This is a genomic window from Citrobacter sp. CF971 (assembly GCF_006385635.1).
In the GTDB taxonomy this organism is placed as follows: domain Bacteria; phylum Pseudomonadota; class Gammaproteobacteria; order Enterobacterales; family Enterobacteriaceae; genus Citrobacter; species Citrobacter freundii.
The window spans coordinates 4,890,821-4,948,491 of record NZ_CP041051.1 but is presented as its reverse complement, the minus strand read 5'-3'; the positions used below and the strand labels follow the sequence as shown (position 1 = coordinate 4,948,491).

Here is a 57,671-nt window from a genome sequence, read left to right as displayed (position 1 = left end):
ACCGTTGGGGATCGCGTCAAGATTGGCGCCGGTTGCATCATCAAAAACAGCGTGATTGGTGAGGGTTGCGAGCTTAGCCCATACAGTGTGGTGGAAGATGCCCATCTGGAAGCCGCTTGCACCATTGGTCCATTCGCACGTCTGCGCCCGGGTGCTGAGCTGCAGGAAGGCGCACACGTGGGTAACTTCGTCGAAATGAAAAAAGCGCGTCTGGGTAAAGGCTCCAAAGCCGGTCATTTGACCTACCTGGGCGATGCGGAAATTGGCGATAACGTGAATATCGGCGCGGGTACGATTACCTGCAACTACGATGGCGCCAATAAGTTTAAAACCATTATTGGTGATGATGTGTTTGTGGGTTCTGATACTCAGCTGGTGGCGCCTGTCACCGTGGGTAAAGGTGCAACGATCGCCGCCGGAACCACCGTAACGCGTAATGTCGCCGATAACGAACTGGTATTAAGCCGTGTACCTCAGGTCCATAAACAGGGCTGGCAGCGTCCGGTGAAGAAGAAGTAAGTGATTTTTGCCGGATGGCGGCCTACGTGCGGTGACGTTCTGTAGGCCTTATAAGCGTAAGCGCCATCAGGCACACAAGAGATGAGGGGATAACATAATCCTCCGCTCAACAAGCAGTACCATAAAAATAACCCCACTCTCTACAAGGCTCGGGGCGCCCGAAATGGGCAAATACAGGTCAGCGACAACGACAGGCATAATGCCTAAATTCGGAATCAAAAAATATGTGTGGAATTGTTGGCGCTATCGCGCAGCGTGATGTAGCTGAAATCCTTCTCGAAGGTTTACGTCGTCTGGAATATCGTGGTTATGACTCTGCTGGTCTGGCCGTCGTCGATGCTGAAGGTAACATGACCCGTCTGCGTCGTCTGGGTAAAGTGCAGATGCTGACTGCTGCTGCGGAAGAACATCCGTTGCATGGTGGTACAGGTATCGCTCATACCCGTTGGGCGACACACGGTGAACCTTCAGAAGCGAACGCGCATCCTCATGTTTCTGAACACATTGTTGTGGTGCATAACGGCATCATTGAAAACCATGAACCACTGCGTGAGCTGTTGAAAACGCGTGGCTATACCTTTGTTTCTGAAACCGACACCGAAGTGATTGCTCACCTGGTGCACTGGGAACTGGAACAGGGTGGTACGCTGCGTGAAGCCGTGCTGCGTACTATTCCCCAACTACGTGGTGCCTACGGCACGGTGATCATGGATACCCGTAATCCGGAAACCCTGCTGGCGGCCCGTTCTGGTAGCCCGCTGGTGATTGGTCTGGGTATGGGCGAAAACTTCATCGCTTCCGATCAGCTGGCGCTGCTGCCGGTAACCCGTCGCTTCATCTTCCTGGAAGAGGGTGACATCGCGGAAGTGACTCGTCGTTCTGTCTCTATTTTCGACAAGTCTGGCGCAGAAGTGAAACGTCAGGATATCGAATCGAATCTGCAGTATGACGCGGGCGAAAAAGGTATTTATCGCCACTACATGCAGAAAGAGATCTACGAACAGCCGAACGCGATTAAAAATACGCTGACCGGGCGCATTAGCCACGGTGAAGTGGATTTAAGCGAGCTGGGGTCGCGTGCCAACGAGCTGCTGTCTCAGGTTGAGCATATCCAGATTATCGCCTGCGGTACGTCTTACAACTCCGGTATGGTGTCCCGCTACTGGTTTGAATCGCTGGCGGGTATTCCTTGTGATGTCGAAATCGCTTCCGAATTCCGCTATCGCAAATCCGCCGTGCGCCGTAACAGCCTGATGATTACCCTTTCTCAGTCTGGTGAAACGGCGGATACCCTGGCGGGCCTGCGCTTATCTAAAGAGTTGGGCTATCTGGGATCGCTGGCTATCTGTAACGTACCAGGATCTTCTCTGGTGCGCGAATCCGACCTGGCGATGATGACCAATGCCGGTACTGAAATCGGTGTGGCCTCCACGAAGGCATTTACCACTCAGCTGACCGTTCTGCTGATGCTGGTGGCGAAACTGTCCCGTCTGAAAGGCCTTGATGCGTCTATTGAGCAGGAGATCGTTCACGGTCTGCAGGCGCTGCCGAGTCGTATTGAGCAGATGTTGTCTCAGGACAAACGCATTGCCGCTCTGGCAGAAGGTTTCTCTGACAAACATCATGCGCTGTTCCTTGGCCGTGGCGATCAGTATCCAATTGCGCTGGAAGGCGCGCTGAAGCTGAAAGAGATCTCTTATATTCACGCTGAAGCTTATGCCGCAGGTGAACTGAAACACGGTCCGCTGGCGCTGATTGATGCCGATATGCCAGTTATCGTGGTTGCGCCGAACAACGAATTGTTGGAAAAACTGAAATCCAACATTGAAGAAGTTCGCGCCCGTGGCGGTCAGCTGTACGTCTTTGCTGACCAGGATGCTGGCTTTACCAGCAGCGAAAACATGCACATCATCGAGATGCCGCATGTGGAAGAGGTGATTGCACCGATCTTCTACACCGTTCCGCTGCAGCTGCTGGCGTATCATGTGGCACTGATTAAAGGCACCGACGTCGATCAGCCGCGTAACCTGGCGAAGTCAGTTACCGTAGAGTAATCCGTGCTTAACTGAACTGGAAATGCCCTGCTACAAGCGGGGCATTTTTTTAAACTTGTTCTGTTTTTAATCAATTATCCCGCCTGTTTTATGTGACAAACCGTCATCTTCAACTACTGTTTTCAGTGTCATAAAAAGAAAATTCTAACGAAATATTATTGTTATGATTGTGACTAACTTTTTGTTTTAAATGTATTTTTAGATAAAAAATTTCCCGTATTTTTCGTTGTCATAAAACTGTCATATTTCGTACATTTAACTGTCACCTGTTTGTCCTATTTTGCTCACAGTAGCAACTCAAACAACGATTTACGAAAACCGTGCAGGAGACATTATGAAAGTTATGCGTACCACTGTCGCAACTGTTGTCGCCGCGACCTTATCCATGAGCGCGTTCTCTGCGTTTGCAGCAGCGAGCCTGACAGGTGCAGGTGCAACCTTCCCTGCGCCAGTGTATGCCAAATGGGCAGATACCTATCAGAAAGAGACCGGTAGCAAAGTAAACTACCAGGGTATCGGCTCCTCCGGTGGTGTAAAACAAATTACGGCCAATACCGTTGATTTCGGCGCTTCTGATGCACCGCTGTCTGACGAAAAACTGGCGCAAGAAGGTCTGTTCCAGTTCCCGACCGTGATCGGTGGCGTAGTGCTGGCTGTGAATATCCCGGGCCTGAAATCCGGCGAGCTGGTGCTGGACGGTAAAACGCTGGGTGACATCTACCTCGGTAAAATTAAAAAGTGGGATGATGAAGCCATCACCAAACTGAACCCGGGTCTGAAGCTGCCTTCACAGAATATCGCCGTTGTGCGTCGCGCTGACGGTTCCGGTACTTCCTTCGTTTTCACCAGCTACCTGGCAAAAGTAAACGAAGAGTGGAAATCTAAAATTGGCTCCGGCTCTACTGTGAACTGGCCGACCGGTCTGGGCGGTAAAGGTAATGACGGTATCGCTGCGTTCGTACAGCGTCTGCCGGGTTCTATCGGTTACGTTGAGTACGCTTACGCTAAGCAGAACAACCTGGCGTACACCAAGCTGGTCTCTGCTGATGGCAAACCGGTAAGCCCGACAGAAGAGAGCTTTGCTAACGCCGCAAAAGGCGCTGACTGGAGCAAAACCTTCGCTCAGGATCTGACTAACCAGAAAGGTGACGACGCGTGGCCAATCACTTCCACCACCTTCATCCTGGTTCATAAAGAGTCGAAGAAACCAGAGCAGAGCGCAGAAGTGCTGAAGTTCTTCGACTGGGCGTACAAAAATGGCGGCAAACAGGCTAACGACCTGGATTACGCCAGCCTGCCGGACAGCGTGGTTGAGCAGGTTCGTGCTGCATGGAAGACCAACGTGAAAGACAGCAGCGGTAAAGCGCTGTACTAATAGAATATCTTTAACGAGTTGGCGGATGGCGCTACGCTTATCCGCCCTACGGTTTCGACTGTAGGCCCGCTTTGTAGGCCGGATAAGCGTAGCGCCATCCGGCATGGGCAACTTCGTAAACGCGTTTAACTTAAAGAGTGATTTATGGCTGCAACCAAGCCTGCTTTTAACCCACCGGGTAAAAAGGGTGACATGATCTTCAGCGCGCTGGTAAGACTGGCTGCGCTGATTGTGCTATTGATGTTGGGTGGCATTATTGTCTCTCTGGTTATCTCCTCCTGGCCAAGCATTCAGAAATTTGGTTTCTCCTTTCTGTGGACCAAAGACTGGGATGCGCCGAACGATATCTACGGTGCTTTAGTACCGATTTACGGTACGCTGGTTACCTCACTTATTGCACTGCTGATTGCCGTTCCGGTGAGTTTCGGCATTGCGCTGTTCCTGACTGAACTTGCACCTGGCTGGCTGCGTCGCCCGCTGGGCATCGCTATTGAACTGCTGGCGGCAATTCCGAGTATCGTGTACGGCATGTGGGGGCTGTTTATCTTTGCCCCGCTGTTTGCGACTTATTTCCAGGAGCCGGTCGGAAACATCCTTTCCAACATTCCGTTTGTTGGCGCACTGTTCTCCGGCCCAGCTTTTGGTATCGGTATTCTGGCGGCTGGCGTGATCCTCGCCATCATGATCATCCCGTACATTGCGGCGGTTATGCGTGATGTGTTCGAACAAACGCCGGTACTGATGAAAGAGTCGGCCTACGGCATCGGCTGTACCACCTGGGAAGTTATCTGGCGTATCGTCCTGCCGTTCACTAAAAACGGTGTAATTGGCGGCGTGATGTTGGGTCTGGGGCGTGCGCTGGGTGAAACCATGGCGGTGACCTTTATCATCGGTAACACCTACCAGCTCGATAGCGCCTCGCTGTACATGCCGGGCAACAGTATTACCTCTGCGCTGGCGAATGAATTTGCCGAAGCGGAATCTGGGCTGCACGTTGCAGCGTTGATGGAGCTGGGTCTGATTCTGTTTGTGATCACCTTCATCGTGCTGGCTGCGTCTAAGTTCATGATCATGCGCCTTGCGAAGAACGAGGGGGCACGCTAATGGCTACGCTTGAAATGCAAAACACCGCTCAGCTTGCGGAATCCCGCCGTAAAATGCAGGCGCGTCGTCGTCTGAAAAACCGCATCGCGCTGACGCTCTCTATGGCGACCATGGCGTTCGGTCTGTTCTGGCTCATTTGGATCCTGATGTCCACGATCACCCGCGGTATTGACGGTATGTCGCTGGCGCTGTTCACCGAAATGACGCCGCCGCCGAATACGGCGGGCGGTGGTCTGGCGAACGCCCTGGCCGGTAGCGGTCTGTTGATTCTGTGGGCGACCGTGTTTGGTACCCCGCTCGGCATTATGGCGGGTATCTACCTGGCGGAGTATGGGCGTAAGTCCTGGCTGGCTGAGGTCATCCGCTTTATCAATGACATCCTGCTTTCTGCGCCATCCATCGTGGTCGGTCTGTTCGTTTACACCATCGTGGTAGCAAAAATGGAGCATTTCTCCGGCTGGGCGGGCGTGATCGCGCTGGCGCTGCTGCAGGTGCCTATTGTTATTCGTACCACAGAGAACATGCTCAAGCTGGTGCCAGATAGCCTGCGTGAAGCCGCCTATGCACTGGGTACGCCGAAATGGAAGATGATTTCTGCGATCACCCTGAAGGCGTCTGTCTCGGGCATCATTACAGGTGTTCTGTTAGCAATTGCTCGTATCGCAGGTGAAACGGCTCCGCTGCTGTTTACGTCGCTCTCCAACCAGTTCTGGAGCACTGACATGATGCAGCCTATCGCCAACCTGCCGGTCACTATCTTTAAGTTTGCGATGAGCCCGTTTGCTGAGTGGCAGCAACTGGCCTGGGCTGGGGTACTGATTATTACCCTGTGCGTACTGCTGCTGAACATTCTGGCGCGCGTCATTTTCGCGAAGAAGAAACACGGTTAATTTTTACGGCGTGGCTGATGCGGCGCCGGATGAGGAAAAGATTGAAATGAGTATGGTTGATACTGCCCCAGGTAAAATTCAGGTTCGTGATTTGAACTTCTACTATGGCAAATTCCATGCCCTGAAGAACATCAACCTGGATATTGCTAAAAACCAGGTAACGGCGTTTATCGGGCCTTCTGGCTGTGGTAAATCGACGCTGCTGCGTACGTTCAACAAAATGTTTGAACTGTACCCGGAGCAACGTGCGGAAGGTGAAATTCTGCTGGATGGCGACAATATTCTCACCAATACCCAGGATATCGCTCTGCTGCGTGCCAAAGTGGGCATGGTATTCCAGAAGCCCACGCCGTTCCCGATGTCCATCTACGACAACATCGCTTTTGGCGTACGTCTGTTTGAGAAACTCTCGCGTGCGGATATGGACGAACGCGTGCAGTGGGCATTGACCAAGGCCGCATTGTGGAATGAAACCAAAGATAAATTACACCAGAGCGGGTACTCTCTCTCGGGTGGTCAGCAGCAGCGATTGTGTATTGCGCGTGGCATCGCCATTCGCCCGGAAGTGCTTCTGCTTGATGAGCCATGTTCAGCGCTCGACCCTATTTCTACCGGGCGTATCGAAGAGCTGATCACTGAGCTGAAAGAGGATTACACCGTCGTTATCGTTACCCACAACATGCAGCAGGCTGCGCGTTGTTCCGATCACACGGCATTTATGTACCTGGGCGAGTTGATTGAGTTCAGTAACACGGACGATCTGTTCACCAAGCCCGCGAAGAAACAAACTGAAGATTACATCACCGGTCGTTACGGCTGATTCAGGAGCTTGTTGTGGATAACCTTAACCTTAATAAACATATTTCCGGCCAGTTCAATGCAGAGCTGGAAAGCATCCGTACCCAGGTGATGACCATGGGCGGCATGGTCGAGCAGCAGCTTTCTGATGCAATCACGGCGATGCACAATCAGGACAGCGAGCTGGCGAAGCGCGTCATTGAAGGCGATAAGAACGTCAATATGATGGAGGTGGCGATCGACGAAGCCTGCGTGCGCATCATCGCCAAGCGTCAACCGACAGCGAGCGACCTGCGTCTGGTGATGGCGATTATCAAAACCATCGCTGAGCTGGAACGTATTGGCGACGTGGCAGATAAAATTTGCCGCACCGCGCTGGAGAAGTTCTCGCAACAACACCAGCCGCTGCTGGTAAGTCTGGAGTCGCTGGGTCGTCACACCGTGCAGATGCTGCACGACGTGTTGGATGCGTTTGCGCGTATGGATCTCGACGAAGCGGTACGTATTTATCGCGAAGATAAGAAAGTCGACCAGGAGTATGAAGGCATCGTGCGTCAGCTGATGACTTATATGATGGAAGACCCACGTACCATTCCAAGCGTGCTGACCGCGCTGTTCTGCGCACGTTCCATCGAACGTATCGGTGACCGCTGCCAGAATATCTGCGAATACATCTTCTATTTCGTGAAGGGACAAGACTTCCGTCACGTGGGCGGCGATGAGCTGGATAAGCTGCTGGCGGGCAAAGATCCTAAAGAGTGATAAAAACGTAGAAAGTAGGCCGGATAAGCGTTAGCGCCATCCGGCAATTGCCCGGTGGCGCAAGCTTACCGGGCCTACAAATAATTACCGGGTAATATCCCAACCCCGTGCCTTCCACAATTCCGGCAACTGTGTCAGATCGGTAAAGGTCGTGACTTTTGGATGATCGATCGGTTTGTTATGCGGATCGGCGCAGAAGTAGAACACTTCCATCCCCGCCGCAATCCCCGCCTGCGCGCCTGCGCTGGAATCATCAACCAGAATGCAGTTCTCAACATTAACGTCCATTGCTTTTGCCGCATGGAACATTAGGGCCGGATCGGGCTTCCAGCGTTGGATATCGTAGCCGCTGAACAGTAAATCAGGAAAATGGTGCAACATGCCCAGCTTACCCAGCGAATGCTGCATTTTGCTGACCGGACCGTTAGACACCACGCACATTGGCACAGCCATGCTGTCCAGCAGCGTGTTCGCACCAGCAATGACTTCCAGCTCGGTATCGAACAGACGTGCGACCTCAGCGCGGTAAACCGGTTCTAAATCGGCTTTTGCCAGTTCGACACCGTGCTCTTCGTTGATAATGTCGATGATCTCGTACAGCTTTACCCCCTTGAAGCGTTTGAAAATTTCTTCAAGATCGAGCGTAATGCCAAACGCCTGGAACATGCTGACATACGCGCGAGAACAAATCACTTCACTGTCGACAAGGGTACCGTCACAGTCAAAAAATACGGCTTCTATCTGGGACATGTCATTTCCGTTTTAACAAGTTTAACGTTTTCGTAATGCATTATTGGGCGACGCAATCGTTGCCGTATAAGCAAAATCAATGAAAAAAGTTGCTCATAACCCAACCCTATTGTCGCATTTTGGTATAGGATAGCGACGAATTTTCCCTCCTTGTTCGGAAATTGATAATGAGTCAACAACACACAACCCAGGCTTCTGGCCAGGGGATGCTGGAACGCGTGTTCAAACTGCGCGAACATGGCACGACGGCACGGACCGAAGTGATCGCCGGTTTAACCACCTTCCTGACGATGGTGTATATCGTTTTTGTTAACCCGCAAATTCTTGGCGTGGCTGGCATGGATACCAGCGCCGTCTTTGTTACCACCTGCCTTATTGCTGCCTTTGGTAGCATCCTGATGGGGCTATTTGCTAACCTGCCGGTCGCACTTGCGCCTGCTATGGGCCTGAATGCATTTTTCGCTTTCGTGGTCGTCGGCGCGATGGGCCTGTCATGGCAGATCGGTATGGGGGCTATCTTCTGGGGCGCGGTAGGTCTGCTGCTGCTGACCATTTTCCGCGTACGTTACTGGATGATTGCCAATATCCCGGTGAGCCTGCGAGTGGGGATCACCAGTGGTATCGGTCTGTTCATCGGCATGATGGGGCTGAAAAACGCAGGTGTTATCGTCGCCAACAAAGACACGCTGGTGTCTATCGGTAACCTGACGTCCCACAGCGTACTTCTCGGTATTCTGGGCTTCTTTATCATCGCGATTCTGGCGTCACGTAATATTCATGCTGCGGTGCTGATTTCCATCATTGTAACCACGCTGCTGGGCTGGATGCTGGGCGATGTCCATTACAACGGTATCGTTTCTGCGCCGCCGAGCGTGATGTCCGTTATCGGACATGTCGATCTGGCCGGTTCGTTTAACATTGGCCTGGCGGGTGTGATTTTCTCGTTCATGCTGGTCAACCTGTTTGACTCCTCCGGTACGCTGATTGGCGTGACGGATAAAGCCGGTCTGGCGGACGCGAAGGGCAAGTTCCCACGCATGAAGCAGGCGCTGTATGTGGATAGCGTGTCGTCGGTTACCGGGGCGTTTATCGGGACTTCTTCCGTTACCGCCTATATTGAATCCTCTTCCGGGGTGTCGGTTGGTGGCCGTACCGGCCTGACTGCAGTCGTCGTTGGCCTGCTGTTCCTGCTGGTTATCTTCCTGTCGCCGCTGGCGGGAATGGTACCGGGCTATGCAGCTGCAGGTGCGCTGATTTACGTTGGTGTCCTGATGACATCAAGCCTGTCACGCGTGAAGTGGGATGATCTGACTGAAGCGGTTCCGGCGTTTATTACCGCCGTGATGATGCCGTTTAGCTTCTCAATTACCGAAGGTATTGCGCTGGGCTTTATCTCTTACTGCGTGATGAAAATCGGTACTGGACGTTTCCGCGATCTCAGCCCGTGCGTCATCGTTGTCGCGCTGCTGTTTGTGCTGAAGATTGTGTTTATCGACGCGCATTAAAATATCGGTCTGGACAACTGCCCGCCAGGCATCGTTGCTGGCGGGCTTTTTCTTTTAGGCTTTCACGCGTTGGATGTAGTCGCCAAATGCGGTCAACTGGCCGGTCAGATGGTCCAGCGTGCTTTGGTCAATCACTTCACCCGTCTGCGGATCCACCTTGTTTTGAATGACCCCGCCCATAAATTCCGGCTTGTTCATTACCATGGCGTCGAGGAACACCAGGATTTGACGCAGATGGTACTGGCAGCGCGCGCCGCCAATGGCACCCATGGAGCTGGTCTGGATCAGCACCGGTTTGCCGGATAATGGCTGATCGGGCAGGCGAGACAGCCAGTCGATGGCGTTCTTCAGTCCGCCCGGAACAGAATAGTTATATTCAGGTGTGACGATGACGACACCGTCAGCCTTTCTGATTTGCTCAGCCAGTGCTTCTACGCTGGCCGGAAAACCTTCTTCCTGCTGGAGATCGGCATCGTACAGTGGGATATCACCAATCGACGGTAACGCGCTCACTTCCATTCCTGCGGGAGCAATCTTGGGCAGTGTACGGGCAACCATTCCATTAAACGAACCTTTGCGCAGACTTCCCAGTAACGTAACAACATTCAATGTTTCAGACATGGTGACTCCTGTTTCATCATAAAGGTTAAATCAAAGCGTATGGCTTTTCGCTGCGCATAATTGAGAGAACCGGATCAGACGACCCGTTGGCTCATTGGCGCGAGTCTGGATATCAGGCAAACTTTTCCAGTCCTGTTTACCATCAAACTCCCAAACCTTGAGTTTTTCAATGGTTGGCGTAACCGCAACTGACCACACCAGTACATCTTCCGCATCGCAAATGGCTTCAACCTGCGCCACATGGGCACATTTCAGTCGTCCTGCGCCGGGTAAAAGCTGGAGTTCGCGCGGATCGTCATTGCATACATCGCCAGTGAGTTTGAGTACGCTCTGGCGCAATGTAATGAGCTGCGCGCGTGCTTCATTGGGGTCGTTTTGATTATTGATCCACAGGTTTTCGTTACTGGAGAAGCGCCACGTTTCCGCTGAATTTGGATTGTTAAACCCGCGGGTTGCCCGCTGAAGTTCCATATCCAGGCCGCACGTTCCTTCAGTCGTTAGCACAACGCCGACGATATTCCCGGCATAAGAGATCGAAAATCCCGGTAGATTCTTATCGCGAAAAACGGGCTTACCTTTCGCCTCAGTAACAATCTCAGGCAACGTGCTGGTGCCGTAAAGCATGAACATCAGTTCGGCGAGAAGACTTCGGGAGGCCAGGAAACGTGTCCGGCGATGAGCGGGCAGATCTCTTGCTTCGATATGGCATGGAGAAGGGAGGCGAGCTGATACCAGGTGTCCCTCCGTAAGAATCCCTCTGGCAAAATGTGTCGCCATTTTTCGCTCCGTGATTAATGGTCCGTGATTATCACCAGAGTAACATTTACACGGCTTCCGGGCAGGCTTTGCTGCCCAAAAAGTAAGCGGAAATGGGATACATTACGCGATATTTACATTTCTGTTGCCAGAATGGTCGATTTTGAAACACCAAAATGACGGATCGTCAGGATATATCGCGATAAAGCGCCTTGATCGTGTCTTTTAGCCAGACGATCTTAGGATTGTGGCTGTTGCGTTTATGCCAAAGAAGAGTAAACGGTACGCGCATTTTTTCCAGTTGCGCCGTATCAAATGGCATCGGCCGCGCAACGAGTGGAAGCTGGTGGAGTTGGTTATAACGCTGGCAATAAACCGGTGCGGTGGCAATCAGCGCGTGATCCGGCTGCGCTGCCATAAACAGCGATTGCTCAAAACCAGGCAGACATAACGCGATATTGCGTGCGCGCCCCATTTCTTGCAGGACTTCATCCAGCGCCCAGGTATCGCTTTGCTCCCAGCTAATGCTGATGTGCGGATAGCGCAGAAAGGTGTCCAGATTCCACTCTTCCTGCAGTGCGGGATGATCTTCACGTAGCCAGACGCAGGGCAGATCGGAAAACAGCACTTCATGGTCGATCGACAATGGCAACAAACTCAGCAGTTCGCGCGAACGCGGATGACTTTCGCGCCCGGTGAAGCCAATATCCACTTCACCGCGAATTATGGCATCCAGCGAATCATAGTCCCAGTTGCGTATTTTGATCGTCGCCTGAGGATAGCGCTGGTAAATCTGCCGGGAGAGCGCGTTGAACATGATCATCACCAGTGGCGTTTCGGCCACCAGATCAAACTTCAGCCCGCGCGGCGATTCATGGTGCGGCTTATCGAGCAACTGATTGCCCATCTGCATCCATTCAGCCAGGCTCTGCTCCATGCTGACCACCATCAGCGGCGTCGGCGATAGCCCCAGCGGGGTGTTCACAAACAAGGGATCGTCAAACCAGGCCCGCAGCTTCGACAGCGACTTACTGACCGCCGACGGAGTGACGTTCATCCGTTTAGCGGTTTTAGTGACGCTGCGTTCCTGCATCAACAGCTGCAGGCAGAGCAATAAATTAAGATCGAGACTGCTGAGGGATTTCTTCATGAGTTGGCGCGGACCGGTTAGGTGCAACAGTGATAATCAGCATGATACTCACTATGCTACAGCCAATCAGAATCCCGATCAGCATATTCAGCGCATCAAGGCCAAGAACAGCCGCCAGCCAAATCCACAGCGAGGAACCGCAAACCTGTGCAATACCTAATGCCGAGCTGGCGACGCCCGCGCGCAGCGAGAACGGTCCCAGCGCCTGGCTCATCGCAACACCGAAACCGACCGAGAATCCGGCGCAGATTAAGGTTAACCCGAACAACGTTACCCGCGTGTGAAGTAGCAAGGGTTAACACCACGCCAGCACACAGAAAGAGCACCTGCGAGGTCAGCATCATAACGCGAGGCTTAAACACGCTCAGGGCGAATGGCGTAGAGAAAGAGACCGCCATACTGATGCCAGCGGTCATGGCCATGGTAGTGGCGTACTCGCCGCGGTCGAAGCCCATCACTTCCATCAGCAGCACCGGAGACGTATTCACAAAGGTCAGGATCACCGACACGCTAAGGGTGGTAATGGCCAGACGGCTTAAGAAAAAGCGGTTTACCAGTGATTCGGTTGTGTGGTTCTTTTCCATCGTCGCCATAAGCGTTGCTGGGCGCGATTCTCGCAGGACAAACACCGACAGCAGGCAAACAGCCACACCCATTCCCATCATCGTGTAGAACAGGCTCTGCCACGGGTATTTGAGCATGATCAGATGCCCCATCACCGGAGCCAGCACCGGCACGATACAGGTAATACCGTTCAACAACGACAGTACCTTCGCCCGGCGACGATCGTCGAGCGTATCGCGCAGAATAGCGAAAGCCACCACATAGCAGCAGCCGGCGCCCACCCCCTGAATAAAGCGGCCTACCAGGAACGGCGTACCGCTCTCGGCAAATGAACACAGCGCAGAGGCGAAAATAAAAATGAGTGCACCGACAATAGCGACTGGTTTACGTCCTGACTGGTCGGCAACTTTTCCGGCGAAAAGCATCGCCGTCGCCATTCCTGCCAGATAAACCGAAAACGCGATATGCAGTTGCGCCTCGCTGGCCTGTAAATCGGCCGCAATACGGGGCAGCCCCACCAGATACATATCAATACCGGCAGGATAAAGAAGAACCAGGGCGAAACTGCAGATTAGAAAGCGTGTCATAGCGACCCTCATGAGAAATGTGGCGCTAAGCATACGGTCAGAGAGTCAACTGCACGAGTTGCCATTTGGACAACAGTGATTTCCGCATGGGAAATTGTTGTTGCCGGATGGCGGTGTAAACGCCTTATCCGGCCTACAGGGCCTGTAGGCCCGGCAAGCATCGCGCCACCGGGCAACACAACGTTACTTACCAATACAGAAACTGGAGAAAATTCGTCCCAGCAGATCGTCGGAGGTAAATTCCCCGGTGATCTCACTGAGGTTCTGCTGCGCCAGACGTAGCTCCTCTGCCAGCAATTCTCCGGCCCATGCGCCGAGCAGTTGGGCTTTACCCTGCTCGAGATGCTCTGCAGCTTCTGTCAGCGCCTGCAGGTGACGACGACGCGCCAGGAAGCCGCCTTCCATATTGGTTTCAAAGCCCATACTCTGTTTGAGATGGTTACGCAGTACGTCAACGCCTTCACCGGTACGTGCGGAGAGACGAACCAGTGAGTGGCTATTTACTTCGCTAAGGCCCAGCGTTTCACCGGTAATATCCGCTTTGTTACGTACCACGGTAATTGGCAGTTTGGCTGGCAGACGGGCAATAAAGTCTGGCCAGATGTCAGCCGGGTCCACGGCATCGGTGGTGGTGCCATCCACCATAAACAGCACACGGTCGGCTTGTTCGATTTCCTGCCAGGCACGTTCGATACCAATGCGTTCAACTTCATCGCTGGCATCGCGCAAACCGGCGGTGTCGATGATGTGCAGCGGCATACCGTCGATATGAATATGCTCACGCAGTACGTCGCGAGTTGTCCCCGCAATGTCGGTCACAATAGCCGCCTCACGGCCTGCCAGCGCGTTCAGCAGGCTCGATTTCCCGGCGTTAGGGCGACCGGCAATGACTACCTTCATCCCTTCGCGCAGCAGGCTACCCTGACGCGCTTCGGCACGTACGGCATCAAGATCGCTGATAACGTTATTGAGCTGCGCTTCAATCTTGCCGTCAGACAGGAAGTCGATTTCTTCATCCGGGAAGTCGATCGCCGCTTCCACATAGATGCGCAGGTGAGTGAGCGCTTCCACAAGATGATTTACCCGTGCGGAAAATGCACCCTGCAACGAGTTCAGCGCCGAGCGAGCGGCTTGCTCCGAGCTGGCATCGATCAGGTCGGCAATCGCCTCGGCCTGGGCTAAATCGAGCTTATCATTGAGAAACGCGCGCTCGGAGAATTCACCGGGTCTGGCAATGCGCAGCCCGGGAATGGTCAGAATACGTTTGAGCAGCATGTCAAGAATCACCGGACCTCCGTGACCCTGAAGCTCTAAAACGTCTTCGCCGGTAAAGGAGTTCGGGCCGGGGAACCACAGGGCAATCCCCTGATCCAGCGTGCTGCCATCCGCGTCTTTAAACGGCAGATAATCGGCATAACGCGGTTTGGGTAGTTTCCCCAGTACGGTTTCTGCGACCTCACGCGCCTTCAGGCCGGAGATACGCAGGATACCCACGCCACCACGTCCCGGTGGGGTGGCCTGAGCGACGATGGTGTCGTTATGGCTCATGGTTTGTCTCTTCTTAATGCAATAAAAAAGGCGGTCTAATGACCGCCCTTTACTTTATGTTCCGTTTGCCGGATGGCGGCTTCGCCTAATCCGGCCTACACCGAATCAGGAGTTTTTCTTCTCGCGGCTATGCAGGCCACGCTTCTCCAGACCACGGTAAATCAGCTGCTGCTGAATAATGGTTACCAGGTTGCTGACGATATAGTACAGCACCAGACCTGACGGGAACCACAGGAAGAACACGGTGAAGATGACCGGCATAAAGGTCATGATCTTCTGCTGCATCGGGTCGGTTACGGTGGTCGGAGACATCTTCTGAATGAAGAACATCGTCACGCCCATCAGAATCGGCAGAATGTAGTACGGGTCCTGTGCAGACAGGTCATGGATCCACAGAGCGAACGGCGCATGACGCAGTTCAATGGAGCCCATCAGCATGTAGTACAACGCCAGGAAGATTGGCATCTGGATGATCAGCGGGAAGCAGCCGCCCAGCGGGTTAACCTTCTCAGCTTTGTACAGGGCCATCATTTCCTGACTCTGACGCTGTTTGTCATCGCCCAGACGCTCACGCATTGCCTGAATCTTCGGCTGCAGCATACGCATCTTCGCCATGGAGGTGTACTGCGCTTTGGTCAGCGGGTACATGATGCCACGAACGATAAAGGTGATAACGATGATGGAGAAGCCCCAGTTACCCAGGAAGCTATGGATCCACTTCAGCAGTTTAAACAGCGGCTGAGAAATGAACCACAACCAGCCGTAATCCACGGTCAGATCCAGGTGCGGTGCAACGGCCGCCATTTTATCCTGAATTTCCGGGCCGACCCACAGGGTACTGGTCATCGCGCCAGTCTGGCCAGGCTGTACCAGTACCGGCTGTGACTTATAGCCGATAGCGGCAATGCCGTTACCCAGGTTAGCGGTATAGAAGTTGTTGGTGCCGTCGTTACGCGGAACCCATGCCGTTGCGAAATACTGTTGCAGCATTGCGACCCAGCCGTCTTTAGCATTGACGTTCAGGTTTTCGTTTTCAGCAATGGTGTCGAATTTGTATTTCTCATACTTCTCATCCGGCGTGGAGTACGCCGCGCCGCGGAAGGTGTGCAGCGCAAAGTTGCTGCTTCCGGTATCGCGATGAGATGGCAGATTGATGGATTGCTTCAGCTGACCAAAGGTGGAGACTTCCAGCGGTTTTTCGCCGGCGTTCTGCACGCTGTAGTTAACGTTGACAGCATATTCACCACGCTTGAGTACAAACGTTTTAGTGAATGTGTTACCCGCTGCGTCAGTATAGGTCATCGGGATCTGCAGTTCGTTCTGACCGTCAGCCAGTACAAACGCGTCTTTTTCGACGTTGTACAGCGGACGCGGGCCGTTAGCCGGGTTATCCGGGCCGTCACGACCTGTCAGGCCACTCTGTGCCTGGTAGATGAACTGTGGCGTGGTTTCCAGTAACTGGAACGGTTCGGTAGAACCGAGTTCTTTCGGGTAAGCTGGCAGTGAAGCCTGTTCCACATCACCACCACGGGTGTTGATGGTCAGATCAAGCACGTCAGTTTTAACCGTAATCAGTTTCCCCTGGCCACTGGCCGGTACGCCCTGGTCTGCGGCGCTACCCGCTGCGGTGGTCGTTGTCTGCGTGGTCTGTTGGGCCTGAGGTTGCGGGTTTTTATCCTGCTCCCAGGCTTGCCAGATCATGAAAGACACGAACAGCAAAGCGATGACTAAAAGATTGCGTTGCGAATCCATCGTTAGTGTTCTCTGGTATCAAATGGTCCGGGCGGGACGGGATCGTCACCACCAGGGTGTAAAGGGTGGCATTTTAATACGCGTTTCACCGTCAACCAACTGCCTTTTATCACTCCAAACCTGCGCAATGCCTCAATTCCGTAGCTCGAACAGGTTGGAGTGAAACGGCAATGCGGCCCAAGCAGCGGACTGATCAGGCGTTGATAGACCCGAATGAGGGCTATCAGGACCCGCGAGCCAGGCGACAATGGCGACGCCATAATTTTTCCAACGCTTCCGAGAGAGCACGGTTATCGAGGTCAGCAACCCCTTTTTTCGCCACCACCACGAAATCCATTGCTGGAAGGTCGTGCTGACGTAAACGGAAGCTTTCACGCGTCAGACGTTTAATCCGATTGCGTTCATGCGCACGTTTAACATTTTTCTTGGCGACTGTAAGACCGATACGGGGATGCCCCAGCGAATTCAGGCGGCCGAGGATGGTGATTTGCGGCGTGCCAGCCCGTTGTGGCTGCTGGAAGACGAATGTGAAATGAGTGGGAGTTAACAAACGTAACTCCCTGGGAAATGCGAGCTTAACCACTCAGGGGCTAGCTTTTATTACTTAGAAACGGTCAGACGAGAACGGCCTTTAGCACGACGACGTGCCAGAACCTGACGACCATTTTTATTAGCCATACGAGCACGGAAGCCGTGAGAACGGTTGCGCTTCAGTACAGACGGTTGAAAAGTGCGTTTCATGGCGATTTCTACCTAAACTTGAATAAATTCACTGACTTTTGCGTATACCCGAACGAATTTCGAACGACTTACGCCACAGTGTGGGTGATTAAAGAGGCCGGATTGTAATAATTGTACACTCCGGAGTCAATTCTCTTTCCTTATTTCCCGCTTTTTTCCGCATGGTTTCGCGTAAAAAACAGGCAGCGTTGACGCCGTAAGGCGACCGTTACTCGCTGGGGGTAAGAATTATACGGGCTGGTGGATAAAGCGCAAGGATCGCTCGGGATCTTTATTAGATCGTTTAAGCAGTAAAGCATCTTTACTCATTAATTTTTTCAATATGCGCGCTAAAACCTGCAGCACTTCTCCAGGATCGTTTACACTTAGCCGATTCTGGATCATCCTGTGGATAAATCGGGAAGAATCTGTGAGAAACAGAAGATCTCTTTCTCAGTTTACGCTATGATCCGCGGTCCTGATCGTTTCAATGGATCCTGATCGGGTAAAAATTGCAGATAGCAATTCGCACGTCACCCTTTGCATAGGGTCTTGTCGGTGTGCGTCAACAATCATGAATGTTTCAGCCTTTGTCATTTATCGACTTTTGTTCGAGTGGAGTCCGCCGTGTCACTTTCGCTTTGGCAGCAGTGTCTTGCCCGATTGCAGGATGAGTTACCAGCCACAGAGTTCAGTATGTGGATACGCCCGTTGCAGGCGGAACTGAGCGATAACACGCTGGCTTTGTACGCGCCAAACCGTTTCGTGCTCGATTGGGTAAGGGATAAATACCTTAATAATATTAATGGATTACTCAATAATTTCTGTGGAGCGGATGCCCCACAGCTGCGCTTTGAAGTCGGTACTAAACCCGTCACGCAAACGCTGAAAACGCCGGTCAACAACGTTGTTGCGCCCGCCCACGTGACTCAGCAAGTGCAACCACAACGTGCTGCTCCGGCGGCGCGTCCAGGCTGGGATAACGTCCCGGCTCCGGCAGAACCTACCTATCGTTCTAACGTCAACGTCAAACACACGTTTGATAACTTCGTTGAAGGTAAATCTAACCAACTGGCGCGCGCGGCGGCACGTCAGGTGGCGGACAATCCTGGCGGCGCCTACAATCCGTTATTCCTTTATGGCGGTACGGGCCTGGGTAAAACTCACCTGCTGCACGCTGTCGGTAACGGCATTATGGCGCGTAAGCCAAACGCCAAAGTGGTGTATATGCACTCCGAGCGTTTTGTGCAGGACATGGTCAAAGCCCTGCAAAACAATGCGATCGAAGAGTTTAAACGCTACTACCGTTCCGTTGACGCGCTGCTGATTGACGATATCCAATTCTTCGCGAATAAAGAGCGATCGCAGGAAGAGTTTTTCCACACCTTTAACGCCCTGCTGGAAGGCAATCAGCAGATCATCCTGACCTCGGATCGCTATCCGAAGGAGATCAACGGCGTTGAAGATCGTCTGAAATCCCGTTTTGGCTGGGGACTGACTGTCGCGATCGAACCGCCCGAACTGGAAACGCGTGTTGCGATCCTGATGAAAAAAGCCGACGAAAACGACATTCGTCTGCCGGGTGAAGTAGCGTTCTTTATTGCCAAGCGTCTACGCTCTAACGTACGTGAGCTGGAAGGCGCACTGAACCGCGTGATCGCCAACGCCAATTTTACCGGCCGGGCGATTACTATCGATTTCGTGCGTGAAGCGCTGCGCGATCTGCTGGCTTTGCAGGAAAAGCTGGTCACCATCGACAATATCCAGAAGACGGTGGCGGAGTATTACAAAATCAAAATTGCGGATCTGCTTTCTAAGCGTCGATCTCGCTCGGTAGCTCGTCCGCGCCAGATGGCGATGGCGCTGGCAAAAGAGCTCACTAACCACAGTCTGCCGGAAATTGGCGACGCGTTTGGTGGGCGTGACCATACTACCGTGCTTCATGCCTGCCGCAAGATTGAGCAGTTGCGTGAAGAAAGCCATGATATTAAAGAAGATTTCTCCAATTTAATCAGAACATTATCTTCGTGACGCTATGAAATTTACCGTTGAACGTGAACATTTATTAAAACCGCTTCAGCAGGTCAGCGGCCCGCTGGGTGGACGTCCTACACTGCCGATCCTCGGAAACCTGCTGCTGCAGGTTGCTGACGGCACCCTTTCGCTTACCGGTACCGATCTCGAAATGGAGATGGTGGCGCGCGTGGCGCTGATCCAGCCTCATGAACCTGGTGCGACCACCGTTCCGGCGCGTAAATTCTTCGATATTTGCCGTGGATTACCAGAAGGGGCGGAAATTGCCGTTCAACTGGAAGGCGACCGTATGCTGGTGCGTTCTGGCCGCAGCCGTTTCTCGCTGTCTACGCTGCCTGCCGCCGACTTCCCGAATCTGGACGACTGGCAGAGCGAAGTCGAATTCACCCTGCCACAGGCGACAATGAAGCGCCTGATTGAAGCCACGCAGTTTTCGATGGCGCATCAGGACGTGCGTTACTACTTAAACGGCATGCTGTTTGAAACCGAAGGGGAAGAGTTGCGTACCGTGGCGACCGACGGTCACCGCCTGGCGGTCTGTTCAATGCCTGTCGGTCAGCCGTTGCCTAGCCATTCGGTGATCGTACCGCGTAAAGGTGTGATTGAACTGATGCGTATGCTCGACGGCGGCGATAACCCGCTGCGCGTGCAGATTGGCAGCAACAATATTCGTGCGCACGTTGGTGACTTCATCTTTACTTCCAAGCTGGTTGACGGTCGTTTCCCGGATTATCGCCGCGTATTGCCGAAGAATCCGGACAAACATCTGGAAGCCGGTTGCGATATCCTCAAACAGGCGTTTGCGCGTGCGGCGATTCTCTCCAACGAGAAATTCCGTGGCGTGCGTCTGTATGTCAGCGAAAACCAGCTCAAAATCACTGCCAACAACCCGGAGCAGGAAGAAGCAGAAGAAATTCTGGATGTTTCCTATCCTGGTACTGAACTGGAAATCGGCTTTAACGTTAGCTACGTACTGGACGTTCTGAACGCGCTGAAGTGCGAAAACGTGCGTATTCTGCTGACCGATTCCGTCTCCAGTGTACAAATTGAAGATGCAGCCAGCCAGAGCGCGGCTTACGTTGTTATGCCAATGAGACTGTAATGTCGCTGACCCGCCTGTTGATCCGCGATTTTCGCAATATCGAAAATGCGGATCTCGCTTTATCTCCCGGCTTTAACTTTCTGGTAGGCGCTAACGGCAGCGGCAAAACCAGCGTGCTGGAAGCTATCTATACGCTCGGCCATGGTCGGGCGTTTCGCAGTTTGCAGATTGGCCGCGTGATTCGCCACGAGCAGGAGTCGTTTGTTTTACACGGGCGTTTGCAGGGTGAAGAACGTGAGACGTCGATTGGCCTGACGAAAGACAAACTGGGTGACAGCAAAGTGCGCATTGACGGCACTGACGGGCACAAGGTCGCGGAACTGGCGCACCTGATGCCGATGCAGTTGATCACGCCTGAGGGGTTTACTTTACTCAATGGCGGCCCCAAATACAGAAGAGCATTCCTTGACTGGGGATGCTTTCACAATGAAGCCGGATTTTTCACCGCCTGGAGTAACCTGAAGCGACTGCTCAAGCAGCGCAATGCAGCGCTGCGCCAGGTGAGTCGTTATGAGCAACTGCGCCCGTGGGATAAAGAACTGATCCCACTGGCGGAACAAATCAGCACCTGGCGCGCGGAGTACAGCGCCGGTATCGCGCAGGATATGGCGGATACCTGCCAGCAGTTTCTTCCCGAGTTTTCTCTCTCCTTCTCTTTCCAGCGCGGCTGGGAGAAAGAGACAGATTACGCCGAAGTGCTGGAACGTAGTTTTGAACGCGATCGCATGTTGACCTACACCGCGCACGGTCCGCATAAGGCGGATTTCCGCATTCGCGCCGACGGTGCGCCGGTGGAAGATACGTTGTCGCGTGGGCAGCTCAAGCTGCTGATGTGCGCCTTACGTCTGGCGCAAGGGGAGTTCCTGACCCGCGAAAGCGGACGGCGCTGCCTGTACCTGATAGATGATTTTGCCTCTGAACTGGATGATGCGCGTCGCGGGCTGCTGGCCAGCCGCTTAAAAGCCACGCAATCTCAGGTCTTTGTCAGCGCAATTAGCGCTGAACACGTTATAGACATGTCCGATGAAAATTCGAAGATGTTTACCGTGGAAAAGGGTAAAATAACGGATTAACCCAAGATAAAATGAGCGAGAAACGTTGATGTCGAATTCTTATGACTCCTCCAGTATCAAAGTCCTGAAAGGACTGGATGCGGTGCGTAAGCGCCCGGGTATGTATATCGGCGACACGGATGACGGCACCGGTCTGCACCACATGGTATTCGAGGTGGTAGATAACGCTATCGACGAAGCGCTCGCGGGTCACTGTAAAGATATCGTGGTAACGATTCACGCTGATAACTCCGTGTCCGTTACCGATGATGGCCGTGGTATCCCAACCGGTATTCACCCGGAAGAGGGCGTTTCGGCGGCGGAAGTTATCATGACCGTTCTGCACGCAGGCGGTAAATTCGATGATAACTCCTATAAAGTTTCCGGCGGTCTGCACGGTGTGGGTGTTTCCGTCGTTAACGCCCTGTCACAGAAGCTGGAACTGGTGATTCGTCGCGAAGGCAAAGTGCATCAGCAAACTTACGTGCACGGTGTGCCGCAGGCGCCGCTGGCAGTAACTGGCGAAACAGAAATGACGGGGACTCAGGTCCGTTTCTGGCCAAGCCACGAAACCTTTACCAACGTCGTTGAGTTCGAATACGACATTCTGGCCAAGCGTCTGCGTGAGCTGTCATTCCTGAACTCCGGCGTCTCTATTCGTCTGCGCGACAAGCGCGACGGCAAAGAAGACCATTTCCACTACGAAGGTGGCATCAAGGCGTTTGTTGAATACCTCAACAAAAACAAAACGCCGATCCACCCGAATATCTTCTACTTCTCCACTGAAAAAGACGGTATCGGCGTTGAAGTTGCGCTGCAGTGGAACGATGGTTTCCAGGAAAACATCTACTGCTTCACCAACAACATTCCGCAGCGTGACGGCGGTACTCACCTTGCAGGCTTCCGTGCGGCGATGACCCGTACCCTGAACGCCTACATGGACAAAGAAGGCTACAGCAAAAAAGCGAAAGTCAGCGCTACCGGTGACGATGCCCGTGAAGGCCTGATTGCCGTTGTTTCCGTGAAGGTACCGGATCCGAAATTCTCCTCTCAGACCAAAGATAAGCTGGTCTCCTCTGAGGTGAAATCGGCGGTAGAACAGCAGATGAACGAACTGCTGAGCGAATACCTGCTGGAAAACCCGTCTGACGCGAAAATCGTCGTCGGCAAAATCATTGATGCTGCGCGTGCTCGTGAAGCTGCACGTCGCGCGCGTGAAATGACCCGTCGTAAAGGCGCGCTGGACTTAGCGGGTCTGCCGGGCAAACTGGCGGACTGTCAGGAACGCGACCCGGCTCACTCTGAACTGTACCTGGTGGAAGGGGACTCAGCGGGCGGCTCTGCGAAGCAGGGACGTAACCGTAAGAACCAGGCGATTCTGCCGCTGAAGGGTAAAATTCTTAACGTTGAGAAGGCGCGTTTCGACAAGATGCTCTCTTCTCAGGAAGTGGCGACGCTGATCACCGCGCTGGGCTGCGGCATCGGTCGCGACGAGTACAACCCGGACAAACTGCGTTATCACAGCATCATCATCATGACCGATGCGGACGTCGACGGCTCGCACATCCGTACGCTGCTGTTGACCTTCTTCTATCGTCAGATGCCGGAAATCGTTGAGCGCGGCCACGTTTACATTGCACAGCCGCCGCTGTACAAAGTGAAGAAAGGCAAGCAGGAACAGTACATCAAAGACGATGAAGCGATGGATCAGTACCAGATCTCTATCGCCCTTGATGGCGCCACGCTGCACACCAATGCCAGCGCACCAGCCCTGGCGGGTGAAGCGTTAGAAAAACTGGTTTCTGAATACAACGCGACGCAGAAAATGATTGGCCGTATGGAACGTCGTTTCCCGAAAGCGCTGCTGAAAGAACTGGTTTATCAGCCGACGCTGGCTGAAGCCGATCTGGCTGATGAAGCGAAAGTCACTGCCTGGGTGTCCCAGCTGGTTAACGTACTGAATGAAAACGAAGTTCACGGCAGCACCTGGAACAGCTTTGTGCGTAAAGACGCTGAACTGAACCTGTTCGAGCCGGTGATCCGCGTGCGTACCCACGGCGTTGATACCGATTATCCGCTGGAGCATGAATTTGTGACCGGTGGCGAATATCGTCGTATTTGTACGCTCGGCGAGAAGCTGCGTGGACTGATCGAGGACGATGCGTTTATCGAACGTGGCGAGCGTCGCCAGCCGGTTGCCAGCTTCGAGCAGGCGCTGGAATGGCTGCAGAAAGAGTCACGTCGCGGCCTCGCTATCCAGCGTTATAAAGGTCTGGGCGAGATGAACCCGGAACAGCTGTGGGAAACCACCATGGATCCGGAAAGCCGTCGTATGCTGCGCGTTACCGTGAAGGATGCGATTGCTGCCGACCAGCTGTTCACCACGCTGATGGGTGATGCCGTTGAACCGCGTCGCGCGTTTATCGAAGAGAATGCCCTGAAAGCGGCGAATATCGATATCTAACATGTACCTCAGGCCTGCTCCTGTAGGCCTGATAAGCGAAGCGCCATCAGGCAGTTCGTTTACGTTTGCCGGCTCAGGCCTTATCCGGCCTACCATCGATTGTCAAAAGGGGAATCTCGATTCCCCTTTCTATCCCCCTTTTCGTAGCTGTTTTTTGAGCGGAATCGCGTTAGCATGAGGACGGACTCATTTAATCCGGGGAACTCATGGCTATCAAACTTATTGCTATCGACATGGATGGCACACTTCTGCTGCCCGATCACACCATTTCACCTGCGGTCAAAACGGCGATTGCCGCAGCGCGCGCGCGTGGCGTGAATGTGGTGCTGACCACGGGACGCCCGTATGCCGGCGTTCACAGCTATCTGAAAGAACTACATATGGCACAGCCCGGTGACTACTGCATTACCTACAACGGTGCGCTGGTGCAGAAAGCTGGAGATGGCAGTACCGTAGCGCAAACTGCGTTAAGCTATGACGATTATCGCTACCTGGAGCAGCTTTCCCGGGAAGTTGGCTCACATTTCCACGCCCTCGATCGCAACACGTTGTATACCGCGAACCGTGATATCAGCTACTACACGGTGCACGAATCGTTTGTCGCGACCATCCCGCTGGTGTTCTGTGAAGCCGAGAAAATGGATCCAGAAACCCAGTTCCTGAAAGTGATGATGATTGATGAACCGGAGATCCTCGATAAAGCCATCTCGCGCATCCCAGCAGAAGTAAAAGAGAAGTACACCGTATTGAAAAGTGCGCCGTATTTCCTCGAAATCCTCGATAAACGCGTCAATAAAGGGACGGGCGTAAAATCGCTGGCCGATGCGTTAGGTATTAAAGCCGAAGAGGTGATGGCGATAGGCGATCAGGAAAACGACATCGCGATGATTGAATACGCAGGCGTGGGTGTTGCCATGGGCAACGCTATTCCATCAGTCAAAGAAATCGCCAACTTCGTGACCAAATCCAACCTCGAAGATGGCGTCGCGTATGCCATTGAGAAATTTGCGCTGAATTAAGAAATTATGGGCAAGTGCCTTGTTTCATTTGCCCTGTTTCAGCCATGATTTGTGGTGCTGAATGGTCTCCCTGGGGAATATGCGCCACGCCGCTGCGCATAATCCATTTACGGGAAAATGCTGACGTGAGTGCCCGGCTTTTCAGGATTTTGCCATACAGTTTGAGACGTATTTTTCGGGTAGCTTTACGGTAAGCGTGATTCATATCTGGCGTATCCCGCAGCAGTACCGATTTGAGGATCTCCGCGCTGTCCAGCGCATAGCTAATCCCTTCCAGCGAGCTGGCGCTGATAAAACCGGCCGCTTCACCAATCAAAAATGCGTTGTCCTCTCCGCAGACAAAGTCTTTCCAGCGTGAGGGGAACAGAACCGTACATTTTTCACTTTTCACCGGTTTGCCGAACTGGAAATGGAATGCTTTCAGCTTCTCCTTCAGCGCGTCAAAGCGTGCCTGTCCGTCCTTCATGGGGTAGGCGCCACCAAAGATAAAATAGCCATCTTTGCTGATACTCCATGAATAACAGTCAGTTGCATCGTTATCAAAAATACAGGAATAGAACGGCACAGGATGTTTCTCCGCAAACCATTGTTGAATAGCGACATATTTACGGATTTGGTGCTGGGGATAGAGATGACGGCGCACCAGTGAATTCGCACCGTCTGCCCCCACTAGATAACGCGCGGTGATCTGCTGCTCCCAACCGTCGGCGCGGAAAATAACATGCCATTTATCGCCCTCGCGCCAGATTTTCCGACACAGGCTGTCGTGGTACACCTGCACATCATCAGGGATGAGAGATTTAAGCCATAAATCAAAAGCATGGCGGTTGATATTAATGTAGCTGCGCTGGTAGTTACGCGTCAAAGAAGCGGCAACATCAACCGTTTTAACGCTAAAAATCTGCGGGTTGGCGATGACATCAACGGGTAAGGTTATACCATCGCGGATAAACGAACGCTGGGCGTCTGGGGCCAGCAGACCGCCGCAGGGTTTAGTGAAACCTTCGTTGCCGCACTGGCGTTTTTTATCCAACGCAATCACGCGCATTTTTCCGCTCAACTGCCGCGCCAGCCCTGCGCCTGCCGGACCTAATCCGATAATCGCCACGTCAAAATGTTCCATCTTTCTGTCCGCAAAAATGAAGATGGCGATACGCTAAAGCCTGAAAGTGAAGTGCTTGTGAAGTATGATTGCTTTAATCGTCTTGTATCAGGGCATCTCATGAAGCAAATCACCTTTACGCTGCGTAATCATCAGCTTACCAATATTAACACCTGGACACCGGACAGCCAGTGGCTGGTCTTTGATGTGCGTCCTTCTGGCACCTCCTTTACCGGTGAAACAATTGAGCGCGTCAATATCCATACTGGCGAACTGGAGGTGATTTACCGGGCTACTCAGGGAGCGCACGTTGGCGTGGTGACCGTTCATCCAAAGTCGGAAAAATATGTATTCATTCATGGGCCTGAAAATCCTGATGAAACATGGCATTACGACTTCCATCATCGTCGTGGGGTGATTGTTACGCAGGCTGGGGTGGAGAATCTGGATGCGATGGATATTACCGCGCCGTACACGCCAGGCGCGCTGCGTGGCGGGAGTCATGTGCATGTCTTTAGCCCAAACGGTGAGTTTGTCAGTTTCACCTATAACGACCATGTTTTGCATGAGCGCTCGGCGGCGCTGGATTTACGCAACGTCGGCGTGGCTGCACCGTATGGGCCGGTGAAGGTCTCCGCGCAGCATCCGCGTGAATACAGTGGCAGCCATTGGTGCGTGCTGGTGAGCCAGACGACACCAACGCCAAAACCGGGTAGCGATGAGATTAACCGTGCCTATGAAGAGGGCTGGGTAGGAGAAAACAGGCTGGCGTTTATCGGCGATACGTTGTCAGTGAATGGCGAAAAAGTACCGGAATTGTTTATTGTCGATTTGCCACTGGATGAAAACGGCTGGAAACAGTCGGGGGACGCGCCTCTGGAGGGGACTGACATGACCATGCCTGCGCCGCCATCCGGTATTTGCCAACGTCGCCTGACGTTTACCCATGAGCGCGCTTTCCCGGGGCTGGTGAATCAACCTCGCCATTGGGTACGCAGTAATCCAAAGGCGTCTGAGATTGCGTTTTTAATGCGTGATGACAGCGGTATTGTGCAGCTATGGCTGATTTCCCCACTGGGGGGTGCACCGCGTCAGCTTACCCAATGCACTACGAATATTCAGTCAGCCTTTAACTGGCACCCATCGGGGAAATGGCTGGGATTTGTACTGGAGAACAGAATTGCTTGTTGTGATGTTCAAACGGGCGAGATTGATTTTTTAACGGAACGTCATGGTAACCCGCCGTCGGCCGATGCGATCGTCTTCTCCCCTGATGGTCGACAGGTTGCGTGGATGGAAGACGTCGAGGGTTTCCACCAGCTGTGGGTGACTGAAACCGGGCGTTAACTTATGGAGCGGACATTTCTGCCGGGGGAATAACGGCGTTCGTGGCCTGGGTTCTCTCCTCGCTCTTTTCTACGCGGGATCTCACCGAGCTATCTTTGCGAAAGAGATCCCACGGAAGCAATACCGTATCCAGGACTGCGGTAAAAGGCATATCCAGAATCGCCAGTGACTTGGTTCCCCAGTTCGTATCACTTTCGCTAATCATTGTGGCACTGGCTCGCGTGCCAGGATATGTCCCTTCTTTGCCACCGGTATGCGACATGATGCTGGAACAGCCGCTTACAAACGCTATCCCACTACACATCGTCAGTGTTACCAACATTTTTTTAATCATCATTTATTCATCTGTATTTATCGTGTTTGCATGGTGAGTTAAAGCGATCCGTTGCGAAAATAACATCACCATTTCGTCGCACTGTGGCGGCCATCGCGATTTAACGAGAACAACTGCTCCCCCCAGTGTATGCAATAGACAACAAACTGCAAAAAAAGTCAGATGAATACGCTTGAAAAGTTTGTATTAAGACCCATTTTTAGAGTGTAGACAAATGAAGGGCATGCCTGATGGGTGTCCTGGCTACCTGACCTGTCCATGATGGAAGGTCAATTATTCTCGCTGATTTCAGGAGCTATTAATTATGCGTAACTTTGATTTATCCCCGCTGTACCGTTCTGCTATTGGTTTTGACCGTCTGTTTAACCTGCTGGAAAACAATCAGGGCCAAAGCAATGGCGGCTACCCTCCGTACAACGTTGAGCTGGTAGACGAAAACCATTACCGCATTGCAATTGCCGTTGCCGGTTTTGCCGAAAGCGAACTGGAAATTACTGCCCAGGATAATCTGCTGGTGGTGAAAGGCGCCCATGCGGACGATCAAAAAGAACGTACTTACCTGTATCAGGGTATTGCCGAGCGCAACTTCGAACGTAAGTTCCAGTTAGCGGAGAACATTCATGTTCGCGGCGCAAACCTGGTAAATGGTCTGCTGTATATCGATCTTGAGCGCGTGATTCCTGAAGCGAATAAGCCGCGCCGCATCGAAATCAACTAATTCTATAGGCCGCTTCAGGCGGCCTTGCTAAGTCATCGGCTTGCCGTCAGGGAGCCGAAAGGTACCTACTCGCTTCTTAGAAGGAGATTATTATGCGTAACTACGATTTATCCCCACTGCTGCGTCAATGGATCGGTTTTGACAAACTGGCCAATGCTTTGCAAAACACCGGTGAAAGCCAGAGCTTCCCGCCTTATAACATCGAAAAGAGCGATGATAACCACTACCGCATTACCCTTGCGTTAGCCGGTTTCCGCCAGGAAGATTTGGATATTCAACTGGAAGGTACGCGCCTGACCGTGAAAGGTACGCCGCAGCAGCCGGAAAAAGAGACCAAATGGTTGCACCAGGGGCTGGTCATTCAGCCGTTCAGCCTGAGCTTTACGCTGGCTGAAAATATGGAGGTCTCCGGCGCAAGCTTCACTAACGGCTTGCTGCATATCGATTTGACCCGGAATGAACCTGAAGCCATTGCTCCACAACGTATCGCTATCAGCGAACGTCCCGCATTAAATAGTTAAATAGCTCCATGCCTTTGCCCCGCCAGAAATGACGGGGCTTTTTTGTGCTTTACCACCCATACATTGCGACTGTACTCTGCGAGAATCCATTTACTTAATGATGTTATTCACAGGGAACAAGATAATGAGTGATATAGCATTGACGGTCAGTGTTCTGGCATTAGTGGCAGTTGTCGGATTATGGATCGGCAATATAAAAATACGTGGTGTGGGTTTTGGCATCGGAGGCGTGCTGTTCGGCGGTATTATTGTCGGGCATTTTGTCGATCAGGCAGGGATGACCCTGAGCGGCGACATGCTGCATTTCATTCAGGAATTTGGCCTGATCCTGTTCGTCTACACCATCGGTATCCAGGTCGGACCGGGCTTTTTTGCGTCATTGCGCGTTTCGGGCCTGCGGCTGAATCTGTTTGCCGTGCTGATTGTCATCATGGGTGGCCTGGTCACCGCGATTCTGCATAAGCTTTTTGCCATTCCTCTTCCCGTGGTACTGGGTATATTCTCCGGGGCGGTCACCAATACCCCGGCGTTGGGAGCCGGGCAGCAAATTCTGCGCGATCTGGGTACCCCTGGCGATGTGGTAGACCAGATGGGGATGAGCTATGCCATGGCTTATCCTTTCGGCATTTGCGGAATTTTACTCACCATGTGGCTGATGCGCCTTATTTTCCGCGTTAACGTCGATGCTGAAGCCCAGCAGCATGAATCCACGCTAACCAACGGGCATGCACTGATTCAGACGATGAACATCCGTGTGGAAAACCCAAACATCAATAATATGGCAATTCAGGATGTCCCGATTCTGAACAGCGACAAAATCATCTGCTCGCGTCTGAAACGTGACGAGACATTGATGGTGCCGTCGCCAGGGACAGTTATCCAGATGGGCGACCTGCTACACCTGGTCGGGCAGCCAGCCGATCTGCACAACGCGCAGGTGGTGATTGGTCAGGAGGTGGACACATCGTTGTCGACACGCGGGACTGATTTACGCGTTGAGCGCGTGGTGGTGACCAACGAACAAGTGCTGGGTAAACGTATCCGCGATCTGCACTTTAAAGAACGTTACGACGTGGTGATTTCCCGCCTGAACCGTGCGGGGGTTGAGCTGGTAGCCAGCAGCGACGCCAGCCTGCAATTCGGGGACATCCTCAATCTGGTTGGGCGCCCTTCGTCGATTGACGCCGTTGCCAATGTTGTTGGTAACGCGCAGCAAAAACTGCAGCAGGTGCAGATGCTACCGGTATTTATCGGTATCGGACTGGGTGTTCTGCTGGGGTCAATCCCGCTGTTTATCCCGGGTTTCCCGGTGGCGTTAAAGCTGGGGCTGGCCGGTGGGCCGCTGATTATGGCTTTGATTCTTGGACGTATTGGCAGCATAGGTAAGCTGTACTGGTTTATGCCTCCCAGCGCTAACCTGGCGCTGCGAGAGTTGGGTATCGTACTGTTTCTCGCGGTGGTTGGTCTGAAGTCAGGCGGTGATTTTGTTCATACACTGACGCAGGGCGATGGTCTGAGCTGGGTGGGCTACGGTATTTTCATTACCGCGATTCCGCTCATTACCGTGGGCTTGCTGGCGCGGATATTCGCCAAAATGAACTATCTGACGCTGTGCGGCATGCTGGCCGGCTCAATGACCGATCCTCCTGCGCTGGCGTTTGCTAACAACCTGCATGCCACCAGCGGGGCGGCAGCGCTCTCCTACGCCACCGTTTATCCGCTGGTCATGTTCCTGAGGATTATCACCCCGCAATTGCTGGCGGTGCTCTTCTGGGGAATGGGTTAAAGCGTTAAACCCAGTCTAATAAATTGCTCTGCTGGAGCGTCGCTCTCTTTTAGTAGACGTACCAACAGGGCAATCATCCGCTCCTCCACCTCTTTATCATCGATTGGCGTAAGCTGTTGCGGGTCGGTGTGCAAATCGAACAACAAATGGCCCGTGCGATTGATTCCTGGGTATTTCTCTCGGGACGGAATACGCAACGTTTTAACCCCTTTGGTAAAGCTAAATGGAGGGGACAGTGTTAACGACTGTAATTCCGCCACATCAAAGCGAGTATTCATCTTGATTGGCATCAGGGTGTAGTTCGCAATGTCATTCTCACGTCCGGGTAGCGCCGCGCGCATATAGACATAGCGGCCATCGGTGACATTGACATGCCCACTGAAAACGCCAAACAGGGCCGCATCACGGACTGGAGTGTCATCCGCAAGGATTTTCGCCAGTGGATGACCCTGCACATCAGCAGGGATTGGTTGGTTAAAGAACTCCAATAGTGTCGGCGCCCAGTCAATCATCTGAACCAGAGCGTTACGTTGAACACCCCGCTGACCACCACGTGGGTCCCAGATAAATAAAGGATTGTTTGCCACTTCGTTGTAGTACGGCATCTGATTTTTTGCCCACCACCCATGCTCTCCAAGTAGGAAACCATGGTCGGTACCGACAATGAGCATCGTGTCGTTCCACATGTCAAAACGGTCCATCAGGTCGAGAATACGTCCCAGATTGCGATCGCACATTGACACAAGGGCCCGATATCGGCAGCGAATATGCTTTACCGCCTCTGCGCTTTCTTCAACCTTGCCCCTGGGCCAGTCGTAATGTGGGCCATCCCAGGGATCCTGATACAAGGAGAGATACTCTTCGGTTGTATAAAAAGGTTCATGCGGATCGAAGGTTTCGACCTGCAACAACCAGTTGTCCTGTTTAGCGTTTTTTTCGAGGAATTCACATCCCGCGGTAAAGACGCAGGTTTGCGGGAAGTCTGCTTCCTGCTGTATGTAATTTCGGTTTACCCAGTCATGTCGCCATAACCCTGAAACACCTCCACCGGTCTGTTTCTGGGGCACGCGTAACACCTCAGGAATAGCGGGATCTGCAACACTGGCTTTCCAGTGATCGCCTTCCTGACCACGAATGATTTCCCAAGAGCTGTAGCGGTTATGATAGTTACCACCGCCGTCCTCCCAATAATGCAGATGGTCACTGATTAGATGTGTGTAGATCCCCGCTTTTTTCAGTAACTCTGGCATTGAGTCGTCAAATGGCTCCAGTGGTCCCCACTCCCTGTGCAAAAAGTTATGTCGACCTGTGTGCAATTCTCGACGGGCTGGCATACAGGGCATGCTGCCAACATAACTGTTGTTGAACGTCGTACAGTGTGCGGCCAGGCGTTGGAAGTTGGGAGCCTGGGTGATCATATCGCCATAAGGTGGCAGATAATGTTTATTCAGGCTGTCGAATAGCAGGATAATCGCTTTCATCACTGCTCCTTACCGGGCAGATAACAAGTGTGGGAAATGCGCCTCAATCACCGCGTAAATCTGCTTACCAATGGTTTCTCCGTCCATAATATTTTCGATGGGTATAAGGTATTGACCATGGCGCGGATCCAGACTGACGACATCAATCAGTTTTTTTGAAATGGCATAGATATCAGCCCATTCAGTAAATCCACCTACTTCGCCTGCTGCTGTATGTTCCATCGCAAATTCGAACTGGAAATCATATTTAGCCAACGCTTTTTTGACGACCGTCTGTAACATTACGCTACTCCCGACACCATAGCCGCAAACAAACAGAAGGTTAATTTTGTCTTTCATGACGATATCCTTTTTATGCAAAGTTAGTTAGCCCGCGTAAGGGCCCAGATTGAATACAGTGGCGATCAGTTTTAGTAATTCGCAAATGGCAGGCCATAATGTCGCCCAGTCAAATATTCCGGTCCAGCCAACCCCTTCTGCTGCCAGACCTGTTAAGGGAATTGCCCATACTGTGCCGAAGGTTTGAATTATCCCCAGCAGGAATGTACAAATGATAACGGAGCGATAACCTCCCATCCGGTTGGCTAAAACACCAATAGGACCGCCAGAGAAGAAAAGGGGCACAAAACCAGGTAATACCATAATAGGGCTTTTGGTAATCAGCAGGATGCCCATCGAAAATATGGTGCCGAAGGTGCAGAAGATGAATCCAAGCGTGGCTGCATTTGGTGAAAAAGGTAATAAAGCGGCAACATCTACTGCCGGAATTGCATCGGGAATTAAACGATCTTGCCAGCCTTTAAAGGAGGTATTTATTTCCCCAACCATCATTCTCACACCCTGCAGGAGAATGACCATATACATGGAAAACTGCAGTCCGAGGTTGATAATATAGATATACCAGGGTTTACCTTTTGCCATCAATTGAACATTTTCAATACCGGTCGACAGCAGAAATCCGCCGACGAACAGCGTCATCACAATGGCAATAGCGGTTACATTATGGTTAAAAATAGCCAGCCAGCCGGGCAGCTTCATGTTTTCTGCATCCTGTTTTTCGGCATCGCCAAACAGGTGGGCAAATTTTGAAAAAAACCAGATCCCGAGCATCTGATTATGGGCGATAGTAAAACCGGCATTATTGGTGATTTTCGCAACGGGTTTAGCGATTAACGTTGTGGCAAAGGCCCAGAAAATACCCGTTAAAACACCAGCAATGATGATTGATTGTACCCAACCAAAACCTAACCAGAATACGATCAACCAGAGTACGGCCTGCGAGTGGGAAACTCCGGTGTTACCGGTTAAGAAGATCCCTTTTACACGTGTATAGCGGCCAAATAATACCAGCAAAAGGTTTGTGAAAAAGGCCAACACGAAAACGTAGCCCACATAACCAAAGTTATCCCCGAGAGCAATTTGGGTGGCGGCTTTCATGGCATACGAATCCATTAAATAACCATGAATACCGTAAGATTTACTGACTGCATCAGCGACAGGCTTAAAGGTGGCTGAAAATTGGAAGCCGCCAAATAACACCATCATCAACCCAACCATCGCGCTGACCATACCAGTAATAATTTTAATTAGCGGTTTTTTATCAAGGGCATACCCCAAACCGACTAACAATCCTATTAGAATGGCGGGTTCTGTTAGAAAAGATTGTATTACATCGATAAATTCAGAAAACATAGTTCAGTCAACCTCCATGATATTCGCTTCCAGATCAAAGTTGGTGATACTCATTCAGTAACGGACGACTATTTGTTTCTGTGACATATTTTTATGAATCTAAAATCACTCTAATAATCAAAATTGCTCATTAAAAGATTGTTTGTGATTTTTTGTGATTTAATTTGCAAAAATACCATGATCATAACCATCATTTATTTAATTGTTTTAAATATATTTAATTTGTATTTATGTTTTACTTTTAAATAAAACTTGCGTAGTCATGTATTTTATTTATATTTCATAATTGAATATTTATGCTTTAATTATTTGTGGTATTTATTTTTATTGAATTAATAGTGTGGTTTTATATTGGTTGTTTCATTTTGTGCACTTATCCACATAAAAAACCAACATGAGATGTAGGTTTGTTTTTGCGAAAGTCATTACATTCTGTTTTTTTATAAAAAGGAATAGAAAATGAGAGCAACGTATACAGTGAAAATAAATCCTTACAATCAAAACAAACTTTGTGCATTAATTTCATTGGAAAATATAGAAGCGGTAAGGTTTGATTATACTGTTCATGGTAAAACATCAAATACAGACTTCTATTACAGTACTGACGAATATACTTCTCACACACAGGTCATCGTTGTTGGCTTGTATGCTGACTATTTGAATACTGTCGAGATCAATACTTACACGGCGGACAATGAAACCACCACCTTCACGGTAACAATTTCAACAGAGGGTCAGGACTACGGTGATGTGCCTCTGGCGCTGACAATCAATATTGACGACAGCGAGATGGCGGAAAGCACCTTGGGACAGGGCTGGTTTGTCACCAGTGCCTGGAATGGTTATGACATTAATGGCGATCTGCGCATTACCGGTCTCTTCCCCTGGATGTACGGTAACCTGAAGATTATAGACAATGCGTTGTGGTCAGCGTTGGCCAGTGAAACGTATGATCCTGATAAGCATGCATTTGCCCCCACTTTGTATCGTTTTAACCTGGCGGGTAACGTCTCGCAAACCTATACCGCACCTACTGGCTATGGTTTTCATCACGACATCACTACAGATGAGAAAGGTAATCTTTGGTTGTTGGGTTCGTTGCTGGATAACTGGAATGATGAGCAAAAGCTGGAGTGTGTAATTTATAAATATGACATCGCCAGTGGGGGGTTACTCTGGCAGCGCGATTACTCTCAGGAGTTTTTGGGAGCCACGGTACTGGATAATACTGATGCCAACGATGTACATTTTAATAGCCTCGAATATGTAAAAGAAACCAATCAGTTAATCGTCAACTCACGTTCAAGCTGCACTATTATTGGCCTGAACATTGACTCAGGCGATCCTGAGTGGATTATTGATAATCCGGATTTTCCGGTGTTGAATAGCACACTCAATTTGAGTGTGGTGAATATCGACGATTTTAACTATCCCAACGGAGAGCATGCGGTTTTTATTACTCAAAACAGCAAGTATCAAGCCTGGCGGGGTGAAAATAAGTTTGTCCTTTCTCTCTTTAACAATAATTCCTGTGCGGATGAGAGTGGGAATGAGTTGGTTCGCATTATTGAATCTGATCCCGTCTCTTATACTTCAGCCGCGCTTGATTCCCTACCTACCATTCTTGCTGTCGATTTAACCGCTGCAACGGTAGAACAATTGGATCAGTTTAGTTTTCCAGGGCAACGTAGTGAGCTTACATCGTCGGTCTTTGATGTAGGTAATGACTATTACAATGTCTATTTTGGCGCAGAACAATCCTTCTTCGTCTTTGATACAAATAACAATATTGGCCTCTCTATTTACAATATTGATACGGGATTAGGTTATCGCGGCCGCATCTTTTCGTATGAGGAATTACGCTCACTGATCTAACGATTTCATCTTTTACTACATTATTCTGCACCTTTCAGGTGGATGTACCAAAAAAGGTTGTCCACCTTACATCTATGGGGTTGCCATTTCACTTTGCATGTTTCAGCACAGCCGACGGCGCATAGCCAAATTTGTGTTTAAAAGCTTTGCTGAAATGAAACGAGTCAAAAAAGTTAAGCATATCTGCCACCTGTCCGACCGTATTTCCCTCCTGTTTTAGCAGTGACAGCGCCAGTTCCAGCCGGGCATCGAGATAGTATTCTTTTGGCGTTTTTCCGGTATAACGTAAAAACAGACGGCGTAGCCAGGCTTCGCTACAGGGAATGGTGGCTGCCATATCCGCTACGCTCCAGCGTTTTTGCAGGCTGGCATGCAGAGTGGCAATCAGTTTTTCAATTTGCATCCGTTGTGGGTCTTTTTTACCTTCAGCGTAAATAAGACAAATCCATTGATAAATTATTTTTGTGAGAAAGGCGACGGCCAGATTATTTATCATTGAGTCTGAGGAAGTAATTAATTGTGAAACTTCAGCCAGCTCCTGATTATAAATATCACCATTATAAATAATGCTTTGTTGGCGTAGCGGAATATCCATTACGCTGGTTGGCGTGAACTCCATCCAGTATTGTTCCCATACCAACCCTTCGCAATGATAAGACTGTATATCGGTTGGTTTTAAAAAGATTATACAGTTTCCGGTGAGAGTAATGTGTTCGCCACCTTTTAGCAGGATTTTTCCACAACCCTGGACGGTATAGACAGCAACCCATGAATTAGCTATCAGTGGCTTTTTCTTATCGCGCGGCCAAATAACCCGGTAATGTTCGTCGGCATAGGTATGCCACAGCGAGATCAATGAAATTCCGCTTGAGATCACATTTTCGTTAATCAACAGGGGAATATTGTACGTAGTTTCGTTTTTTACATGCGAACTTTGCATCTTTCCATTCATTTTAATTTCCCGCCGGAGAATTATGCCCACAACCTGAACTTAACAGAAAAAATCCGTTCAGGGATATGACATTTTTATTTTAAGAAATCTGACTGCCTGACCCGGTGCGCAATACCTCCTGTTACACCCTACAGCTACCGGGACATAATGAAAAAAAAGGGCTATGAGATGAATACGCTACAAATTTTAAGCTTTGTGGGCTTTACGCTGCTGGTGGCGGTAATCACCTGGTGGAAGTTACGCAAAGCGGATACCGGTTCGCAGCAGGGATATTTTCTGGCGGGACGTTCGTTAAAAGCGCCGGTGATTGCCGCATCGCTGATGCTAACCAATCTCTCCACGGAACAACTGGTAGGACTTACCGGCCAGGCTTACCGCAGCGGAATGTCGGTAATGGCCTGGGAAGTGATTTCAGCGATCCCACTTATTTTTCTGGCGCTGATTTTTTTACCGCGTTATCTGCAACGCGGCATCGCTACCATCCCGGATTTTATTGAAGAGCGCTATGACAAAACCACCCGCATCATCATCGACTGCTGTTTTTTGATCGCCACAGGGATTTGTTTCCTGCCGATCATTTTGTACTCCGGCGCACTCGCCTTTAACAGTATGTTTCATGTCACTGAAACTTTTGGTATTTCCCAGCATACGGCAATTTGGCTGATGGCGGTGGTTCTGGGGATAAGTGGCATTTTGTACGCCGTGGTCGGCGGAATGCGGGCGATTGCCATTGCGGATGTCATCAACGGTATTGGTTTGGTGATTGGCGGTCTGATGGTACCGCTGTTCGGTTTAATGGCAATGGGTAAAGGCAGTCTGAGCGAAGGCATTACGCGTTTAACCCAGGATCACAGCCAGATGCTGAACTCGATTGGCGGAAGTCACGACCCGGTACCTATCGGCGCGGCGCTGACCGGGCTTATTCTGGTGAATACTTTCTACTGGTGTACCAATCAGGGGATTGTTCAACGTACTTTGGCGTCAAAAAGTCTGTCGGAAGGACAAAAAGGAGCATTATTAACGGCAGTGCTGAAGATGCTGGATCCGTTGATTCTGGTATTGCCGGGCGTTATCGCCTTTCACCTTTTCCAGGATCTGCCAAAAGCAGATATGGCTTACCCAGCGCTGGTAAACAAAGTGATGCCGTTGCCGCTGATCGGTTTTTTCAGCGCGGTGCTGTTCGGTGCGATCATCAGCGCATTTTGCGGTTTCCTCAACAGCGCTTCGACGCTGTTCAGTCTCGGCATTTATCGTCGGTTGATTAACGAGCAGGCCAGTCCCGACAAGTTGGTCAGCATTGGCCGCCGCTTTGGGTTTATCGTCGCGGTGATCTCTGTGCTGGTCGCGCCGTGGATTGCTTATGCGCCGCAGGGGCTTTACAGCTGGATGAAGCAGCTCAACGGGATCTACAACGTTCCGCTGGTAACCATCGTGATCATGGGATTTTTCTTTCCGCGCATCCCCGCGCTGGCTGCGAAGGTGGCGATGGGGCTGGGTATCGTCAGCTATATCACCATCAACTATCTGGTGAAATTCGACTTTCACTTCCTCTACGTACTGGCCTGCACTTTCTGCATCAATGTGGCGGTCATGCTGGTTATCGGTGCCATCAAGCCGCGTGCCACGCCGTTTAAATTCCATGACGCCTTCGCGGTAGACATGAAACCGTGGAAAAACGTGAAAATCGCCTCTGTTGGCGTCCTGTTTGCGATGATTGGCGTTTATTCCGGTCTGGCGCAGTTTGGTGGCTACAACTCTCGCTGGCTGACGATCCTCAGCTACGCCATTACGGTGGCAGTCGCAATTTATTTGATTTACAGCAGTTGGCAGACGCGGCGTAACGCGACTGCACAATGTGTCCATGACGCTAAGGATGAAGCATGACCCGGCCCAATTTTCTGTTCATTATGACCGATACCCAGGCGACCAATATGGTCGGCTGCTACAGCGGTAAACCGCTGAACACCAATAATATTGATAGTCTGGCAGCGGAAGGTATTCGCTTTAACTCGGCCTATACCTGTTCACCGGTGTGTACGCCGGCCCGCGCGGGGCTGTTTACCGGGATTTATGCCAACCAGTCCGGGCCGTGGACCAATAATGTCGCGCCGGGGAAAAATATCTCCACCATGGGGCGCTATTTTAAAGATGCGGGCTATCACACGTGCTACATCGGCAAGTGGCATCTCGACGGACATGACTACTTTGGGACCGGCGAATGTCCGCCCGAGTGGGATGTTGATTACTGGTATGACGGAGCCAATTACCTCGCGGAACTGACTGACGCAGAGATCAGTTTGTGGCGTAACGGGCTCAATAGCGTGGAGGATCTGTTAGCCAACAATATCGATGAAACCTTTACCTGGGCGCACCGCATCAGTAACCGGGCGGTCGATTTCCTCCATCAGCCTGCGCGTGCCGAGGAACCGTTCCTGATGGTTGTTTCCTATGATGAGCCGCACCATCCGTTTACCTGTCCGGTCGAGTATTTGCAGAAATATCAGGATTTTTATTACGATCTCGGTGCGAAAGCCCACGATGCTTTGCATGATAAGCCCGAGCACCATCGTCTATGGTCGCAAGCCATGCCATCCCCGGTTGGCGATGACGGGCGCTATCACCATCCGCTCTATTTTGCCTGCAACGACTTTGTTGATGATCAGATAGGTAGGGTGATCAATGCCTTAACGCCGCAACAGCGAGAGAATACCTGGGTCATTTATACCTCCGATCATGGTGAGATGATGGGGGCGCATAAGCTCATCAGTAAAGGGGCCGCGATGTATGACGATATCACACGAATTCCACTGATTATGCGCCCGCCGCAGGGAGAGTCTATGCAGGTAGACACGCCGGTCAGCCATATCGATCTGCTGCCGACGATGATGGCGCTGGCGGGTATTGAGAAGCCGCAAATCCTGCCGGGTGAAAACATTCTTGCCGTTGAAAAGCCGCGCGGTGTGATGGTGGAGTTCAACCGTTATGAGATTGAACATGACAGTTTTGGCGGATTTATTCCGGTACGCTGCTGGGTGACGGACGACTGGAAACTGGTATTAAATCTGTTTACCAGCGATGAGCTTTACGACAGGCGTAACGATCCTGATGAGCTACACAATCTGATTGATTCGCCACAATTGGCCGACGTTCGTTGCCAGATGCACGACGCGCTGCTGGACTACATGGATAAAATCCGCGATCCGTTCCGCACTTATCAATGGAGTTTGCGTCCGTGGCGACCTGATGCCGCACCGCGCTGGATGGGCGCTTTTCGCCCGCGCCCTGAAGACGGCTATTCTCCGGTAGTACGCGATTACGACACCGGTTTACCGACTCGGGGCGTAAAAGTGGAAGAGAAAAAGCAGAAGTTCTGACTACAATGCCAGTTGGCGCAAATATCCTTATTTGCACTTACTTGTAGGCCGGATAAGGCGCGAGCCACCATCCGGCAATGACAACCAGAGGAGTTTGGATGAAGATTTCCCGCCTTGGTGAAGCGCCGGATTACCGCTTCTCGTTGGCAAATGAACGTACTTTTCTGGCGTGGATCCGCACCTCGCTGGGGTTTCTGGCGGCGGGTGTGGGTCTTGACCAACTGGCCCCGGATTTTGCCACGCCGGTAATTCGTGAACTGCTGGCGCTGTTGTTGTGCCTGTTTGCCGGTGGCCTGGCGATTTATGGTTACCTGCGCTGGCTGCGCAATGAAAAGGCAATGCGTCTGAAAGAGGACTTGCCGTACACCCATAGCCTGTTAATCATCAGCCTGATTTTGATGATCGTCGCGGTGATTGTCATGGGACTGGTACTGTATGCCGGATAGCCGTAAATCGCGACGGATCGCCGATCCAGGGTTACAACCGGAACGTACCTCGCTGGCCTGGTTTCGCACGTTGTTGGGCTATGGCGCGTTAATGGCGCTGGCGCTAAAGCACAACTGGCATCAGACGGGGTTCCTGTTTTGGGTTTCAATTGTAGTGCTGGCGCTGGTGGCAATCGTTCTCTGGCGTTATACCCGTAGCCGCAACCTGATGGATGTCAGTCATAGCGATTTTTCTGAATCTCATGCGGTGCGTGACAAATTTATGATCTCCCTCGCGGTGTTATCCCTCGCAATACTGTTTGCTGTAGCGCATGTCCGCCAACTTATGGCATTTATCGGGAATTTAGCATGACAGGATGTCAGGTCATGGCCAAGCCGGCCAGCTCTCGTTGTAACCTCGATTGTCGCTACTGTTTTTACATTGAGAAACCCACTCAACCCACAATGGATGACGCTACCTTAGAGACGTTTATTCGCCAGCATATCGCCGCGCAGCCGGGGTCCGAAGTGATGTTCGCTTGGCAGGGCGGTGAGCCGACTCTTTGTGGGATCGACTTTTTTCGCCGCGTGGTGGCGTTGCAAAAACAGTACGGGGAAGGGAAGCAAATCCATAACGCTTTCCAGACCAACGGAATTTTGCTCAATGACGAATGGTGTCAGTTTTTACGCGATAACGGCTGGCTGGTTGGGATTTCCCTGGATGGCCCGGCCGAGTTGCATGATGCTTATCGCGTTAACCGCAGCGGAAAACCGACGCACCATAAGGTGGTGGAGGCCATTGCCAGACTTCGTGAGTATCAGGTGGAGTTCAATCTGTTGGTAGTGATTAACCGCCTGAACAGCCAGCAGCCCGGACAAATGTATCGTTACCTTCGCCAGTGCGGCACGCCGTTTTTGCAGTTCATTCCGCTGGTTGAATATGATGAAAAAGGCGAGCTTACCGCCGACTCGGTCCCGCCGCAGGCATGGGGAACCTTTCTGAATTCCGTCTTTGATATCTGGGTCAGAGAAGATATTGGCCGTGTATTCGTCCAGTTATTCGATTCAACCCTCGGGGTATGGTGCGGGCATCCGGCGCAGATGTGTTCGCTAAGCTCTACCTGTGGGCATGCTTTTGCCCTGGAAGCGAATGGCGATTTGTATCAGTGCGATCACTATGTTTACCCTGATTATCGCTTGGGTAATATTCATCACACATCGCTGGGTGAGCTCAATGCCAGCCCTCGGGCAGGGGAATTTGGTCAGTCCAAGAGAACCACGCTGAGCGCGGAATGTCAGGCGTGTTCACTGCTGCGTTTTTGCCACGGCGACTGTCCTAAGCACCGTGGCAGAAATGGAAAGAGTGCGATTTGCGGTGGATACAGCGCTTTTTTCAATCATACCGCGCCGCATATGCGAGTTATGCGCGATCTCATTAAGCAGCATCGCTCACCGATGGAGCTGATGGCGATGCTGCGCTGAGATTAGCGCCCTTTCGCCAGGTATTGCGCCATCTCGGTTTCCGGCACCATGCCGCCGCCGGTTGCCCACACCAGATGGGTGGCGTTATTGAGCTGATCCGCGCTGAAGCCATGCATCTGCTGGTAATCCGTGGAGGCGCAAACGTGCTGAGGGCCAGCCATGCCTGCCAGCGCCGACGGCTCAAGACGAATGCCTTCTTCCTGCGCCAGCCAGCCCAGCATATCGTACATTGTCTGATCGTCCAGGGTGTACAGACCGTCGAGCAGACGCTCCATCGCCCGGCCAACAAAGCCCGAGGCGCGACCCACCGCCAGCCCATCCGCCGCCGTCAGGTTGTCGATACCGATGTCCTGTACGGAAATGGTATCGTGCAGCCCGGTGTAAATCCCCAGCAGCATGCACGGTGAATGAGTCGGTTCAGCGAAGAAGCAGTGCACGTTATCGCCGAATGCCAGCTTCAGGCCAAACGCCACGCCGCCAGGGCCGCCACCGACGCCGCACGGTAGGTAGACAAACAGAGGATGATCGGCATCCACCACGCGCCCCTGCTGGGCAAACTGCGCTTTCAGACGCTGACCGGCGACCGCATAGCCTAAGAACAGCGTGCGGGAATTTTCATCATCGATAAAGAAGCAGTTCGGATCGGACTGCGCCGCCTTACGACCTTGTTCAACCGCCACGCCGTAATCTTCTTCGTACTCCACTACCGTTACGCCGTGGCTGCGTAGTTTGGCTTTTTTCCACGCGCGGGCGTCAGCGGACATATGCACCGTGACGTTAAAGCCAATGCGGGCACTCATGATACCAATCGACATCCCCAGGTTGCCGGTGGAGCCAACCGCGATGCTGTACTGGCTGAAAAACTGTTTGAACTCCGGTGAAAGCAGAACGCGGTAATCGTCTTTGGTGGTCAGCAGACCGGCTTCCAGCGCCAGTTTTTCCGCATGGGTCAGTACTTCATAAATGCCGCCACGCGCTTTAATCGAGCCTGAAATCGACAAATGACTGTCTTTCTTCAGCAGGACTTCGCCGTTAATGTGTTGCCCGAACTCTTTTTCCAACCGTTTTTGCATGGCAGGGATTGCGGCCAGCTCAGATTCGATAATGCCCCCGGTGGCGGCGGTTTCCGGGAAGGCCTGCGCCAGATACGGTGCGAAGCGCGTCAGACGCGCGTGGGCGTCCTCAACGTCGTGTGCTGTCAGGCCAACATACGGTAAACCTTCCGCAAGAGAGGTGGTGCCAGGGTTAAACCAGGTTGTCTCTTTCAGAGCCACCAGATCTTCCACTAAAGGATGCTGGGCGATAAGTGTTTGAATGTTTTCCATAGTCAGTCTCTTCGCGCTTAGATAATAAAGGAAAGCAGGAATGTGCAAGCCAGTGCAATAACGGACGCGATAAATGTCGCGGTCGTATAGTATTTGAACGTTTCATTCAGGGTGGCGCCGCAATACTGCTTCACCAGCCAGAACAGGGAATCGGTGACGATCGTGCAGCCAATAGCGCCGGAACCGATGGCAATGGCGATAATTTCCGGGCTAACGTTGGGGTACAGCGGTAGCATCGGGGCAACGATTGCCGTCGCGCCCATCATAGCCACCGTGGCAGAACCTACCGCCGCATGCAGAATCAGAGCGACCAGCCACGCCAGTAGAATCGGGTGCATATGCATGTTTGAGAGGATCAGCGCCAGAGTATCCGCCAGCCCGCTGCTCTTGAGAATAGCGTTGAATGCGCCGCCTGCGCCGATAATCAGCAAAATGTTAGCAATCGAGCCAAAACCGTTTTCGGTGTGGGTCAGCAGCGCACTCATACCGATGTGCTGACGCAGGCCGAGAATGTAATAGGCTACGAAAACGGCGATAAACATCGCGGTGATCGGGTTACCAATAAACTCCAACAGCGTATACAGCGTACTGCCTTTCGCCATGTTCAGCTCAGCGACGGTTTTGACCAGCATCAGGCCAATCGGCAGCAGTACGGTAAACAGCGTCGCGCCCAGCGATGGCAGCGTGCTTTCATCACGCACTTTCAGGTCGGAAAACTCAGCCGGTACTGGTTTAAATGGCAGACGGTTACCGAGGAATTTCAGGTACAGCGGCCCACCGACAAGCGAGGCCATTAAACCCACCAGTAAGCCGTAGACAATCACGGTGCCAATGTCCGCGCCCAGCTTATTCGCCACGAACAGGGCGGCCGGATGCGGAGGTACGACGCAGTGTACCGCCATCAGCGCCGTACACAGCGGAATCGCCAGCTTCAGTAATGAGGTATTGGTTTTTTTAGCAATCGAAAAGGCCAGTGGAATCAACAGCACCACGCCGACTTCAACGAACAGCGTGATCCCGCAAACCAGCCCGACCAGCACCATAATGACATCCGCTGAAAGCCAGCGGCAGCGCTGCAACGTCAGACCGATGCGTTCGGCCGCGCCGGACACCTCCATCATTTTGCCCAGAATGGTCCCAAGGCCGATAACCGCCGCGAGGAAGCCCAGCGTACCGCCGATGCCGCTCTCAATGGCATTGACCATATCCAGCGGCCCCATCCCCATCATCGTACCCACGAAGAAACTGGCTAACAGCAGCGCCAGAAACGGGTGGAATTTGAACTTCACGATGGTCAAAACGATTAACACGATGCTTATCAGCAGCGTGCTCACAACCCAGATTTGAGAGTGCATAGCTCACCTTGCCCTGTGATTAATATAAGGTTATTGGACAAAAATAAGGCACCGTCTGACAAACGATATAAATCTCCTTTCACATGAGCCAGATTGCATCAAGTGAGTGATTTACGTCTAATTACACTATGTTTATGCGATATGGTTCACCTTGATTCATCTTTATGCTGATTTTTGCAGCGAAGTTTTTTACACTCCGGCGAATGAATCAGGAGGACAGGAGGTGAGTTTGGATCCCCTACGCGAGGTCAGAAACCGGCTGCTCAATGGCTGGCAGCTGTCAAAGCTGTATACTTTTGAAGTGGCGGCCCGGCATCAATCGTTTGCGTTGGCGGCAGATGAGTTATCGTTAAGCCCCAGCGCCGTTAGCCATCGCATTAATCAGTTGGAAGAGGAACTGGGCATTCAGTTGTTTGTCCGTTCGCACCGTAAAGTGGAACTCACCCACGAGGGTAAGCGGGTGTTCTGGGCGCTGAAATCGTCGCTGGATACGCTCAATCAGGAAATCCTCGATATTAAAAATCAGGAGTTGTCCGGGACGCTCACCGTCTACTCTCGACCTTCTATCGCCCAGTGCTGGCTGGTTCCGGCGCTCGGTGACTTTACCCGTCGCTACCCGTCAATTTCACTGACCATCCTGACCGGCAACGACAACGTCAATCTGCAGCGTGCCGGGGTCGATCTGGCTATCTATTTTGACGATGCGCCCTCCGCGCAGCTTACGCACCACTTCCTGATGGATGAAGAGATCCTGCCGGTATGCAGCCCGGACTACGCTCGCCGCCATGACCTTACCGGTTCGTTAGTGAATTTGCCGCACTGCACCTTGCTGCACGACAGACAGGCATGGAGTAACGACTCAGGAACCGATGAATGGCACAGCTGGGCGCAGCATTTTACGGCGAATTTGCCGACATCATCGGGGATTGGTTTCGATCGTTCTGATTTAGCGGTAATTGCCGCCATGAACCATATCGGCGTGGCGATGGGCCGAAAGCGTCTGGTGCAAAAACGTCTCGACAGCGGAGAACTGGTCGCGCCTTTTGGCGATATGGCGCTGAAATGCCATCAGCATTACTACATCACCACGCTGCCCGGCAGGCAGTGGCCGAAAATCGAGGCGTTTATTAGCTGGCTTCAGGAGCAGGTAAAATAAGCGGACCGCGAATATTTTTTACGCTTTCTCTCTACACGGAAAGTGAAAAAGCGTGCTAAATACGTGATATCACTCCTGATGATTTGCGTAAGGACGACCGTGTTAAAGCCGATTGTTTCCCTCTTACTGTTGGCCAGCGCCACCGTGTGTGCCGCGCAACCTGCGCTGACGGCGGCGCAGTACGCGCAGCAGCTTGGCGTTGGGATGGACGTAGATTGGGCGCGCACCGATCGGGGTATCCGTGAATTCGATCCGCTGGTAGTGCGGGACTACAAGGCGAAAGGGTTGGCCCACGTACGCATTCGCGTAGCGGGAGAGCCTACGGAGGCGCGGCTGATTCATCTGCGCAAGCTGGTGGAAGCCTGCGAGCAGTATGGCGTGATCCCGATCATTGCCTATCAGGCAGACGAATATAAAAAAGACCCCAGCGCCGGGAACGAAAAAGAGGTGGTTAACTGGTGGGTGGCGGTGGCGCATTACTTTGGTCAACGCTCGCCGTTGCTGGGGTTCGACCTGATCTACGACCCCTCTGATAAGCTCAACCATAATCAGGCGTCGCTCAATCGCGTGTATGACAAAACCATTCGAACCATCCATGCCATCGATCCACAGCGAATGATTTTTATCGCGCCGAAACTGCATGCCGCTCCGGAAGATTTGGCCAACCTAAAGCTGCCGCCGCAAAGTCAGAATACGGTGCTGGCCCAATGGCATATTTTTCCGTGGGGACCGCTGAAAAATAACGGCAAATATCCGTGGACCTCAGGGACTGCGGCAGAAAAGGCCGCCATTCGCGCCCGTATCAATACCGCCATTCATTGGCAGCAGAAAACCGGGCATGTCAGTTGGGTAGGGGGCTGGTCGCCGGGAGAAACCATCAGAAACGCGCCTTCTGCCTCGCAAATGGCGTTTGCCCGCTTTATGGCGTGCGAGCTGAAAAAAGCGAAAATTCCCTATGCTATCAATGCGGATACGCAGTTCTATGATGGTGAGGAGGGAGCCTGGCGTCCGGCGCTGGAACCGTTACTGACGACGATTATCACGCCAGAATGCGAAAAGCCCGGCGATAAGCCGGGCCATCATACGCTTAAACCGCCTGTCCCTGATGCGACACGCGTGACGCCAGCGGAATCCAGCAAACAAAAATCAACAGCCCCATAAGGGTCATCAGCAGGCCCAGACTGGCTTGCCCGGTCTGCGGCAGCATGGCAGAGAACCACGCCAGCACGCCGGAACCAATGTTCTGTAATCCCCCAACCAGCGCGCCGGCCGTGCCTGCCAGGAACGGGAAAGGCTCCATTGCACCGCTGGTTGCCAGCGGAAACAACATTCCGGCGCCGAAGAAAAACAGTGCGGCAGGAACCAGCAGCGTCCAGACGTTCATCACGTCAAACAGCCCTGGGATCCACATCATTAAACCCGCTACCAGACAGCAGGTCACCGACTGCCACATTAGCGTCGAGAAACGTTTATTCGGGCGACCGGCGAACCATGCGCCGAAAAACGCCGCCGGGATGGGCAGGATAAACAGGATACTGACCACCATGCTGCTTAGACCGAGACGTGCGCCCAATAATACTCCGGAGCAGGCCTCAAAGACCGCAACACCCGCCAGACCACCGATCAACATCAGCACGTAACAGGTGAAAGCGCTATTACCAAACAGGGTTTTGTAGCTGGCGATCAGCTGTGGACGCGGCGCACCTGCAGGGCGCGTTTCCGGCATCCAGCGTGCCATGCTAAATGTCACGCCCGCACACAGAATCAACAGAAAAATATAGCAGGCACGCCAGTTCCACACTGTATCCAGCACACCGCCAATCAGCGGAGCTAACAGCGGACTGACCAGAATCCCCATGTTTAACAGACTATTGGCGTGGCGCAGTTGCGTGCCTTCGTACAGATCGCGCGGTAACGTTCGCGCCATCACACCGCCGACGCCCGTTCCCATCCCCTGGATGGCACTGGCGATAATCAGTACCGTCAGGCTATGCGTGGTAATCGCGACCAGCGTGGCCAGCATAAAAATAGACATCCCAGCGAGGATAACCGGGCGGCGGCCAACGCGGTCTGAAAGGGGACCGTAAACCAGTTGTGATAGACCATAGGTCAACAGATAGGCGGCCATTACGCTTTGCACCGCCCCTTCGCGAACGTTCAGTTCACGCGCCATATCAGCAATCGCGGGGATATAAATGGTTTGCGCCATCTGACCTACCGCCACCAGTAATACCAACATCAACAACAAATTGACGCTTCTATGCCTTTTCATTTCGCTGATTACTTTTAAAAAAGAGAAAAAAGAAGAATAAGGTGCTGCACTTTCCCGTAAATGCGCGTGGAATCTACCACAACAGAAAAAGAAGGCCAGATAGTGGGCTGGAATGTTTATGTGATGGACGGCAGGAAATGTAAACAAAAAGCGGCAACAAATGTTGCCGGATTGCATCGGGTTTACAACGCGATCATGATAAGCGTAGTAAAACTGCGCCTACGGCAATACCTGCTGCCGCGACAAGACGTATTCCGGCAACCTTCTCTTTCAGTAGCAGCCACGCGAGCAGCGCGCCAAACAGGATAGAGGTTTCACGCAGCGCCGCGACTACCGCCAACGGAGCCTGGGTCATGGCCCACAGCGCCAGGCCGTAAGAACCCATTGTGCCAATGCCGCCAAGAATACCTTTCTTCCACTGCTGTACCAGATAGCGCGACGCTTCCCGGCGTCTGGCGATCATCGCCCAGCCCAGCAGGCAGGAGCCGTTCAGAAAGAAGGTCCACAGCGTGTAGCCCAGCGTGGTTTCTGATAAACGTACGCCGGTGCCATCAACCAGCGTATAACCGGCGATAAAGCAGGCGTTAATGAGCGCCAGGATAATCCCGCGTTGCGAACCGCTGCGTCCGCTAAATGCCATCCCGAGAATAGCCAGACAGATGGTGGCAATCCCCACCCAGGCGAGTAGCGAAAGGCTATCGCCAAGAAACAGGACGCTGATAATCGCGACCAGCAGTGGCGCTGTGCCGCGCATCAGAGGATAGGTCTGGCTCATATCCGAAACCTGATAGGTTTTAGCGACCAGGACGGTATAGACCACCTGTAATGCGGTTGAGACAGCCAAAAACGGCAGGCTGGCGGCAGAGGGTTGCGGCGCAAAGGGTAAACAAATCAGCGCCATAATCGCAGCGGTTCCGCTGACGCTGATCGCCGAGTACAGCTTGTCGTTTCCCGCTTTTACGATGGCATTCCAGCTGGCATGCAGCAGTGCGGCGAACAGCAAAATGCAGAAAACAGAAAGCGTCATGGCGGAATTCTTCCCTGAGGATGTCATAAAAACGTAACATATTGACGCGATACAAGCACCAGGGAGAAGGTGAAAGGGGAGCGGAGTGTTATCCGCCCCCCTTAGGTGCGACTTGAATCTGAATTACTTAATGTATTTCAGAACGGCATCAAGGAGTTGCAGTGCTGCAACAATGAGTTTGAGGATAAGAATAGCGATATCCACGAGGCTCATACGCTCTCCTTTTGGTACAAGGAGCACGGTGCTGACGTACCTCGCCGCTGCCTGTTGCCAGCACCTTTGTTGACATAACACAGTGTGCTCACGCGGGGGTTAAGGCGCTGACGGCACCACCCGTTTCAGCCAGGACTTTGATGCGCCGGTTTACGATGCGGCCCCCGCATAACACATTGCGTACCGAGACATTATAGATAAATACTGTATAAATTAACAGTATTTTATGGACGTTACGCTATTCATGTTCCATACTCAAAAACATCAAAATTCGTGCCGAAATTGCGTGTTCTTCGTAGAACGCGTATACTTTTTTCGTTGACATAACACAGTGTGTTCGGCGGCTACCAACCGCACAACGCTGAAAAAACCTCGCTCCGGCGGGGTTTTTTGTTTTTGCACGACATACAATTAAATGTGATCGTTGAAGCATTTTTGTGCAGATGAAAATTTTTCCATTGTCACGCTGAAAAACCTGTGTTTGTATAAATCCAGTTAATCAACAAACAGACAGGTCCCTAATGAACCCTTCCATGCTGACTGCGACCCTACTAAAAACTGCGCCATCTCGCGCAGCGGTCGTCGTGCGTGTGGTGGTGGTCGTCGGCAATGCGCCGTAGGGTCCGAATCAACACACGATTCCAAAACCCCGCCGGCGCAAACCGGGCGGGGTTTTTCGTTTCAGAGACCTGCCCGGAGCAAAGGCCCAGAATAAAAGGACTGGAGCATGGCAAGTTCGGGCATAACATCCAAGCGTACGCGTTTTACGGGCGCAGAATTCATCGTTCATTTCCTGGAACGTCAGGGGATTCAGGTCGTCACCGGTATTCCAGGCGGCTCGATTCTTCCCGTCTATGACGCCTTAAGCCAAAGCACACAAATCCGTCATATCCTGGCGCGCCACGAGCAGGGCGCGGGGTTTATCGCGCAGGGAATGGCGAGAACCGATGGCAAACCCGCTGTGTGTATGGCCTGTAGCGGACCGGGCGCAACCAACCTGGTAACCGCCATTGCCGATGCGCGTCTGGATTCCATCCCGCTGGTGTGTATCACCGGGCAGGTTCCGGCCTCAATGATCGGCACCGACGCTTTCCAGGAAGTCGACACCTACGGCATCTCTATCCCCATCACTAAGCATAACTATCTGGTCCGCCATATCAGTGAATTACCGCAGGTCATGAGCGATGCGTTCCGCATTGCGCAGTCCGGACGTCCAGGCCCGGTGTGGATAGACATTCCTAAGGATATTCAAACCGCCGTTTTTGAAATCGAAGATATGCCGGAACCCGCTCAGAAAATAGCGGCACCAGCGTTCAGCCAGGACAGCATTCGCGATGCTGCAGCTATGATTAACGCCGCTAAACGCCCGGTGCTGTATCTCGGCGGCGGCGTAATTAATGCGCCTGAGAGGGTGCGTGAACTGGCCGAAAAAGCAAAACTGCCTACCACCATGACGTTGATGGCGCTCGGCATGCTGCCAAAAGCGCATCCGCTGTCGTTAGGCATGCTGGGCATGCATGGCGCACGCAGCACCAACTTTATTCTGCAAGAAGCGGATTTACTGATTGTTCTGGGCGCACGTTTTGATGACCGGGCGATTGGTAAAACCGAACAGTTCTGCCCGAATGCCAAAATCATTCACGTGGATATTGACCGCGCGGAGCTGGGTAAAATCAAACAGCCGCACGTGGCGATCCAGGCAGATGTCGATGAGGTTCTGGCACAATTGATCCCGCAGATTGAAGCGCAGCCGCGTGAAGAGTGGCATCAACTGGTGTCTGACCTGCAGCAAGAATTTCCATGCACGATCCCCCAGGAAAAAAATCCGCTCAGCCACTATGGATTGATCAACGCCGTGGCTGCCTGCGTAGACGACAGCGCCATTATCACCACCGACGTAGGCCAGCATCAGATGTGGGCGGCACAGGCTTACCCGCTGAATCGTCCGCGCCAGTGGCTGACCTCCGGCGGTCTGGGAACCATGGGCTTTGGCCTGCCTGCGGCGATTGGTGCGGCCCTGGCTAACCCAGACAAAAAAGTGCTGTGCTTCTCCGGCGATGGCAGCCTGATGATGAATATTCAGGAAATGGCGACCGCCAGCGAAAATCAGCTGGATATTAAAATCATTCTGATGAATAACGAAGCGTTAGGTCTTGTATATCAACAGCAGAGTCTGTTCTATAAGCAGGGTGTTTTTGCCGCGACCTATCCGGGGATGATTAACTTTATGCAGATAGCTGCCGGGTTTGGTCTCGAAACCTGCGATCTGAATAACGAAGCGGACCCACAGGCAGCGTTGCAGGAGATTATTAATCGCCCTGGACCTGCGCTGATCCACGTGCGCATCGATGCCGAAGAAAAAGTGTACCCGATGGTGCCGCCGGGTGCGGCAAACACAGAAATGGTGGGGGAATAAGCCATGCAACAGCAGACTCATGACAACGTAATCCTGGAACTCACCGTACGTAACCATCCGGGCGTAATGACTCACGTTTGCGGCCTGTTCGCCCGTCGTGCGTTCAACGTAGAAGGCATCCTCTGTCTACCGATTCAGGACAGCGATAAGAGCCGCATCTGGCTACTGGTCAACGACGATCAACGTCTTGAGCAGATGATAAGCCAGATCGACAAGCTTGAAGATGTGGTGAAAGTGGCCCGCAATCAGTCCGATCCGTCGATGTTTAACAAAATCACCGTGTTCTTTGAGTGAGTTAGTCGCCGTCTGAATCCGGGGTGATCACTTTGACAGAGCCGTTCCGGCAGTGGGTTGCGTAATCTGCCGGTAACGGACGGTCGCTTATCAGTACGTCAAAGGTGGAGAGTGGACCAATGCTGGCGGGGGCGACCTCATCGAACAGGGCGTGGCGCGTCAGCAGAATTTTGCGTAATCCGCGTTCCATTGCTTTGCGTTTTGTGGCTAGATCGTCCGGATTGAACCAGCTAACGCCGAAATGCTCATGGACGCCGCTGGCGGAGATGAATACTTTTCGTGGGTTGAGCGCATCCAGCGGAGAGGGGGTGCTGGTATCGTAAAAGGCGTCACTTTTCGCCCGATAGGTGCCTCCGCAAAGAATCACCGTGGCGTTGGGTTTTTCATTTAGCGCCACGAATACCCGGTGCGAGTAGCAAATTCCGGTAAAGGAAATATCATCCGGGATCATGCTGACCACCAACGGCATTTCCGCACCATTATCAAAAAAGACCAGATCATTTTCACTTACCAGTCCCGCGGCCAGAATGGCAACCGGTAAATCGTCGCGGTGATACTGTTTTTGCGCAGGCACTGGGGCATTAACGATGGCGGCGGGCTTGTTCACCATCACAATGTAACCACCGAGCAGCGTAAGCGGTAACGGCTCGTCATCCTGACTGAGATCCCGACGAATAGTCATCACGGAAACTTCCAGCATTCGTGCCGCCTCTTTCAGATGGATTCGGTCGGTCTTCTTCAACAATTCCATCAGACGTCGAATACGTTCTTTTTGCTTAGTTTCCATGTGCTTCTCCACGAATCATGTTCCCATGTTCCTTCAGTAACATTTTTGTGTTTCTGAGAACATGGCATTGCCGCATTACTATACGTCTGACTATTCGGAAATAAAAGCGTGTTTTTTCACGTTTTATTGATTATATCCAGTTAACTTTCAGTCAATTGTAAGCAACTTCGTTATTTGTAGTGTGATGGGGTCGCAACATTTAGCGTAATAAATAAACAATAAAATGATCTTCCAATCGCGATCCTAGTCACAAATGATACGAAAGTAACATGATAATGTTATTTTAATATCATTATAGTGTGATTGTTTCTGAGAGGTAGTAAAATGGATATCGCGGTTATTGGCTCCAACATGGTGGATCTCATCACCTACATCAACCAGATGCCCAAAGAAGGGGAAACGCTGGAAGCGCCGGCGTTCAAAATTGGCTGCGGGGGCAAAGGCGCAAATCAGGCCGTTGCGGCTGCTAAGCTCAATTCCAAAGTACTGATGCTGACAAAAGTCGGTGATGATATTTTTGCGGATAACACTATTCGCAATCTCGAATCCTGGGGGATTAATACCACCTATGTCGAAAAGGTACCCTGCACCAGCAGCGGTGTCGCACCGATCTTTGTTAATGCGAACTCCAGCAACAGTATTCTGATTATTAAAGGAGCGAACAAATTTCTCTCCCCGGAAGATATCGATCGTGCGGCGGAAGATCTGAAAAAATGTCAGCTTATTGTCCTGCAACTGGAAGTGCAGCTGGAAACCGTTTATCACGCGATTGAATTTGGCAAAAAACACGGTATCGAAGTGTTACTAAATCCCGCCCCTGCATTACGGGAATTAGATATGTCTTATGCCTGTAAATGTGATTTTTTTGTGCCGAACGAAACCGAGCTGGAAATATTAACCGGTATGCCAGTGGATACTTATGACCATATTCGCGCAGCGGCACGTTCTCTGGTTGATAAAGGTTTGAACAATATTATCGTCACCATGGGTGAGAAAGGTGCGTTGTGGATGACGCGTGACCAGGAAGTCCATGTTCCGGCGTTTAAAGTGAACGCTGTCGATACCAGTGGCGCAGGCGACGCTTTCATCGGTTGTTTTGCCCATTATTACGTTCAAAGCGGTGATGTCGAAGCCGCCATGAAAAAAGCCGTTCTCTTCGCTGCATTTAGCGTTACCGGGAAAGGCACTCAATCATCTTATCCAAGCATCGAACAATTTAATGAGTTTCTTACCTTAAACGAATAATACTCCTGCATTGTAAAAGGTAGCACTATGAACGATAAAAACATCATTCAGATGCCCGACGGCTATCTGAATAAGACACCTCTGTTCCAGTTTATTTTGTTATCCTGTTTATTCCCATTATGGGGATGCGCAGCCGCATTAAATGATATTCTGATTACGCAATTCAAAAGCGTATTTTCACTCAGCAACTTTGCCTCGGCATTAGTGCAGAGTGCCTTTTATGGCGGATATTTTTTAATTGCGATTCCTGCATCTTTGGTGATTAAAAAGACCAGCTATAAAATTGCCATCTTAATGGGGCTGACGCTATATATTGTTGGCTGTACGCTCTTTTTCCCGGCATCGCACATGGCCACCTACACCATGTTCCTCGCGGCAATTTTTGCGATTGCGATTGGCCTGAGCTTCCTGGAAACGGCAGCTAATACCTACAGCTCCATGATCGGCCCAAAAGCGTATGCCACTTTACGCCTGAACATCAGCCAGACCTTTTACCCCATTGGCGCCGCCGCCGGTATTCTGCTGGGCAAATATCTGGTCTTCTCTGAAGGTGAGAGTCTGGAAAAACAGATGGCTGGGATGAACGCGGAACAGATCCACAACTTTAAAGTGTTGATGCTGGAAAATACCCTTGAGCCTTACAAGTACATGATTATGGTACTGGTTGTGGTGATGGTGTTGTTCCTGCTGACCCGCTTCCCGACCTGCAAAGTCGCGCAAACGGCGAGTCATAAGCGTCCGTCAGCGATGGATACGCTGCGTTATCTGGCCAGCAATGCCCGTTTCCGCCGTGGGATTGTTGCGCAGTTCCTGTATGTGGGGATGCAGGTTGCGGTGTGGTCATTCACTATCCGTCTGGCACTGGAATTGGGTGATATCAACGAGCGTGATGCCTCAACCTTCATGGTCTATAGCTTTGCCTGCTTCTTTATCGGGAAGTTTATCGCCAACATATTGATGACGCGCTTCAATCCGGAAAAAGTGCTGATCCTATACTCCATCATTGGCGCGCTGTTCCTCGTCTATGTTGCGCTGGCGCCAAGCTTCAGTGCCGTGTACGTCGCCGTGCTGGTGAGCGTCCTGTTTGGACCCTGCTGGGCGACAATCTACGCCGGTACGCTGGATACCGTGGATAACGAGCATACTGAAATGGCGGGAGCTGTCATTGTCATGGCGATTGTCGGTGCGGCGGTGGTTCCGGCAATTCAGGGCTATGTGGCTGATATGTTCCACTCGCTGCAACTTTCGTTCCTGGTTTCTATGTTGTGCTTCGTGTACGTCGGAATCTACTTCTGGCGTGAGAGCAAAGTACGCAACAATCTGGCTGAAGCGACGGTTTCCTGAGGAGAACGATCATGACAACACGTATCACGCTGTGGCGGGAACTCTTTGCAGAGCATCCGCGAATCTTACTGAAAAATAGCGATTTCACGGTTACCGCGTTTCGTTACGCCAGCGGAGTGGAAGGGCTGAAGATAGAAAACAGTCGTGGACATCTGGTTATTCTGCCCTGGATGGGGCAGATGATCTGGGATGCGCAGTTTGACGGGCATGATCTGACCATGCGCAACATGTTCAGTCAGCCAAAACCGGCTGCAGAAGTGGTCGCGACCTACGGCTGCTTTGCTTTCCACTCGGGGTTATTGGCTAATGGCTGCCCGTCGCCGGAGGATTCTCACCCGCTGCATGGTGAAATGGCCTGTGCTGCGATGGATGAGGCCTGGCTGGAGTTGGAAGGCGAGAATTTACGCGTGAGCGGATGCTACGAGTATGTGATGGGGTTCGGTCATCATTATCAGGCGTATCCTGCGGTGGTTATGCGTAAGGCGAGCGCGCTGTTTGATATTCAGATGGCGGTCACTAACCTCGCCTCAGTGGCAATGCCTTTGCAGTACATGTGCCATATGAACTATGCCTACGTCCCGGAAGCGACCTTCAGCCAGAATATCCCGGATGAAGCCATAACGCTGCGTGAATCGGTACCCGCACATGTTAAGCCTACCGAGCAGTGGCTGGCGTTTAATCAGCGGATTATTCAGGGTGAGGCTTCGCTGGCGCGCCTTAATGAACCCGATTTTTACGATCCGGAAATCGTTTTCTTTGCTGACCAACTGGATAGATACACAGATAAGCCTGAATTTAGCATGATCGCACCTGATGGCACCACGTTCGTGACGCGTTTCTCCAGCGCGGAGCTGAATTATGTCACCCGTTGGATCCTCTATAACGGCGATCAGCAGGTGGCAGCCTTCGCCCTACCCGCGACTTGTCGACCTGAAGGCTTCCTGGCGGCGGAACGAAACGGGACGTTGATTCAGATAGAACCGAAACACACCCGCACATTTACCGTCACAACGGGCATAGCCTGATCGCTCAAGGCTTGAACAGCAAAGCACTTATCGTTAAGGTAAGCGCTTTTGCCGGTTGGCGGTATTAATGCCTTATCCGGCCTACAACGGCACCTGCCCGTAGGCCTGATAAGCGCAGCGCCATCAGGCATGTCTTAGCGCCAGGATGAACCCATGATTACCGTTGCCCTTATTGACGACCACCTTATCGTCCGCTCCGGCTTTGCTCAACTGCTGGGGCTGGAACCTGATTTGCAGGTGGTGGCTGAGTTTGGCTCAGGCAGTGAGGCGCTGGCGGGATTACCGGGACGCGGCGTGCAGGTCTGTATCTGTGATATCTCGATGCCAGATATCTCCGGTCTTGAACTGTTAAGCCAGTTACCAAAAGGAATGGCGATTATCATGCTCTCCGTCCACGACAGCCCGGCGCTGGTGGAGCAGGCGCTCAACGCGGGCGCGCGTGGTTTCCTTTCTAAACGCTGTAGCCCGGATGAGCTGATCGCAGCGGTGCATACCGTTGCGACCGGCGGCTGTTACCTGACGCCGGACATCGCCGTCAAACTGGCGGCTGGTCGTCAGGATCCGCTCACCAAACGCGAACGTCAGGTAGCGGAAAAACTGGCACAAGGTATGGCGGTGAAAGAGATTGCTGCTGAACTGGGTCTGTCGCCGAAAACGGTGCACGTGCATCGCGCCAACCTGATGGAAAAGCTGGGCGTCAGTAACGACGTCGAACTGGCCCGCCGGATGTTTGACGGCTGGCAATGAACACGCTCTGTTCCCGGTTAATCACCGTTGTTGCCTGCTTCTTTATCTTCTCTGCCGCGTGGTTTTGCCTGTGGAGCATCAGCCTGCATCTGGTTGAGCGCCCGGAGCTGGCGGTACTGTTGTTTCCGTTTGGCCTGCGTCTGGGGCTGATGCTGCAATGTCCACGTGACTACTGGCCGGTGCTGTTGGGCGCGGAATGGCTGCTTCTTTTCTGGTTGGCACAGGAAGTGGTGCTGGCCCATTTGCCACT

Annotated in this window: 54 protein-coding genes, 1 pseudogene and 1 other annotated feature (2 of these 56 running past the window's edge); of the genes and pseudogenes, 33 read left to right on the top strand and 22 right to left on the bottom strand. The window is 52.0% G+C overall.

The annotated features are described in order from the left end of the window. The 7 genes from glmU to phoU all read left to right on the top strand — a co-directional run. Nucleotides 1-519, top strand: the end of a protein-coding gene (gene glmU / locus E6P06_RS27470; RefSeq protein WP_003023811.1) for a bifunctional UDP-N-acetylglucosamine diphosphorylase/glucosamine-1-phosphate N-acetyltransferase GlmU. 852 nt of this gene lie to the left of the window's left edge; 519 of the gene's 1,371 nt are visible here — the last part of the coding sequence; the start codon falls outside the window, past its left edge; its stop codon occupies nt 517-519. A gap of 224 nt (nt 520-743) precedes the next feature. Continuing rightward, nucleotides 744-2,573, top strand: coding sequence for a glutamine--fructose-6-phosphate transaminase (isomerizing) (gene glmS / locus E6P06_RS27465; RefSeq protein WP_003023813.1), 1,830 nt, complete (start codon nt 744-746; stop codon nt 2,571-2,573). 334 nt (nt 2,574-2,907) lie between these two features. Continuing rightward, nucleotides 2,908-3,948 (top strand): phosphate ABC transporter substrate-binding protein PstS, encoded by a 1,041-nt coding sequence (pstS, locus tag E6P06_RS27460; protein ID WP_003023814.1) that lies wholly within the window; start codon nt 2,908-2,910, stop codon nt 3,946-3,948. Nucleotides 3,949-4,092: 144 nt separating this feature from the next. Continuing rightward, nucleotides 4,093-5,052, top strand: a complete 960-nt coding sequence (gene pstC, locus E6P06_RS27455; RefSeq protein ID WP_003023817.1) for a phosphate ABC transporter permease PstC — start codon at nt 4,093-4,095, stop codon at nt 5,050-5,052. Continuing rightward, nucleotides 5,052-5,942, top strand: a complete 891-nt coding sequence (gene pstA / locus E6P06_RS27450) for a phosphate ABC transporter permease PstA (protein WP_003023819.1) — start codon at nt 5,052-5,054, stop codon at nt 5,940-5,942. Before pstC ends, pstA begins: the two co-directional genes overlap by 1 nt. Nucleotides 5,943-5,988: 46 nt before the next feature. Beyond that, nucleotides 5,989-6,762 carry a phosphate ABC transporter ATP-binding protein PstB gene (pstB, locus tag E6P06_RS27445; RefSeq protein WP_003023821.1) on the top strand — a complete coding sequence of 258 codons (774 nt, stop codon included), beginning with the start codon at nt 5,989-5,991 and terminating at the stop codon, nt 6,760-6,762. A gap of 14 nt (nt 6,763-6,776) precedes the next feature. After that, the gene (phoU, locus tag E6P06_RS27440) at nt 6,777-7,502 is read left to right on the top strand and encodes a phosphate signaling complex protein PhoU (protein ID WP_003023824.1); all 726 of its coding nucleotides are present in this window, start codon (nt 6,777-6,779) and stop codon (nt 7,500-7,502) included. Between the two features lie 84 nt (nt 7,503-7,586). Here phoU and yieH read toward each other — a convergent pair whose 3' ends face one another. Next, nucleotides 7,587-8,252 (bottom strand): 6-phosphogluconate phosphatase, encoded by a 666-nt coding sequence (yieH, locus tag E6P06_RS27435; protein WP_016151219.1) that lies wholly within the window; start codon nt 8,250-8,252, stop codon nt 7,587-7,589. 167 nt (nt 8,253-8,419) lie between these two features. Between yieH and adeP the strand changes: the two genes are divergently transcribed. Further along, entirely contained in the window at nt 8,420-9,757 is a 1,338-nt protein-coding gene (gene adeP, locus E6P06_RS27430; protein WP_003023830.1) for an adenine permease AdeP, read from the top strand. Between the two features lie 54 nt (nt 9,758-9,811). On the opposite strand, the gene E6P06_RS27425 is transcribed toward adeP, so the two are convergent. From E6P06_RS27425 to rpmH, 9 genes and pseudogenes are all read right to left on the bottom strand, one after another. Further along, entirely contained in the window at nt 9,812-10,378 is a 567-nt protein-coding gene (locus E6P06_RS27425) for an NADPH-dependent FMN reductase (protein ID WP_003023832.1), read from the bottom strand. 30 nt (nt 10,379-10,408) lie between these two features. Then, a complete protein-coding gene (locus E6P06_RS27420; protein WP_049015864.1) occupies nt 10,409-11,155 on the bottom strand; it encodes a 4'-phosphopantetheinyl transferase superfamily protein in 747 nt (248 codons plus the stop codon). Between the two features lie 166 nt (nt 11,156-11,321). Continuing rightward, nucleotides 11,322-12,284 (bottom strand): HTH-type transcriptional regulator YidZ, encoded by a 963-nt coding sequence (yidZ, locus tag E6P06_RS27415; protein ID WP_139935891.1) that lies wholly within the window; start codon nt 12,282-12,284, stop codon nt 11,322-11,324. Next, nucleotides 12,253-13,435 (bottom strand): annotated as a pseudogene (locus tag E6P06_RS27410) (MFS transporter). The gene yidZ and the pseudogene E6P06_RS27410 overlap by 32 nt, the downstream one beginning before the upstream one ends. Nucleotides 13,436-13,618: 183 nt before the next feature. Beyond that, on the bottom strand, nt 13,619-14,983 hold the full coding sequence (gene mnmE, locus E6P06_RS27405; protein ID WP_139935890.1) for a tRNA uridine-5-carboxymethylaminomethyl(34) synthesis GTPase MnmE: 1,365 nt from the start codon (nt 14,981-14,983) through the stop codon (nt 13,619-13,621). Nucleotides 14,984-15,088: 105 nt separating this feature from the next. Further along, nucleotides 15,089-16,735: a membrane protein insertase YidC gene (gene yidC, locus E6P06_RS27400; protein WP_003023844.1), complete on the bottom strand. Its 1,647-nt coding sequence runs from the start codon at nt 16,733-16,735 to the stop codon at nt 15,089-15,091. Nucleotides 16,736-16,737: 2 nt separating this feature from the next. Further along, entirely contained in the window at nt 16,738-16,995 is a 258-nt protein-coding gene (gene yidD, locus E6P06_RS27395; RefSeq protein WP_003023846.1) for a membrane protein insertion efficiency factor YidD, read from the bottom strand. Then, on the bottom strand, nt 16,959-17,318 hold the full coding sequence (rnpA, locus tag E6P06_RS27390) for a ribonuclease P protein component (RefSeq protein ID WP_003023848.1): 360 nt from the start codon (nt 17,316-17,318) through the stop codon (nt 16,959-16,961). The genes yidD and rnpA overlap by 37 nt, the downstream gene beginning before the upstream one ends. A gap of 17 nt (nt 17,319-17,335) precedes the next feature. After that, complete coding sequence (gene rpmH / locus E6P06_RS27385) at nt 17,336-17,476, bottom strand: 50S ribosomal protein L34 (RefSeq protein WP_003023858.1); 141 nt, start codon at nt 17,474-17,476, stop codon at nt 17,336-17,338. 606 nt (nt 17,477-18,082) lie between these two features. Here rpmH and dnaA point away from each other — a divergent pair. The 5 genes from dnaA to yidA all read left to right on the top strand — a co-directional run bounded on the left by dnaA (nt 18,083) and on the right by yidA (nt 25,126). Beyond that, a complete protein-coding gene (gene dnaA, locus E6P06_RS27380) occupies nt 18,083-19,486 on the top strand; it encodes a chromosomal replication initiator protein DnaA (RefSeq protein WP_003023861.1) in 1,404 nt (467 codons plus the stop codon). Nucleotides 19,487-19,490: 4 nt separating this feature from the next. After that, complete coding sequence (dnaN, locus tag E6P06_RS27375; RefSeq protein WP_003023863.1) at nt 19,491-20,591, top strand: DNA polymerase III subunit beta; 1,101 nt, start codon at nt 19,491-19,493, stop codon at nt 20,589-20,591. Further along, nucleotides 20,591-21,664, top strand: coding sequence for a DNA replication/repair protein RecF (gene recF / locus E6P06_RS27370; RefSeq protein WP_003023865.1), 1,074 nt, complete (start codon nt 20,591-20,593; stop codon nt 21,662-21,664). The genes dnaN and recF overlap by 1 nt, the downstream gene beginning before the upstream one ends. Nucleotides 21,665-21,692: 28 nt before the next feature. After that, nucleotides 21,693-24,107, top strand: a complete 2,415-nt coding sequence (gyrB, locus tag E6P06_RS27365; protein ID WP_003844435.1) for a DNA topoisomerase (ATP-hydrolyzing) subunit B — start codon at nt 21,693-21,695, stop codon at nt 24,105-24,107. 206 nt (nt 24,108-24,313) lie between these two features. Then, nucleotides 24,314-25,126: a sugar-phosphatase gene (gene yidA, locus E6P06_RS27360; RefSeq protein ID WP_139935889.1), complete on the top strand. Its 813-nt coding sequence runs from the start codon at nt 24,314-24,316 to the stop codon at nt 25,124-25,126. Nucleotides 25,127-25,130: 4 nt separating this feature from the next. On the opposite strand, the gene cbrA is transcribed toward yidA, so the two are convergent. Further along, nucleotides 25,131-26,249 carry a colicin M resistance lipid reductase CbrA gene (gene cbrA / locus E6P06_RS27355; RefSeq protein WP_139935888.1) on the bottom strand — a complete coding sequence of 373 codons (1,119 nt, stop codon included), beginning with the start codon at nt 26,247-26,249 and terminating at the stop codon, nt 25,131-25,133. A 99-nt stretch (nt 26,250-26,348) separates the two neighbouring features. On the opposite strand from cbrA, the gene E6P06_RS27350 reads away from it, so the two are divergent. Beyond that, entirely contained in the window at nt 26,349-27,575 is a 1,227-nt protein-coding gene (locus E6P06_RS27350; protein ID WP_139935887.1) for a DUF3748 domain-containing protein, read from the top strand. Nucleotide 27,576: 1 nt separating this feature from the next. Here E6P06_RS27350 and E6P06_RS27345 read toward each other — a convergent pair whose 3' ends face one another. After that, complete coding sequence (locus E6P06_RS27345; protein ID WP_168199062.1) at nt 27,577-27,909, bottom strand: YceK/YidQ family lipoprotein; 333 nt, start codon at nt 27,907-27,909, stop codon at nt 27,577-27,579. 238 nt (nt 27,910-28,147) lie between these two features. Continuing rightward, nucleotides 28,148-28,220 (top strand) — a sequence feature (ROSE (Repression Of Heat Shock gene Expression) occurs in the 5'-region of heat shock genes and acts as an RNA thermometer to modulate expression.). On the opposite strand from E6P06_RS27345, the gene ibpA reads away from it, so the two are divergent. The 3 genes from ibpA to E6P06_RS27330 all read left to right on the top strand — a co-directional run bounded on the left by ibpA (nt 28,214) and on the right by E6P06_RS27330 (nt 30,934). Then, nucleotides 28,214-28,627 (top strand): small heat shock chaperone IbpA, encoded by a 414-nt coding sequence (ibpA, locus tag E6P06_RS27340; protein ID WP_003023882.1) that lies wholly within the window; start codon nt 28,214-28,216, stop codon nt 28,625-28,627. (Overlaps the previous feature by 7 nt.) A 92-nt stretch (nt 28,628-28,719) precedes the next feature. Beyond that, a complete protein-coding gene (gene ibpB / locus E6P06_RS27335; RefSeq protein ID WP_003840609.1) occupies nt 28,720-29,148 on the top strand; it encodes a small heat shock chaperone IbpB in 429 nt (142 codons plus the stop codon). Nucleotides 29,149-29,272: 124 nt separating this feature from the next. Further along, the gene (locus tag E6P06_RS27330) at nt 29,273-30,934 is read left to right on the top strand and encodes a putative transporter (RefSeq protein WP_003844438.1); all 1,662 of its coding nucleotides are present in this window, start codon (nt 29,273-29,275) and stop codon (nt 30,932-30,934) included. Here the strand turns inward: E6P06_RS27330 and E6P06_RS27325 are convergent. From E6P06_RS27325 to E6P06_RS27315, 3 genes are read right to left on the bottom strand one after another with little or no spacing between them, the layout of a single operon-like run. Beyond that, a complete protein-coding gene (locus E6P06_RS27325; RefSeq protein ID WP_139935885.1) occupies nt 30,931-32,415 on the bottom strand; it encodes a sulfatase in 1,485 nt (494 codons plus the stop codon). The genes E6P06_RS27330 and E6P06_RS27325 overlap by 4 nt on opposite strands. Before the next feature lie 9 nt (nt 32,416-32,424). Beyond that, a complete protein-coding gene (locus E6P06_RS27320; protein ID WP_003844441.1) occupies nt 32,425-32,754 on the bottom strand; it encodes a PTS sugar transporter subunit IIB in 330 nt (109 codons plus the stop codon). A 27-nt stretch (nt 32,755-32,781) separates the two neighbouring features. Further along, entirely contained in the window at nt 32,782-34,107 is a 1,326-nt protein-coding gene (locus tag E6P06_RS27315; RefSeq protein ID WP_139935884.1) for a PTS sugar transporter subunit IIC, read from the bottom strand. 459 nt (nt 34,108-34,566) lie between these two features. Between E6P06_RS27315 and E6P06_RS27310 the strand changes: the two genes are divergently transcribed. Continuing rightward, nucleotides 34,567-35,982, top strand: coding sequence for an aryl-sulfate sulfotransferase (locus tag E6P06_RS27310; protein ID WP_054528909.1), 1,416 nt, complete (start codon nt 34,567-34,569; stop codon nt 35,980-35,982). An 88-nt stretch (nt 35,983-36,070) separates the two neighbouring features. On the opposite strand, the gene E6P06_RS27305 is transcribed toward E6P06_RS27310, so the two are convergent. Beyond that, nucleotides 36,071-36,934, bottom strand: coding sequence for an AraC family transcriptional regulator (locus E6P06_RS27305; RefSeq protein ID WP_003844446.1), 864 nt, complete (start codon nt 36,932-36,934; stop codon nt 36,071-36,073). A gap of 168 nt (nt 36,935-37,102) precedes the next feature. Between E6P06_RS27305 and E6P06_RS27300 the strand changes: the two genes are divergently transcribed. From E6P06_RS27300 to E6P06_RS27280, 5 genes are all read left to right on the top strand, one after another. Then, nucleotides 37,103-38,818, top strand: coding sequence for a solute:sodium symporter family transporter (locus tag E6P06_RS27300; RefSeq protein ID WP_032937290.1), 1,716 nt, complete (start codon nt 37,103-37,105; stop codon nt 38,816-38,818). Beyond that, nucleotides 38,815-40,308 carry a sulfatase-like hydrolase/transferase gene (locus E6P06_RS27295; RefSeq protein ID WP_048217034.1) on the top strand — a complete coding sequence of 498 codons (1,494 nt, stop codon included), beginning with the start codon at nt 38,815-38,817 and terminating at the stop codon, nt 40,306-40,308. Before E6P06_RS27300 ends, E6P06_RS27295 begins: the two co-directional genes overlap by 4 nt. A gap of 98 nt (nt 40,309-40,406) precedes the next feature. Further along, nucleotides 40,407-40,754 carry a YidH family protein gene (locus tag E6P06_RS27290; RefSeq protein ID WP_003840625.1) on the top strand — a complete coding sequence of 116 codons (348 nt, stop codon included), beginning with the start codon at nt 40,407-40,409 and terminating at the stop codon, nt 40,752-40,754. Next, a complete protein-coding gene (locus tag E6P06_RS27285) occupies nt 40,744-41,106 on the top strand; it encodes a DUF202 domain-containing protein (protein WP_003840628.1) in 363 nt (120 codons plus the stop codon). Before E6P06_RS27290 ends, E6P06_RS27285 begins: the two co-directional genes overlap by 11 nt. Then, nucleotides 41,103-42,215 carry an anaerobic sulfatase maturase gene (locus E6P06_RS27280; protein ID WP_157844753.1) on the top strand — a complete coding sequence of 371 codons (1,113 nt, stop codon included), beginning with the start codon at nt 41,103-41,105 and terminating at the stop codon, nt 42,213-42,215. Before E6P06_RS27285 ends, E6P06_RS27280 begins: the two co-directional genes overlap by 4 nt. A 2-nt stretch (nt 42,216-42,217) precedes the next feature. On the opposite strand, the gene dsdA is transcribed toward E6P06_RS27280, so the two are convergent. Beyond that, entirely contained in the window at nt 42,218-43,540 is a 1,323-nt protein-coding gene (gene dsdA / locus E6P06_RS27275; RefSeq protein ID WP_139935883.1) for a D-serine ammonia-lyase, read from the bottom strand. Nucleotides 43,541-43,557: 17 nt separating this feature from the next. Then, entirely contained in the window at nt 43,558-44,895 is a 1,338-nt protein-coding gene (gene dsdX / locus E6P06_RS27270; RefSeq protein ID WP_106902618.1) for a D-serine transporter DsdX, read from the bottom strand. 229 nt (nt 44,896-45,124) lie between these two features. On the opposite strand from dsdX, the gene dsdC reads away from it, so the two are divergent. Together dsdC and E6P06_RS27260 are read left to right on the top strand one after the other, a co-directional pair. Further along, nucleotides 45,125-46,051 carry a DNA-binding transcriptional regulator DsdC gene (dsdC, locus tag E6P06_RS27265; protein WP_106902617.1) on the top strand — a complete coding sequence of 309 codons (927 nt, stop codon included), beginning with the start codon at nt 45,125-45,127 and terminating at the stop codon, nt 46,049-46,051. 78 nt (nt 46,052-46,129) lie between these two features. Beyond that, entirely contained in the window at nt 46,130-47,212 is a 1,083-nt protein-coding gene (locus E6P06_RS27260; RefSeq protein ID WP_139935921.1) for a cellulase family glycosylhydrolase, read from the top strand. Here E6P06_RS27260 and emrD read toward each other — a convergent pair. From emrD to tisB, 3 genes are all read right to left on the bottom strand, one after another. Continuing rightward, nucleotides 47,139-48,323 carry a multidrug efflux MFS transporter EmrD gene (emrD, locus tag E6P06_RS27255; protein WP_086538659.1) on the bottom strand — a complete coding sequence of 395 codons (1,185 nt, stop codon included), beginning with the start codon at nt 48,321-48,323 and terminating at the stop codon, nt 47,139-47,141. The two genes, E6P06_RS27260 and emrD, sit on opposite strands and share 74 nt — an antisense overlap. Nucleotides 48,324-48,516: 193 nt before the next feature. After that, nucleotides 48,517-49,350, bottom strand: coding sequence for a DMT family transporter (locus E6P06_RS27250; protein WP_139935882.1), 834 nt, complete (start codon nt 49,348-49,350; stop codon nt 48,517-48,519). A gap of 123 nt (nt 49,351-49,473) precedes the next feature. Then, on the bottom strand, nt 49,474-49,563 hold the full coding sequence (tisB, locus tag E6P06_RS27245) for a type I toxin-antitoxin system toxin TisB (protein WP_003840643.1): 90 nt from the start codon (nt 49,561-49,563) through the stop codon (nt 49,474-49,476). Nucleotides 49,564-50,084: 521 nt separating this feature from the next. Here tisB and ivbL point away from each other — a divergent pair. From ivbL to ilvN, 3 genes are all read left to right on the top strand, one after another. Beyond that, nucleotides 50,085-50,183: an ilvB operon leader peptide IvbL gene (gene ivbL / locus E6P06_RS27240; protein WP_003827118.1), complete on the top strand. Its 99-nt coding sequence runs from the start codon at nt 50,085-50,087 to the stop codon at nt 50,181-50,183. Nucleotides 50,184-50,290: 107 nt separating this feature from the next. Next, the gene (ilvB, locus tag E6P06_RS27235) at nt 50,291-51,979 is read left to right on the top strand and encodes an acetolactate synthase large subunit (protein WP_139935881.1); all 1,689 of its coding nucleotides are present in this window, start codon (nt 50,291-50,293) and stop codon (nt 51,977-51,979) included. 3 nt (nt 51,980-51,982) lie between these two features. Then, nucleotides 51,983-52,273 (top strand): acetolactate synthase small subunit, encoded by a 291-nt coding sequence (ilvN, locus tag E6P06_RS27230; protein WP_003023914.1) that lies wholly within the window; start codon nt 51,983-51,985, stop codon nt 52,271-52,273. A 1-nt stretch (nt 52,274) separates the two neighbouring features. On the opposite strand, the gene E6P06_RS27225 is transcribed toward ilvN, so the two are convergent. Then, nucleotides 52,275-53,060, bottom strand: a complete 786-nt coding sequence (locus tag E6P06_RS27225; RefSeq protein ID WP_003023916.1) for a DeoR family transcriptional regulator — start codon at nt 53,058-53,060, stop codon at nt 52,275-52,277. Nucleotides 53,061-53,384: 324 nt separating this feature from the next. Here E6P06_RS27225 and rbsK point away from each other — a divergent pair, with 324 nt between their 5' ends. The 5 genes from rbsK to uhpB all read left to right on the top strand — a co-directional run. Further along, nucleotides 53,385-54,305, top strand: a complete 921-nt coding sequence (rbsK, locus tag E6P06_RS27220; protein ID WP_003844463.1) for a ribokinase — start codon at nt 53,385-53,387, stop codon at nt 54,303-54,305. A gap of 27 nt (nt 54,306-54,332) precedes the next feature. After that, entirely contained in the window at nt 54,333-55,649 is a 1,317-nt protein-coding gene (gene fucP / locus E6P06_RS27215) for an L-fucose:H+ symporter permease (protein ID WP_003023919.1), read from the top strand. An 11-nt stretch (nt 55,650-55,660) separates the two neighbouring features. Continuing rightward, a complete protein-coding gene (locus tag E6P06_RS27210) occupies nt 55,661-56,674 on the top strand; it encodes an aldose 1-epimerase family protein (protein WP_049000670.1) in 1,014 nt (337 codons plus the stop codon). Nucleotides 56,675-56,827: 153 nt separating this feature from the next. Then, complete coding sequence (gene uhpA, locus E6P06_RS27205; RefSeq protein ID WP_003023923.1) at nt 56,828-57,421, top strand: transcriptional regulator UhpA; 594 nt, start codon at nt 56,828-56,830, stop codon at nt 57,419-57,421. Then, nucleotides 57,418-57,671: the 5' end (the start) of a signal transduction histidine-protein kinase/phosphatase UhpB gene (gene uhpB / locus E6P06_RS27200; RefSeq protein ID WP_057101855.1), read on the top strand. 1,249 nt of this gene lie beyond the right edge of the window; only the first 254 of its 1,503 coding nucleotides appear in the window; the start codon lies at nt 57,418-57,420; the stop codon falls past the right edge of the window. The genes uhpA and uhpB overlap by 4 nt, the downstream gene beginning before the upstream one ends.

What these genes read in the sequence shown, in the direction of transcription:
- glmS (WP_003023813.1), top strand. Translation starts at nt 744, where the DNA reads ATGTGTGGAATTGTTGGCGCTATCGCGCAGCGTGATGTAGCTGAAATC.
- pstS (WP_003023814.1), top strand. Translation starts at nt 2,908, where the DNA reads ATGAAAGTTATGCGTACCACTGTCGCAACTGTTGTCGCCGCGACCTTA.
- pstC (WP_003023817.1), top strand. Translation starts at nt 4,093, where the DNA reads ATGGCTGCAACCAAGCCTGCTTTTAACCCACCGGGTAAAAAGGGTGAC.
- pstA (WP_003023819.1), top strand. Translation starts at nt 5,052, where the DNA reads ATGGCTACGCTTGAAATGCAAAACACCGCTCAGCTTGCGGAATCCCGC.
- pstB (WP_003023821.1), top strand. Translation starts at nt 5,989, where the DNA reads ATGAGTATGGTTGATACTGCCCCAGGTAAAATTCAGGTTCGTGATTTG.
- yieH (WP_016151219.1), bottom strand. Translation starts at nt 8,252, where the DNA reads ATGTCCCAGATAGAAGCCGTATTTTTTGACTGTGACGGTACCCTTGTC.
- adeP (WP_003023830.1), top strand. Translation starts at nt 8,420, where the DNA reads ATGAGTCAACAACACACAACCCAGGCTTCTGGCCAGGGGATGCTGGAA.
- E6P06_RS27425 (WP_003023832.1), bottom strand. Translation starts at nt 10,378, where the DNA reads ATGTCTGAAACATTGAATGTTGTTACGTTACTGGGAAGTCTGCGCAAA.
- E6P06_RS27420 (WP_049015864.1), bottom strand. Translation starts at nt 11,155, where the DNA reads ATGGCGACACATTTTGCCAGAGGGATTCTTACGGAGGGACACCTGGTA.
- yidZ (WP_139935891.1), bottom strand. Translation starts at nt 12,284, where the DNA reads ATGAAGAAATCCCTCAGCAGTCTCGATCTTAATTTATTGCTCTGCCTG.
- mnmE (WP_139935890.1), bottom strand. Translation starts at nt 14,983, where the DNA reads ATGAGCCATAACGACACCATCGTCGCTCAGGCCACCCCACCGGGACGT.
- yidC (WP_003023844.1), bottom strand. Translation starts at nt 16,735, where the DNA reads ATGGATTCGCAACGCAATCTTTTAGTCATCGCTTTGCTGTTCGTGTCT.
- yidD (WP_003023846.1), bottom strand. Translation starts at nt 16,995, where the DNA reads ATGGCGTCGCCATTGTCGCCTGGCTCGCGGGTCCTGATAGCCCTCATT.
- rpmH (WP_003023858.1), bottom strand. Translation starts at nt 17,476, where the DNA reads ATGAAACGCACTTTTCAACCGTCTGTACTGAAGCGCAACCGTTCTCAC.
- dnaN (WP_003023863.1), top strand. Translation starts at nt 19,491, where the DNA reads ATGAAATTTACCGTTGAACGTGAACATTTATTAAAACCGCTTCAGCAG.
- recF (WP_003023865.1), top strand. Translation starts at nt 20,591, where the DNA reads ATGTCGCTGACCCGCCTGTTGATCCGCGATTTTCGCAATATCGAAAAT.
- gyrB (WP_003844435.1), top strand. Translation starts at nt 21,693, where the DNA reads ATGTCGAATTCTTATGACTCCTCCAGTATCAAAGTCCTGAAAGGACTG.
- yidA (WP_139935889.1), top strand. Translation starts at nt 24,314, where the DNA reads ATGGCTATCAAACTTATTGCTATCGACATGGATGGCACACTTCTGCTG.
- cbrA (WP_139935888.1), bottom strand. Translation starts at nt 26,249, where the DNA reads ATGGAACATTTTGACGTGGCGATTATCGGATTAGGTCCGGCAGGCGCA.
- E6P06_RS27350 (WP_139935887.1), top strand. Translation starts at nt 26,349, where the DNA reads ATGAAGCAAATCACCTTTACGCTGCGTAATCATCAGCTTACCAATATT.
- E6P06_RS27345 (WP_168199062.1), bottom strand. Translation starts at nt 27,909, where the DNA reads ATGATTAAAAAAATGTTGGTAACACTGACGATGTGTAGTGGGATAGCG.
- ibpA (WP_003023882.1), top strand. Translation starts at nt 28,214, where the DNA reads ATGCGTAACTTTGATTTATCCCCGCTGTACCGTTCTGCTATTGGTTTT.
- ibpB (WP_003840609.1), top strand. Translation starts at nt 28,720, where the DNA reads ATGCGTAACTACGATTTATCCCCACTGCTGCGTCAATGGATCGGTTTT.
- E6P06_RS27330 (WP_003844438.1), top strand. Translation starts at nt 29,273, where the DNA reads ATGAGTGATATAGCATTGACGGTCAGTGTTCTGGCATTAGTGGCAGTT.
- E6P06_RS27325 (WP_139935885.1), bottom strand. Translation starts at nt 32,415, where the DNA reads ATGAAAGCGATTATCCTGCTATTCGACAGCCTGAATAAACATTATCTG.
- E6P06_RS27320 (WP_003844441.1), bottom strand. Translation starts at nt 32,754, where the DNA reads ATGAAAGACAAAATTAACCTTCTGTTTGTTTGCGGCTATGGTGTCGGG.
- E6P06_RS27315 (WP_139935884.1), bottom strand. Translation starts at nt 34,107, where the DNA reads ATGTTTTCTGAATTTATCGATGTAATACAATCTTTTCTAACAGAACCC.
- E6P06_RS27310 (WP_054528909.1), top strand. Translation starts at nt 34,567, where the DNA reads ATGAGAGCAACGTATACAGTGAAAATAAATCCTTACAATCAAAACAAA.
- E6P06_RS27305 (WP_003844446.1), bottom strand. Translation starts at nt 36,934, where the DNA reads ATGAATGGAAAGATGCAAAGTTCGCATGTAAAAAACGAAACTACGTAC.
- E6P06_RS27300 (WP_032937290.1), top strand. Translation starts at nt 37,103, where the DNA reads ATGAATACGCTACAAATTTTAAGCTTTGTGGGCTTTACGCTGCTGGTG.
- E6P06_RS27295 (WP_048217034.1), top strand. Translation starts at nt 38,815, where the DNA reads ATGACCCGGCCCAATTTTCTGTTCATTATGACCGATACCCAGGCGACC.
- E6P06_RS27290 (WP_003840625.1), top strand. Translation starts at nt 40,407, where the DNA reads ATGAAGATTTCCCGCCTTGGTGAAGCGCCGGATTACCGCTTCTCGTTG.
- E6P06_RS27285 (WP_003840628.1), top strand. Translation starts at nt 40,744, where the DNA reads ATGCCGGATAGCCGTAAATCGCGACGGATCGCCGATCCAGGGTTACAA.
- E6P06_RS27280 (WP_157844753.1), top strand. Translation starts at nt 41,103, where the DNA reads ATGACAGGATGTCAGGTCATGGCCAAGCCGGCCAGCTCTCGTTGTAAC.
- dsdA (WP_139935883.1), bottom strand. Translation starts at nt 43,540, where the DNA reads ATGGAAAACATTCAAACACTTATCGCCCAGCATCCTTTAGTGGAAGAT.
- dsdX (WP_106902618.1), bottom strand. Translation starts at nt 44,895, where the DNA reads ATGCACTCTCAAATCTGGGTTGTGAGCACGCTGCTGATAAGCATCGTG.
- E6P06_RS27260 (WP_139935921.1), top strand. Translation starts at nt 46,130, where the DNA reads ATGATTTGCGTAAGGACGACCGTGTTAAAGCCGATTGTTTCCCTCTTA.
- emrD (WP_086538659.1), bottom strand. Translation starts at nt 48,323, where the DNA reads ATGAAAAGGCATAGAAGCGTCAATTTGTTGTTGATGTTGGTATTACTG.
- E6P06_RS27250 (WP_139935882.1), bottom strand. Translation starts at nt 49,350, where the DNA reads ATGACGCTTTCTGTTTTCTGCATTTTGCTGTTCGCCGCACTGCTGCAT.
- tisB (WP_003840643.1), bottom strand. Translation starts at nt 49,563, where the DNA reads ATGAGCCTCGTGGATATCGCTATTCTTATCCTCAAACTCATTGTTGCA.
- ivbL (WP_003827118.1), top strand. Translation starts at nt 50,085, where the DNA reads ATGAACCCTTCCATGCTGACTGCGACCCTACTAAAAACTGCGCCATCT.
- ilvB (WP_139935881.1), top strand. Translation starts at nt 50,291, where the DNA reads ATGGCAAGTTCGGGCATAACATCCAAGCGTACGCGTTTTACGGGCGCA.
- ilvN (WP_003023914.1), top strand. Translation starts at nt 51,983, where the DNA reads ATGCAACAGCAGACTCATGACAACGTAATCCTGGAACTCACCGTACGT.
- E6P06_RS27225 (WP_003023916.1), bottom strand. Translation starts at nt 53,060, where the DNA reads ATGGAAACTAAGCAAAAAGAACGTATTCGACGTCTGATGGAATTGTTG.
- rbsK (WP_003844463.1), top strand. Translation starts at nt 53,385, where the DNA reads ATGGATATCGCGGTTATTGGCTCCAACATGGTGGATCTCATCACCTAC.
- fucP (WP_003023919.1), top strand. Translation starts at nt 54,333, where the DNA reads ATGAACGATAAAAACATCATTCAGATGCCCGACGGCTATCTGAATAAG.
- E6P06_RS27210 (WP_049000670.1), top strand. Translation starts at nt 55,661, where the DNA reads ATGACAACACGTATCACGCTGTGGCGGGAACTCTTTGCAGAGCATCCG.
- uhpA (WP_003023923.1), top strand. Translation starts at nt 56,828, where the DNA reads ATGATTACCGTTGCCCTTATTGACGACCACCTTATCGTCCGCTCCGGC.